This window comes from Gemmata palustris, from assembly GCF_017939745.1.
In the GTDB taxonomy this organism is placed as follows: Bacteria; Planctomycetota; Planctomycetia; order Gemmatales; family Gemmataceae; genus Gemmata; species Gemmata palustris.
This window is the reverse complement of the sequence record NZ_JAGKQQ010000002.1, coordinates 57,672-115,342: the sequence shown is the minus strand read 5'-3', so window position 1 is coordinate 115,342 and position 57,671 is coordinate 57,672. Positions and strand designations below refer to the sequence as shown.

Here is a 57,671-nt window from a genome sequence, read left to right as displayed (position 1 = left end):
GGGCGTTCGGCATGGCGATCTCCGAGGGCCGTGCGGCGAGTCTCGTTATCGGGATCGTGGTCGCGTGCTGGACGCGCCGCGACTCTAAAGGGAGTGGGACGCGCAACAGATCCTTGGCTGTCGCGGTTCTGCACCGAGGGGGAGCCTGAATAACCGCTCCCGTGTGGTCGCAGCTCGTTACAAAGCTGGGCCGCTTCCCCGCGGTCGCGGCTCGCGAGAAGTCCGAAACCGGTTAGTCCGGGCGGTACAGGCGCCGGGTCCGAACGATCAGGATCACGAGCAGCGCGAGCGCGGCCCCGCCCATTACCCACCAGTTGAACGGGAGCAGGTCGTAGCGGGTGAACCCGGGGGTGTTCGCCGCACTCAGAGCCGCGGCCACCGGGTCGATCATCAACACGACCTGGACGGCCCGGTGACTGAACGGCGCTTCCCGGCCGAGCCAGACCAGGAGCGGGGCAATGCAGACCAGCGCGAGTACCAGGTACGATGCCGCGGTTGCGGCCGCGGTGGAGCGGAACAGGCTGCTCGCGACCGCCCCCACCAGAACCGAGAACACGGCCATTGACCCCAGACAAGCCAGCACGCGCCCGATTTGGGACGCGGTTTCCGGCTGCACGGTCGCCAGCACTACGTACCCCGGCATCGTGGCGCAGAGTAAGAGCAGGACCGGCCACACCGCGCTCATGAGTTTTCCGCGTAAAATTGCTCCCGCGGAAAGCGGCGTCGTGCGCAGGAGCTGCCAGGTGCCGCCCTCGCGCTCGGCGCTGATGAGCCCGGCCGAGAGGCTGGGAACGAACAGTACGAGGAGCGCGGACTGCATCAGAACGAGCGCCCCGCCGATCACGTCCACGCCCCACCCGAGCGCGCCGGAGGCCGCAATGTAACTCAGCGCGAGCGAAAGAACCGCGGTCCCCGCGAGGAGCCGCAGGGTCCAGTGGGCGCGCCCGAACCGTCGGGTGCGGAGCTCCTTGACCAGTACCGGGTTCACGAGCCGGCTCGTCCCCCCCGAGCGCCGGTTCGGGTCCACGAGGAACATCACCCGGCGCACCGCTCGTTCGCCCGAGGACCGGTCGTTCGTCATCACCCCGGCGGCGCGGGAGCGGTCGAGCGGCACCCGGCCCAGCGCGCGAATCGCCGCGGCCGCCAGGAGCCCGCTCGTCGCCAGTGCCAGACACACGTACCGCGCAACGGCCCCGCCGCCGTACTGTTCGCCGGGCAGCCCGACCCGGCCGTGGCCGACCGCTTCCAGCACGGCCGGGACCGGCGACAGGCACCCGAGCCAGGCCGCGAGTGCCGCCAGCGCCGGGTTGTCGCGCGGCAACAGCCAGTGGGCCGCGAGCGGCAGAACGGACAGTGTCAGCACGATCCCGTAAGTGGTGCGCAGGGCACTGTCGGTCCCCTGGGCCCGGCCGCTCACGAACAGCCCGATCGTCGCGATCTGCACCGCGAGCGCGGCGAGCACCGCATACAACAAGCCGACCCCGCCGGTCACGGTGGACCCGCCCAGGGCGTAACTCGCGGCCGCGCCGGGGGCCGTGAGGAGCAGCAGGATCGCGGTGAAGCCCAGGATGCCGCCCAGCTTGCCGGCGTAGATCGACCACGGCGGCATCGGCGAATTCAGCAACAGTGCCAGCGTCCCGCGCATGCGCTCGCGCACGATCGCGGCCGCCGGGAACGCCGGGAGCACGAGTAACAGGCCGGTTAATAGACCGTACCCGAGGGCGCGCAGCACGCCCAGTGCCGCCCCCCCGCCGAGGTCGCCCACGCCGCCCGCGGGCCAGTGGGTCAGGACGAGGAGCCCGGTGACGAGCGCGCAGCCGACCAGGATCGCGACCGCGGCGCGGGTGCGGAGCAGGTCGAGTAATTCGCGGCGAACGATCGGGTTCACGACGGTTCCTCCGGGGCGCCCGCGGCGCCCTCGGCGTCCCCCGCGCGGGCCGCGGTCATGAACGCTTCTTCCAGGTCGGTCTGTACTTCGCGGAACTGCGCGACCTCGGCCCCGGCGCCGACCAGGGCGGTCAACAACCCGGCGAGTTCCGCCTCGCTCTTGGCCGTGCGGAACCGGACGGCCAGTTCCGCCGCCGACGTTTCGATTTCGGCGCCGGGGGCCGCGTGCCCGCGGACGAGCCCTTCGGTCTTGGCCAGATCCCCGGCGCGCGTGAGGAGCACTTCAATGGTGCGCAGCGGGCTGAGCTGCCGGGCGACCTCTTCGAGCGTGCCGGACGCCCGGAGCCGCCCGCGCGCGATGATGGCCACGCGGTCGCAGATGCGCGCGAGTTCGGGGAGAATGTGACTGGTGACGATCAGTGTTTTCCCGCGCTGCGCCAGGTCGAGCAGCAGGTGCCGCATCTCGATCCGGGCGGGCGGGTCGAGCCCGTTGGCCGGTTCGTCGAGGATCAGGGCGACCGGGTCGTGGAGCAGCGTCCGCGCGAGGGCGACGCGCTGCCGCATCCCGTGGCTGAGGCTCTCGACGAACAGGTCCTTGAACGCGGGGCACCGGGCCAGTTCGAGCACCTCGTCGATCCGCTTCGCCCGCGCCCGCCGGGGGATCCCGAAGGCCGCGCCGAAGAAGTCGAGGTACTCGCTCACCCGCATGTTGTCGTAGGAGCCGAACGTGTCGGGCATGTAGCCGATCAGCCGCTTCAACTGGCGCGGGCGCGCGACGCAGTCGACGCCGGCCACCGTCGCGCTGCCGGCCGTGGGCCGCGACAGCCCGACGAGGATCTTGATGGCGGTCGTCTTACCGGCCCCGTTGGGTCCGATGAACCCGAGGATCTGGCCGCGCCCGACGGAGAGCGTCAGCCCGTCCAGGGCCACGAACCGGCCGTACTTCTTCGTCAGGCCCCGCACTTCGACTATCGGTCCGTCCGTTCCCATGCGCGTTCTCCCGTCGAGCGATACCGGTTCCGGTTACGGGTTCCCCGCCCGCCCCACGACTTCGAGGCCGAGTGCCTCGATGTGCCACTTCCCCTCGGCTTCATCGATCCGGACCGGGTTCGGGCGCCCGTCGGGGCCGAGCCGCTCGCTGACCGTCAGGGTCAGCGACACCCCGCCCGTGGCGTCCGGGCGCAGAACGCGCGTGTCGGTGATCTCGACCCGGATCGCCCCCCCCGGGTCGGTCGCTGCGAACAGCGGGACCGCCGTCTCGTCCGCCGACCCGGACACCGAGAACTTGCGCGCCGGGGCGCGGACCCGGGCCGTTAGCACCGCCCGTTCGACGGTGAGTGGAAGGGCCGACGGCGGCAACTGGAACCGCAGTGGGATCTGAACCGGCTGGGATTGTTCGAGCATCGGGCGCCGGCTCCGGCCGTCAATGACCGCCGCGTGGGGAATGAGCCCGTTGGGGATCGTGACCGAATCCCCGCTCCGTTGGGGGGCGAATTCGATCGGGAGGGAGAGCAGGGCCATTCCGACGGTGCGCTTCGCCCCTTCGACCGCGAACGGGAGGTCGTCCGTATCCGCCCACACGAAAAGTCGGTCCCGGTCCGGAAGGGCACTCGTGCTGGAACGCGCCAGGAGCCGGCGGTAAACGTCCTGGCGCCGCTGTTGGCGGTCGGTGAGGACGGTACCCGGGAGGTACTGGTCGGCGGGCAAAACGTCGTCAGAGGTGGCCCGGAACGATCCGTCCGCTTCGACGCGCGCGGTGAGTACCGTTCCCGCTTTGGAGAAAATGAGCGCGTCGGCCGGGTTCTTGAAGGTTCCGATCGTCAACTTGCCTTCCAGCCCGTTCGGGCCGAACCGCGCCGTGGTCGCGGCACCGGTGCGGCTCGCGGACCGGAACGGCCCCACGCGCACCCCCGCCGGGAACGCGAGGTTCTCCCAGTGCCAGGCGTCGAGATCGGTCTGGACCCGTTGCCGGGTCTGCCCCCCCAGGCCGGTCGAGTCGAGGTCCACCGCGCCGCCGCGCTCGGCTCCTAACTGGAGATCCCCGGACGCCGGGTTGTAGACCCCGAACAGCCCGCGCCACGACGCCTCCCCGTTCTCGGGCGTGACTTCGACCACGGCCACGGCCGCGGCGGTCGGCGGAACGGAACTCCGGGACGCTATCCCGATGGCGACGAAGACCCCGGCGGTCGCGGCCGCGAGTGCCGGCCCGAACAGCCCGATGCGCTCCGGGGCGCGCGACCGGCGGAGCCCGATTCCGAGAGCCAGCACCCCGAACACGAACGCCGCGAGGATCGCGCTCGCGGTCCCGCGCCCGACGACCTCGTAGCCGATTTCCGCTCTCAGGAGCGGCGCCAGATCCTCCGCCCGGAGCGGTTCCGGCTGGGGCTCCGGGTACAGGTGTATGGCCAAACCGTCGAACGCACCGAGGGCAACGGGAACGTCGCGGGTGCCCTCGAACCGCGACGCGCCGTCGCGCGGACCCCGCGCCCGGTACCACCCGCGCGCGCCCAGTGTGGTGAACACGACCCGCCCGCGCCCGACCGTTTGGCTGAACGCCGCGGGCCAGCCGTTCGCCTCGAAGAGAACCGTTTCCGACCCGGAGAGCTGGACCCGGACCAGATCGACGGGCTGCTCGAATTCTTGCACTTCGGGCGCGAGGGGGTCGGCCGGCGCCCGGAGCCGGAGCGCCGTCAGGCCCGTGCGCCCCGCGACCTGGAACCGCATGGCCTCGCCGAGAACGGGGGCGAGTACGTCCGGGTCCACGCGGTCGAGCATCACCCACAGGGTGCCGCCCCGGAGCACCCAGTGGCGCAAGGTCTGACCCGCGGCCGGGTCCGCGGCGAGCCGGTTCCCGGCGAGAACGAACTGGTCGATCCCGTCGAACGCCTCGACCGTCGGCGGCAGGTGCCGGTCGATAATGATCGAGAGGTGTTCCGAGAGCCCGCGCGTGTGCCGGAACGTTCGAGCGAACAGGACCGTTTGGCCCGCGGTCGACCCTTTTGCGGTAACGGCCTCCGGGCCGTCCGGGTCGTCGGGGGCGTCCAGGTAAACGGCGGTGCTCGGGTCGCGCGGGCGGTAGGGCACGGCCCGCGAGACGAGGCGCTCCGGGTCGCGCGACGCGACCGGCCGGAACTCACCGTTGACGCGCTCGTACAAACGGTAGCCGATGTCCCGCCGGAGTTGGCTCGCCTGTACCGGGGGCGGGCCGACGGTGAGCCAGGAGGTGAGCCGGGAGTTGCCGGGCACCCACACGTCCCGGCAGTACTGAACATCGGGGCGGTCGAGGTGGTAGGCGACGACCCGGGCTTCTCTCGCGGTCGGCCCCAAGTTGTCGATTCCGAACCGGAGCGTTCCCCAGGTGTCGGTGAGCGAGGTCCGGGCGCCGACCGGGAACAGCCCGTCCATGCGCAGGGACGGGGACTCGTTTTGCGCGAGTGCCGATCCGGGGGCGGACATCAACAGACCGAGGGCGATGCCGATTCCGTTGACCCGCTGGTGCATGTCCGCGCATCCTGGAGAAGGTGACGCAGCCGGCTCGACGATCTACCGCGCGGATCGGAGACACAAGCCGTGGCAAATGGCGCCGGGGTCCGGGCGGTGCGAGTCCACTAGCCTATTCAAACGTCAAAATGAAGTCTCGCGCGAATTATGATTCTGCGGCGTGAGGGCACATCAAGTTGGCACCCGCGCGGCAAAATCGGTCAGAGCTGCGGCCCGGGCACCCGGAACGCAGTCGCGGGGACGGGCAGGAATACGCGGACCCGGGGCCAAATGGTCTCATTTCTTGCGGCTGCGGCGACCAACATCACGCGCTCCCGTATCCGCAGTAACTCTCGCGCCCGTGTTCGACTCGCCCGCGCCCCGATTCGCGCCGCACCGCGCGTTCTCATCTTTTGGTCGCAACTTCGGCGGTTGAGTGCCCGCGATTCGTGGACCGGTGCCCGAAATGGAGCGGGGGAAGACCGGGCATGAACTAGCGTTTCAGGAATCCGAACAGTTCTGCAGTAACGCGCCCGGGTTCCGAGCGCCGGGCGGGACTGTGGGTGAGCGTGCCGGTCGGAGGTGGGCGTGGCGCGGGAAATCGCCGTCTGGCTGATCGGGCTCGTGTGGCTCTCCGCGATCGCGGGCGGGTTCTGGCTCTGGGAGCGGTACGACGCCACCCCCGGAACGGTCGGCGCGCAAACGGCCGCGCCCGACGAGTCGGCCCCGGGGGGCTGGTGCCTGACCGTGTTCGCGCACCCGCGCTGCCCGTGTACACGGGCCACACTGGGAGAAACGGCCGAGCTCGTGCGCGCTGCGCCGGAGCTGTCGGTTCGCGTCTTGTTCGTTCGGCCGCCGGACGCGCCGGACGGGTGGGAACACGGGGAATCGTGGGACCTCGCGGCCCGCATCCCCCGCACAGAAGTCGCGCTCGATGAAGCCGGCGCGGGCGCGCACCGGTTCGGGGCCGAAACCTCGGGACAGGCGGTTCTGACCGATCCGGCGGGCCGGATCGTGTTCCGCGGCGGACTCACTGCGGCCCGCGGGCGCGCCGGCGAAAGTGCCGGTCGGCGCGCGGTTCTGGACTGGATGAGCGGGCACCTCGCGCCCGCCCGCGCGCCCGTTTTCGGGTGCCCCTTGTTGACGCCTTGATTGATCGCGGGGCAATACATTTGTGCCCCTCAGCCGACTGCCGATTCGGAGAGGTCAAGTATGCCCGAGGTAGAAACGAATCCGGGGACCGGGGCGCGCGTGCGCGAGCTCGCGGCGTTCTACCGCGCCGCGATTCACCGGCGGACCGACCAACTGTTCGCCGGGCTGCTCGTGTTCCAGTGGGTCGCGATGATCGTGCTGGCCGTGTGGGTGTCGCCGCTCACCTGGGCCGGGACCGACAGCCGGACCCACCCGCACGTTTGGGCCGCGGTCGCGCTCGGCGGGGTGGTGGTCGCGCTGCCGGTCTTCCTCGTCCTCTTCCGGCCCGGTCGGACGAACACGCGGTTCGTGATCGCGGCGGCACAGATGTTCTCCACCGGGCTGCTCATCCACCTCACCGGCGGGCGCCCGGAGACGCACTTCCACGTGTTCGGGTCGCTCGCGTTCCTGGCCCTGTACCGCGACTGGCGGGTGCTCTTTATCGCGTCCGCGGTGACCGCGCTCGACCACATCGTGCGGGGCGCCGCGTGGCCCGAGTCGGTGTACGGGACGACCACCGGGGCCAACTGGCGCTGGGTGGAGCACGCCGGGTGGGTCGTGTTCATGGACGTGTTCCTCGGGCTCTCCTGTTGGTGGGGCGAGCGCGACCTGGTGCGCACGGCCGAGCGCGAGGTCGAACTCGAGGTCGCGCGCGCTAACGTCGAGGAGCGCGTGCGCGCGCGGACCGCGGAGCTGTGGCAAAAAGAGGAGCAGTTCCGCCGGGCGTTCGACGACGCCGCCACCGGAATGGCCCTTGTTGCTCCCACGGGGCAGCTCCTGCGCGTGAACCGCGCCTTTTGCGCCATCGTCGGGTACTCCGAACCCGAGCTCCTCGCGTGCGACTTCCAGGGGATCACGCACCCCGCCGACCTGGAGTCCGATCTGGCGTTCGTCGGGCGCACCCTGAGCGGGCAGACGAGCACGTACCAGCTCGAGAAGCGCTACGTCCACAAGGACGGGCACGTGGTGTGGGTGCTGATCGGGGTCTCGCTGGTGCGCGACGCGGCCGGCGCGCCGGTCCACTTCGTGTCCCAGATCCAGGACATCACCGCCCGCAAAGAGGGCGAGGCCGCGCTGCGCCGGGCGACGACCGAGGCCGAGGCCGCGAGCAAGGCGAAAAGCGAGTTCCTGGCGAACATGAGCCACGAGATCCGGACCCCGATGAACGGCATCATCGGGATGACGGACTTGATCCTCGAGTCCCCCCTGGCGCCGGACCAGCGCGAGTCGGTGGGGCTCGTCAAGTCGTCCGCCGACGCGCTCCTCACGGTCATCAACGACATCCTCGACTTCTCGAAGATCGAGGCGGGCAAGTTGGACCTCGACCCGCTCCCGTTCTCGGTCCGCGACATGGTCGGCGACACGCTCAAAGCGCTGGCCGTCCGCGCCCACAGTAAGGGACTGGAACTGACCTACGAGGCCCACCCGGACGTGCCCGACGTGCTCCTCGGCGACGGGCACCGGTTGCGTCAGGTGCTCAACAACCTGGTGGGCAACGCGATCAAGTTCACCGAGCGCGGCGAGGTGCTCGTGCGGTGCGAGCGGGTGCCCGAACCGGGCGACGCGGTCCGGCTCCGGTTCCACGTCACGGACACCGGGATCGGGATCGCACCGCACAAACTCAAGTCCGTGTTCGAGCCGTTCACCCAGGCCGACGGGAGCACCACCCGGAAGTACGGCGGAACGGGCCTGGGTCTGACCATCTGCCAGCGGCTGGTCGAACTGATGGGCGGGCGCGTGGGGGCCGAGAGCGAACTGGGGGTGGGGAGCACGTTCTTCTTCGACGCGCGATTGGAGCGCGCGTGCGGGTCGATCGCGCGCGTGGTGGAGGTGCCCGCGGACCTGAAGGGGCTCCCGGTGCTGATCGTGGACGACAACGCGACCAACCGCCGGGTGCTCGCCGAAACGGTCCGCCACTGGGGCGCCAAACCGACGTGCGCGGCGAGCGGGCCGGAGGGGTTGGACGAACTGCGGTGGGCGGTGGCGAACGGCACCCCGTTCCCGCTCCTGCTGCTGGACGGGATGATGCCGGGCATGGACGGGTTCACGGTGGCCGAGCGGATCGGGCGCGACCCGGCGCTCGCCGGGACCGTGGTCCTCATGCTCACCTCGGCCGACCGCCAGGGCGACGCGGCCCGGTGCCGGAACCTCGGCGTGTCCTCGTACCTGGTCAAACCGGTGAAGCCGGCGGAACTCAACCGGGCGATCGCGACGGCGATGCGCGGCGCGTCTTCGGTCGGGACCGTGCCCCCGGACAAGAGGTCCGAGCCGCGGGCGGCCGCGGGCGCGCCGGGGGGCCGGTCGATCCGCGTACTGGTGGCCGAGGACAACCCGGTGAACCAGCGGGTCATTTCCCGGCTGCTGGAGAAGTTCGGTCACAGCGTGACGCTCGCGGCCGACGGCCGGCAGGCGCTCATCGCCCTTTACGGTCCCGACGCGGTGGCCCCGAGCGGGGGGGAGGGGGACCGGCCGATTTCCGGCCTCTTGCCGAATAATTCTGATTCCCGCCCCGCCCCGTTCGATGTTATTTTCATGGACGTACAGATGCCGGAGATGGACGGCTTCGAGGCGACCGGCACGATCCGGGCGCGCGAGGTCGGTACCGGGTACCGCATGCCGATCGTGGCGATGACCGCGCACGCGATGAAGGGCGATCGGGAGCGGTGCCTCGCGGCGGGGATGGACGATTACGTGAGCAAGCCGGTTCAGCGCACCGAACTCCTCCGGGTGCTGGATTGGGCGATCAGCCTCGCGCCGGTCGATACGGCCCCCGCTGCTCCCGCGGCTCTCGTTGCCGTCACCGAACCGACTCCCCCCCCGCGCGCCGCGGACCCGGCGTTCGATCGCGCCGCGGCTCTCGAGCGCCTGGGCGGGGACGAGGAACTGTTCGCCGAGGTCGCGGGGCTGTTCTGCAGCGATTCACAAAAGTTCCTGGACGAACTGCAGCGCGCGGTTAGCGGGGGCGACGCCCCCACCGTTCAGCGCGCCGCGCACGGACTGAAGGGCGCCTCGGGGTACGTCGGCGGGAGCGGCGCGGTGGAAGCGGCGGGCGCCCTGGAAAAGATCGGCGCGAGCGGGGATCTCGCGGCAGCGCCGGGCGCGCTGGCGACCCTGGCCCGTGAAGTCACCCAGCTCGCCGCGGCCCTTGCCGAGTTTCCCGAACCGCAGACCGTTGGCTGAGGAGCCCCGAACTGAAGAGCCGGTCGCGCGGGCGGGCGCCGCGCGGAGCCGATTCTCGTGACCGAGACACCGAACATGCCAGACACACCTGAATTTCCCGTTCCCCCGTCGTCACCGCCGGCCGCGGCGTACCCGGGGCCGGTCTGCGAACACGTCTCGCGCGGGAGGATCTCCGGGACCATTGCGCACCCGGCGCGCCGGGCGGTGGTGGCGCCGCGCGCGCTCATCGCCGAGGACGATCCGGTCTCGCGCACCCTTTTGGAGCGCACCCTGCAGGGGTGGGGGTATGAGGTCGTCGTGACGTGCGACGGGGCCGAGGCGTGGGCGGCGCTGCTCGCGGACGACGCCCCGCACCTCGCGATCCTGGACTGGATGATGCCCGGGCTCGAGGGGACGGAGGTGTGTCGGCGCGTGCGCGCGCTGGCACAGTCGATCCCCACGTATGTCATCCTGTTGACCGCGCGGGGGCAGTCGGACGACATCGTGGCCGGGCTCGACAGCGGCGCGGACGACTACGTGACCAAGCCGTTCGACCGGCAAGAGCTGCGCTCGCGCATCCGCGTGGGCGAGCGCGTGATCGCGCTTCAGCAGGGGCTCGCCGAGCGCGTCCAGGAACTGGAGGCCGTGCTCGGGCAGGTGAAAGAACTCAAGGGGCTGCTCCCGATTTGCAGCTACTGCAAGGCGGTGCGGGACGATCAGAACTACTGGCACCGGGTGGAGACGTACATCACCGCGCACTCGGCGGCCCGGTTCAGTCACGGCATCTGCCCCGGGTGTTGGAAGGGCGTGGTCGAGCCGGAACTCGCGTCCATCGAAGCTTCCACTTGAGCGCGGGCGCGTTGAACGCGCGCCGGCGCCGGTGAGCGCGAATTCGGGTGCAAAGTTTTTGACAGGATCCACGGGTTCAACACCACCTCTAAGGAACCGGACCCGAGCAGGTGTTTAGTCAATCGCGTTAAGCCCGCAAAACGTGTCAACAATTCCTAGGAGTTACGCAGTTGATGGCATGTCATGCCCTAAAGCATTGCTAGATAACAGCTTGCGCCTTAGAAGGCTCGCACAAGCGGCCGCATCGCAAGAGGTTGAAATCAAACAACTTAGGGCGCGAGATGCCCTCAACTGCGTAACTCCTAAATTCCATTTATTTTCCCGCACGTTTGAACCGCCCTTCGCCCGGCACAACAGGTCCATCGTGCCGGGCATCGTTCTCAAGGTGCGCGTGCCGTTCCCCAGTCCGTTTTCTGCTACGCGGGTCACACATTTTTCTTGGCTACGGACTTTGACAAAGTTCTGAGCTCGTGTTCGCATCCAGTCGATTTTGTGGTTTCACCAGAGTCTGTTAGATTGCCCGGTTGTTACCACTATTTATTAACACTTTGCGTATTTCACGTCGCACGGAGCGAGCAATGCGGTTTTCGCGTGCGTTTTCGATTGTGGTTTTGGGTGCGAGTGTCGCCGCCGCGGTCGGGTGCGGAAAGGGGCCGGGCGAGCCGCCCCCGCCCGAACCACCAACGGTCGCGATCGTTCGCCCGAAACTGACGCGGCTTAACCCGACGAAAGAGTTTACCGGGCGGCTAGTTACGAAAGACCCGGTGAAGGTGCTCCCGCAAGTGACCGGGCGCGTGCTCACGCGCGAGTTCAAGGACGGCGACTTCGTGGAAGAGGGCAAGACGGTCCTGTTCCGCATCGATCCGATCCTGTACAAGGCCGACGTCGAGAAGGCCAAAGCCGACATCTCGAAGGCGCAGGCCGATATCGCCAACTGGACGGCTCAAATCGAGCGCGACAAGGCCGAGTACGCGCGCATCAAGCAGCAAATCGATACCGGCGTCGGGTCCAAGACCGAGTCGGACAAGGCCGCGGCCAGCGTGAAGGTGTCCGAGGCGCAGTTAGAGGTTTCAAAGGCCACAAAGATCGCGAATGAATCGGCACTAACGAAGGCCGAAGAGAGCCTCAAATACTGCACCATCTACGCCCCGACGACCGGGCGCGTGAGCCAGACGTTCGTGATGCCCGTGGCGGCCGGGGCGCTGGTCGACGCCTACAAAACGGAACTGGTTTCCGTGTACCCGGTTACACCGATCTACTGTTTATGGGAAGTGGACGAACTCACGTCGCTCTGGTACACGGAACGCATCCGGGCGGGGGCCATCGTCACCCCCGAGAAGATCGGGGTGACGATCAAGCTCAAGAACGAGAAGGATTACGTCAGTGATCCGAACGACCGGGTCCACAACAGCACCGTCAATTACGCTGATGTCCGGATCGAGCGCGAAACGGGCACGCGGACCATTCGCGCCGAGTTCGCGAACCCGCTCCCCGCGGCCGTACCGGGTAAAGAGCGCGTGCCCCCGCTTCTCGATGGCTCATCGGTGCAGGTGCGAGTCTCGGCCGGTAACCCCCGCGAAGTCCTGGCCATACCGGAGTCCGTGGTCTTCAGCCAAAACCGGAAGCAGTACGTGTACGCGGTTACGGAGGGGAAGGCCCAGCTCCGCGAGATCGAGCCGGGCGAGGCGTTCAACGGGCTCGTGGAAGTGAACCGGCGGGCGTCCGCGTCCGCACCGAGCGGACTGGACGAGTCCGATACGGTCGTGGCCGACAACCTCCTGCGCGTGCGCCCCGGTGCGACCGTCACAGTGAAATAACCAACAGTGTCGAGTAACAAAGTGCGCGTGCCGACCCGGTCCCGCCCGGGGCCGGCACCGTTCGTTACTTGCTGTCCCGATTCACGAACCCTGACCCGGCCCATTGCTCATGCAGTTTTTCATCACGCGACCGGTTTTCGCCGCGGTCCTCTCGGTGCTGATTACGCTCGCGGGGATACTCGCGCTCACTCAGTTGCCGATCGCCCAGTACCCGGAAGTGGTCCCGCCCCAAGTCGTGGTCACCGCGAACTACCCCGGGGCCGACGCGCGCACGCTGTCCGAGACCGTGGCCGCCCCCCTGGAGCAGCAGGTCAACGGCGTCGAGGGGATGATGTACATGGAGTCGCAGGCGACCAACGACGGCGCGATGCGGCTCATCATCACGTTCAAGCACGGCACGAACCCGGACATGGCGCAGGTTCTGGTGCAGAACCGGGTGAACGTGGCCCTACCGCAACTGCCCGAGGAGGTGCGCCGGCTCGGGGTCGTGACCAAGAAACAGTCCACCGCGATTCTGCTCGTCGTGAACATGTTCGCGACGAAAGAGGCGAAGTCGGACGCCGAGATCTTCGAGCAGCAACTGGCCGTGAGCCGGCACTCGAACCTCGCGGTGAAGGACGAACTGGCGCGCATCGACGGGGTCGGCGACGTGTTCATGTTCGGGAACCGCGACTACTCCATGCGCGTGTGGCTGGACCCGGACAAGATGACCAACGTGAACCTCGTGCCGGCCGAAGTGGTGGACGCGATCCGCAAGCAGAACGTGCAGGTCGCGGCCGGGCAGATCGGGCTGCCACCGGTCCCGCGCGGGCAGACGCGGCAACTCGTGGTGAACACGCTCGGCCGGTTGAAGACCGAGCAACAGTTCAAGGACATCGTGGTGAAGACCGGGGCGAAGGGCGAGGCCCTGGTGCGGCTGAGCGACGTGGCCCGCGTCGAACTCGGGGCGAAGGCCTACGACTCGTCCAGCGCGCTGAACAACCGGCCGTCGGTCGGGCTCCCCGTGTTCCAGCTCCCGGGGGGGAACGCCTTCAGCACCGCGACCGCGATCAAGGAGAAGATGAAAGAGCTGCGCGCGTCCCCGGACTGGCCGGACGGCCTCGAGTACGACATTGTTTATGACCCGACGGACTTCGTGCGGGCGAGCGTGCAGGAGGTGGTGAAGACGCTGTTCGAGGCGATCGTCCTCGTGTTCATCGTGGTGCTGCTGTTCCTCCAGAACTGGCGCGCGGCCCTGATCCCGATGATCGCGGTGCCGGTGTCTCTGGTGGGCACGCTCGCGGTCATGTTCGTGCTGGGGTACTCGATCAACAACCTCACGCTCTTCGGCATGGTGCTCGCCATCGGGATCGTGGTGGACGACGCCATCGTGGTGGTCGAGGCGGTCGAGTTCCACATCGCGCGCGGCCTCAGCCCGTTGGACGCGACCAGAAAAGCAATGTCCGAGGTGGGGATGGCGATCATCGGCGTGTCGCTGGTGCTGTGTGCCGTGTTCGTCCCGGCCGCGGTCATCCCCGGGCTGACCGGGCAGTTCTTCAAACAGTTCGCGGTGACGATCGCGGTCAGTACGGTGATTTCCGCGTTCAACTCGCTCACGCTCAGCCCGGCCCTGTGCCCGCTGTTGCTCCGGGATCACCACGGGAGCAAGGACTGGATCGATAAGGCACTGTACTACCTGTTCGGGTGGTGGTTGTTCCGCGGGTTCAACTGGGCGTTCGATCGCGGCACGAAGTTGTACGGGAGCTCGATCAGTTGGCTGATCCGGCTCACGGTCGTGGTGCTGGTGGTGTACGCCGGGCTGCTGGGGCTGGCGTACCTCGGGTTCCGCACGGTGCCCGGCGGGTTCATTCCGCAACAGGACCAGGGCTATTTGGTGGTGAACCTGGAATTGCCCCCGGGCGAGGCCGTGGAGCGCACCGACGCCGTGATGAAGGAGGTGGCCGATGCGTGCCTCTCGACCGACGGCGTGGCCAACACGGTGCAGATCAGCGGGTACTCGATTTTCTCCAGCGCGAACGTCTCGAACAACGGCGGCATTTACGTGTGCTTGAAGCCCTTCGAGCAGCGCAAGGGGCGGCACGCGGACGACATCATGCGCGAGCTGAACGCGAAGTTCGAGAAGATCCGCGGCGGCACGGCCACTGCGTTCGGCGCGCCGCCCATTCTGGGCCTGGGTAACGCCGGCGGGTTCAAATTGCAGATCCAGGACCGCGGGAACCTGGGGCCGGAAGTTCTCGAAGGGATGACGTGGGCGCTGGCCGGCGAAGCGAGCAAGAACCCGGCGGAGGGCATCCCGGCCGCGTTCAGCTCGTACCGGTCGAACAACCCGCAGGTGTTCCTCACGGTGGACCGCGACCGCGTGCAGCAGATGGGCGTGTCGGTGAGTGCCGTCAACGACGCGCTGCAGTCGTACATGGGACAGGTTTACGTCAACGACATCACGCTCGACAACCGGAACTGGCAGGTGACCGTGCAGGCCGACGGACCGTTCCGCCGGTCCGTGGAGGATCTGAACAAGATCAAGGTGCGCGGGCCGAACGGCGACATGATCCCGATCGCGGGGCTCATCAAAACGGAACCGTTCCAGGGGCCGAGCAAGGTCAATCGCTACCAGATGTACCCGTCGGCCGACCTGAACGGGATCACGATCCCGTTCCTGATCTCGTCGGGGCAGGCGATCGACAAGATGGAGAAGCTCGCGAAGCGCGACCTGCCGCCGGGCCTGAGCTACGAGTGGACGGACATGGCGTACCAGCAGAAGCAGGCGGCCAACACGAAGGTCGGGCTGTCGGGCGTGTTCGAGTTCCGGGGCGACACCACGCTCCTGGTGTTCGGGCTCAGCGTGCTGGTCGCGTTCCTGGTGCTGGCGGCGCTGTACGAGAGCTGGTTGCTGCCGCTCGCCATTGTGCTGATCGTGCCGATGTGTCTCTTGTGCGCCGTGATCGGGCTTCTGGTTACGCTCCTGGACCTGAACGTGTTCAGCCAGATCGGACTGGTCGTGCTGGTCGGTCTGGCGACCAAGAACGCGATCCTCATCGTGGAGTTCGCGAAGCAGAAGCGCGAGGCCGGGATGCCGCGGTTCGAGGCGGCCATTGAAGCCGCGACCCAGCGCCTGCGGCCCATTCTGATGACCAGCTTCGCGTTCATCCTCGGCGTGGTTCCGCTGCTGGTCGGTGAGGGCGCGGGGGCCGAAATGCGGAAGGCCCTCGGCACCGCGGTCTTCAGCGGGATGTTGGGCGTGACCGTGTTCGGGATCTTCTTCACGCCGGTGTTCTACAACCTGATGGAGCGCGTCCGCGACCGCGGTGGCAAGGCTCACGCGCCCGCACCGGCGCATGAACCGGTCAAGCCGGAGGCGCCGCCTCCTCAACACCCGGCGTAAAGATCGGGGTGAGACTTCACCCGCTCCATGACTGCTTCCAGTTGAGCACATCATGGCCGTTTAATTTTCGGGCGTTGGTAATGCGTTGAGGAGTCGTAGGGCCAGACGCCACCGGTGGAAATGGTTTCCACCGCGACCGTCGAAAAGGCGTTTGGCTACAGGGTGTGTGAACGAGCGCGGGCAGGGAAATGAAAAACCCCACGATTTACTTGAAATCGTGGGGTTTTGTTGAGTTGGGGATCTAGGATTCGAACCTAGACTAAGTGAGTCAGAGTCACTCGTGCTACCGTTACACCAATCCCCAATTCATTTCAAAGCTACAGCACGATTAACACGAATATAGCGGCCAAATCGAGAATCGACAAGGGCGTTCGGCGCGGACGCGGGCTGTGTAGTTCGTTGGTTTTGGTACTTGGGCGAAGTCTTGGTATTCGCCCCGGCCCTCTTTAATACCGGGGACCGGTACGGAAGCGCATTGTCGCTGGCAGAGGTTCTGGCCACGATTCTCGACCCGCGTGATCCGTCGGGGCGCTGGTACCCGCTCCCGGTGGTTCTGAACCTCGTGGTCGTCGCCGCACTCGCGGGCATGCACTCCCTGGAAGCCGTCGCCCAATTCGCACGGATCACGGAACCCGCGGGCACACGCTCTGGAGTTCTGATCCGCCCGAACCCCGTGCTTGGCCACCCTCCGACCTCCTTCGCCGGCTCGACGTCGGGCCGGCGAAGCCACTCTGGGAGCGCGTGCCATCGACGGGTTACAGTCGGGTACGAGGTGCCGTGGGTCATTCGCACTGTGCTCAGCGGGCGGGTCGTTCTGGCCGAGGCCCTGTTGTCGGCGCCCGGCCGATCTCGCCACGTTCGTGACCCCAGGCGGCCGAGGCGTTCGGGAGCCGGTCGCCGGGGTTACCTCAATTACCCAGTTCCCGGCAACCGCGCCGGAGAACTTGGCGACGCCCCGTGACCTTCATTTTAGAGAGTCTGTGCGGCGGTTCAGAGGTGCCGGTTGTATGTGACTTGATGCGTTAAGTTCCGCCCGTGGCCGGCGCGCTTTTGGTTGGACACTGGCACCCGTTGGAATACCGCCTATGCAAGGAGCGAAGGGTGGCTGGGGGTTCGTTCTCTCGGTGGGCTCCAATAGGCTGATCTACGCGGTCCTCTTCACACGCACGTTACAGGAGCATTCATGTCGGACAAACCGCTGGCCGGGAAGGTCGCACTCGTTACCGGAGCGTCGCGCGGGATCGGGGCGGCCATCGCCACTCGGTTGGCCGCGGACGGGGCGAAAGTAGTCGTCAACTACGCCCGGAGCGAAGCCGAAGCCAATGCCGTCGTTGCCGCGATCACCGCGGCCGGCGGTGCGGCGATCGCCGTGAAAGCGGACGTCGGGAACCCGGCCGAGATCCCCGGTCTGTTCGCGGCCGCGACGAAAGCGTTCGGGCGACTCGACGTGTTGGTGAACAACGCCGCGATCATGCAGCGCACGTTCCTGGCAGACGTAACTGCCGAATCCATCGACGCACACTTTAATGTGAACGTGCGCGGGTACCTGCTCTGCGTCAAACACGCGGCCGAACTGATGACGGCCGGCGGGAGCATCATCAACGTCGGCAGCGCGATCAGCCGGATGGCGTACCCCGGCGCGGTGGTGTACACGGCCACGAAGGGCGCGATCGACGTGATGACGCGCGTGCTGGCGACCGAACTGGGGCCGAAGGGCATTCGCGTGAACGTGCTCGCTCCGGGTTCGACGCGGACCGACATGAACAGCGAAAAGAGCGGTAAAACCAAGGAAGAGGAGCGCCAGGAGGAGCAAGCGACCGCCCTCCGCAGGATCGGCGAACCGCAGGACATCGCGGACGCCGCATCGTTCCTGGCCTCCAACGACGCGCGCTGGGTCACGGGGACGTGGCTCGACGTGTCCGGCGGCATCCGGCTCTGATTTTTGGGTCGAGGGCGTGCGGATTCGCGGAGGGCCACCGATGCCGGGTCACGTGTTCATCGTTCGCGGTGACCTTCGGCGCCTCGCTTGCGATGCGTGGCTGATTCCGTGCAGTCGCAGCGCGCGGCCGGGGCACGAGTGGTTCCTGCCCGATTACACCGGCCCGCGCGAGGGGCGCCGGTTCGCCGAGGATCAGAGCCGCGCGCAACCGCTGATCGCCCCCGCGCCGAACCGCCCGCAACCGTGGTTGGGTTGGATCGGCCGCGGCGGGCAACCGGTGTCCTGGTACATCACCGGTGCGGCCGATTTCCTCAACGCCGCCGCGAACGAAATCACCACGAACGACCTACCCCCACTATTCGGCCGCGCCCGGTCGCTGCTCGCGCTGCCGGTCGTCGGTACGGGACTCGGTGGAGGGGCTGCGCGAGCGGGGGAGATCGTGCAAGCGCTTCTCCCGGAGTTGGAAGCGTTTGCCGCGCGGACCTTTCCCGGTGGGCGCGAATTCGATGTCGCGCTCGTCTGTTGGGACGCGGCCAGTCACGCGGCAGCGCAGGCCGAGCGCGTGCGCCGGGCCGACTGGCCGACCGATCTGACGGAGCCGCTGAGAACCGAGGCGCAGCGATTGGCCGCGCACGCTCTGCGGGGCGAACTCGCGCTGTTTCTCGGTGCGGGGGTGAGCATCGCGGCCGGCCTTCCCGGTTGGGGCGGGTTGCTCGATGAACTCGCGGTTCACGCCGAAATGTCGCGCGACGAGCGGGCGGCACTCGCCGAGTTGCGGAACGCGCTCGACCAGGCGACCGTGGTCGAACGGCGCCTCAAGGCCCGCGGGGGTACGATCGGCCGAACGGTTGCGGCCGCACTCGGCCCGCGCCGGCACTACGCCCTCGCGCACGCGCTGCTCGCCGCGCTCCCGGTTCGCGAAGCGATCACCACCAATTACGACCAACTGTTCGAGGACGCCTGGGCGCTGTCCGACCCCGACGGGTTGTCGGTGCTGCCCGGCGCGATCAAGCCGGACGGCCGGCGCTGGCTCCTGAAGATGCACGGGTGCCTCTCGGACCCGGATCGGGTCGTGCTCACGCGGTCCAGTTACACGCGCTACGACGAGCAGCTCCCGGCTCTCAGCGGGATGGTTCAAGCGTTCCTGGTCACGCGGCACGTGCTGTTCGTCGGCTTCTCGATGACCGATGACAACTTCCACCGGATCGTGGACGCGGTGCGGCGCTTGCGCGGCGAGCACCGACCGCCGGGGCACTTCGGAACGGCCCTCTCGCTCGGCGCGGGCGGTCTGGCCGAGGTGCTCTGGGAACAAGACATTCGGCGCGTGCGCATGGCCGATGCGCCGGAGGCCGCGGCGAACTTCGCGGTGCCCGAAGCCGCCCGGCGGTTGGAAGTGTTTCTCGATTATTTGGTGTCCCGGACGCGGGACGCGGCACACCTGTTGGTCGGGGAACGGTTCGATTCGCTGCTGACCCCGGGCGAGCGCCAGTTGCGGGACGCACTGGTACGGTTCGTGGGGGACGTGACCGGGGCCGGTGCGAGCGCGGTCCGCGGAACGGTCGCGTGGCCGCAGATCGAACGATTGCTCCGCGGGCTGGGGTTGGAGCCGCCCGACGGCGCTCTCGCCAGCGGTCTCGGTGGCGACTAAAATGCCCGTGCGAAGTCGGGCGCCGTCGCTCTCAGTATTGCGTGTCCCCGCCCCGGTACCACGCTGAGCGGAATGATGAACATGCCTTCCGGTGACCCGACGCGGTATTTCGATTCTGCTCCCACGCCAACACCTCGACCCGCGCTCTGGCGCAGACTCATTGCGGTCGGCGGGTGGGGCTGTCTCGTGTTGTCGGTCGGTTTGTGGGGGCTCCTGCGGGCCGCCGATTCGTGGCCCGCGGCTACCGTCGTGATGTTCGCCCCGCTGCACCTCTTGGCCCTTCTCCCCGGAACGCTCCTCCTTGTCGCCGCGATCTTTCACCGCCGGGCGCTGCGAACGCTGGCGCCCGCGTTTCTTGTCACGGCCGGCCCGGTGGCGGGCTTCTGCGTCCCCTGGACCAGCGCGAGTGCGGACGCGCTCGCGGGTCCGCGGGTCCGCGTGCTCACGTGCAACGCGCATTACTCACGGATTCCCGTCGGCCCTCTGGACCGCCTTGTTACTGAGGCGCGCCCCGATGTCGTGGTCCTTCAGGAGTGGAACTCGAAGAACCACTCCGAGGTTTTGATCGGTCCCGAGTGGCACGTCCACCGCGACAGCGGGCACTTTTTGGCGAGCCGTTACCCCATTCGCCGCGCCGAGTCGCTCGGGAACCAGTCCGCCGGTACCCAGGGGTCCGTCACGCGCTACGCGCTGGACACACGGGCGGGGGCCGTCACCCTTTTCAGCGTCCACTTAGCCAGTCCGCGGGACGGGCTGAGTGAGGTGGCCAAGGGCGACACGTTCGGTCTGAACAACATCCTCGCGAACAGCGAATTGCGGTGGATTCAATCGCGGAACCTTGCGGATTGGGCCGGACGAGTGGACGGCCCGGTCGTGCTCGCGGGGGACTTCAATACGCCCCCGCACAGCGACATCTTCCGTCAAGTTTGGGGCGGGTACGAGAGCGCCTTCACATCGGCCGGGTGGGGGTGGGGGCACACGTTTATTGTGCGCGTAAACGCGGTTCGCATCGATCACATTTTGGTCGGCAGCGGCGGGCACGCGCTCGAATGTTGGGTCGGCCCGCCCATCGGGTCGCCGCACCGACCGGTCATCGCCGACGTCGCGTGGCCGGCCGGCGAATCGAAATTACCGTAACAAGTCTCCCCTTTTCACAGCCCGAGCCGACCGCGTTTACGCGCGGCACGAATCGGTGATTATTTTTCGCGCGGAGATGAACGGCCCTCGTCCCCGACCACGTTCCAAGAACTCATTTCTCCACGCCAATCACTCGGATGTTCGTACTTGGACAGGTTCGCATTGACAGTGTGCGCGGACCCGTTAAATTCATGAGTGTTCCGGTACGTGTTGAATCCGCCGAGCGCCCAGCCCGTTTGTTGTCTCCCGGCTTGTTATTTGCTCAGCCGCTTTCAACCCAAAACTGGTTTGGTTCGGTTCCGCACCTTCACCCTGCGTGAGGATTCGCCCTGTCTGTGCTGATCGATCAACTGGCCCTGCTCGCCCCCGAGCGCTGCGCGGATCTCGATGGTTTACGCGCTCAGTTCGCGTGCGAAGAGCAGCTCACAGCCGAGTTCGTCCGCCGCAAGTGGCTGACGCAGCTCCAAGGGCGCTGGTTGCTCCGCGGGCACGGGCCGCGGTTGATCGTCGGCTCCTACGTTCTCGTCGACCGGATCGGTGAGGGCGGCATGGGGCAAGTGTTCTTGGCCCGCCACCGCACGTTCGGGCGCCCGGCCGCGATCAAGGTGCTGCGCCCCGACCGCCGGGACAACCGGCGCGGGCGGGCGCGGTTCCTGCGCGAGGTCCGGGCCCTCGGGCGCCTCGACCACCCGAACGTGGTCCACGCCTACGACGCGGGCGTCATCGGCCGCGCGTGCTACCTCGTGATGGAGTACGTGCCCGGCCCGGACCTCGCGCAGGTGATCGCGTCCGGCGAGCGGCTCCCGGTCGGGCACGTGTGCGAGTACGCGCGCCAGGCCGCGCTGGGGCTGCACCACATGCACGAGCGCGGGCTGATTCACCGCGACGTCAAGCCGGGCAACGTGAGCCTCGCCGAGGGCGGGCGGGTCGTGAAGCTGTTAGACGTGGGGCTGGTCAAGGACCGCGTGGCCCCGGACGCGGACGGCGACGCGCTGACACAGGCCGGGTGGCTGGTCGGCACCGCGGACTACGCCTCACCCGAGCAGGTGCTGAACGCGCGCAGTGTGGGCCGCCGGTCGGACCAGTACGCGCTGGGCTGTACCTTGTATCACTTGCTCGCCGGGGAAGTGCCGTTCACCGGCGGCACGCCCGTCTCACGGGCCTTGCGGCGCGTGACCGAGAACGCGCGCCCGATTAGCGAACTGTGCCCCGATTTGCCCACGGGGTTGTCGGAAGTCGTGGGGCGCCTGTTGGCGCGCGAGCCGAAGGGCCGGTTCCCGTCCGCGCTCGCCGCGGCCGAAGCGCTGGCCCCGTTCGCGGCCCTTCTCGTGAAGGCCGCGGACGAAACGATCGTTCACATCTCCACGTGCCCGACGCTTCCCACGCTCCCCACGATCGACGGACCCGCGGCGACCGAGTCCGAACTCCACGAAGAACCCGAAGTCGCTCAGCAAATCGGTCCGAGCGCGGGTTAGTAGCGCTCCCGTCTCGGCGGTCGCGCCGATCGTAGTCGGGGTACTCATAACACCCCGCACATCGAGCCCTCATACGCGCGCCCCGCGCCCGATGCCGTAGTAGGTGAACCCGAGTTGCCGGAGCAATTTGGGATCGTAGACGTTCCGGCCGTCGAAGATCACCCGCTGGGCCAGGAGCCGCTTCATCACCTCGAAGTCCGGGTTGCGGAACTCGGCCCACTCGGTCACGACCACGAGCCCGTCCGCACCTTCCAGCGCCCCGTAGGGGCGATCGGCGTAGTGCAACTTGTCGCCGTAGATCTCGCGCACGTTGGCCGTTGCTTCCGGGTCGTGGACCCGAACTTTCACTCCCGCTTCGAGCAGCGCGTCGATGAGTGTGAGTGCCGGGGCCTCGCGGATGTCGTCGGTCCGGGGTTTGAACGCCAGGCCCCACAGGGCCAGCGTCTTTCCCGCCAGTTCCTCGGCGTAGTGCGCGCGGACCTTTTCAAACAGCACGCGCTTCTGTGCGTCGTTCACGGCGTCCACGGCCCGCATCAGTTCGAGCGGCAAATCGGTTCGTCGGCCCATAGCGATGATCGCTTCCACGTCCTTGGGGAAACACGACCCGCCGTACCCGGGGCCGGGGAACAGGAACTGGAACCCGATCCGCTGGTCGTGCCCGATGCCCTTGCGCACGTCGTTGATGTCGGCCCCGAGCCGGTCGCACAGGTTCGCCATCTCGTTGATGAAGCTGATCTTGGTCGCGAGCATCGCGTTGGCCGCGTACTTGGTCATCTCGGCCGATTCCGGGGTCATCACCAGGAACGGGCGCTCGGTGCGCAGGAACGGGGCGTACAGTTCCCGGAGCACCTCGGCCGCCTCGGACCGGCGCACCCCCACGACCACCCGGTCGGGCTTCATGAAGTCTTCGATCGCGGCGCCTTCCTTGAGGAACTCCGGGTTGCTCGCCACGTCGACGTGGGCGCACCCCTTAGCCGCCAACCGCTCGGCGACTTTCGCGTTGGTCCCGACCGGCACCGTGCTCTTGGTGACCACGACCCGCGCCCCGGGTGCCCCGGGCGGCACGTCCTTGAGCGCCTCCCCGATCGCGTCGGCGACCGCGAACACGGCCGTGAGGTCGGCGTCGCCCTCGTCGGATTGGGGCGTCCCCACCGCGATGAACACGAGCCGGGCGGCGCGCACGGCCGCGGCCAGATCGGGGGTGAACGAAAGGCGCCCGTCGCGCGCGTTTCGCGCGACCAGTTCTTGAAGGCCGGGTTCGTAGATCGGGATCCCGCCCGTTTGCAGAACCGCGATCTTCTTGGGATTGTTGTCCACACAAACGACGTCGTTGCCGCTCTCCGCGAGGCACGTGCCCGTGACGAGCCCGACGTACCCGGTTCCGATGATCGCGACTTTCACAGTGGGTTCGCTCCAGGTGTACTCGGAGCGCCGATCTCTCCACAAACAAGAAGAGACCGTCCGAGTCGCGCGGTGAAGAGGGAATTTAAGACGGCTCCGTTCCGCCCGTCAACAGCGGTTCCCGGGGCGCTTCCTGTGCGGCGCGAATCGATTCACCCACGGGCGCCACCGCGCGGTCCAGAATCGCTGCGAATGCGGGCGATTTCGGTTCGCGCGGCTCCGTCAGAGGGGCTCGCGGGGATCCCACTCGTCGTAGCGCTCGTCCCAGTCGCGGGCGCACGCCCGGCAGTGCCAGCGCTCGTACCGCCGGTCGCCGCACACCGGCACGGAATAGAACTTCGACCCGCACCGCGGGCACCGGCTCGCGCCGGCGGCGAGGAGCAGGCGCCGGGCGACCCAGAGGCCGAACGGGAGGGCACCGAGGCCGATCCAGAGACAGGCAGTTGAGGGCATGCGGGCGTTGGTGGGCTAACCAGGGGCGGGGGTTTGCACCGTTATAACCGACTCGAAACGGCCGGGCACCAAGTTTGTGGGTGTTCGAGCGAATCCGTTTCGCTCGCGAAGTGGCGGACGAAAGAACGCACAACGGCGCGCGACCCGTGATCCGCGGCGAAGTAAAACGACTGCGGGGCGCGGGGCACCAATGCCCCGCGCCCCGCGATTCGTGCCGCGGCCCGCTGACCCGGGCCGCGGCTCGTACTACTACGGGCGACTACCCGATGCCGCCCACGTCGTTGAGCCCGGCGAACAGCGTGCGGGCCGCGGCGCGGGCCGTCGAGTTCCCGTTCCACGCGAGACCACTGGTCGCGGAGTTGTTGGCCGCTACGAGGATCTGCCAGACGGTCCGCACGCCCCCGTTCGCGACCCCGAAGAGCGAACCGTTGGTGCCGATGTTGTAGAACTCGTTGGCGATGCCGGTGGTGGTGACGGTGAACCCGTAGGACCGCGCGTAGGTTCCGCCGGCCAAGTCGGAGTCGGTCACGTACACCGCCAGCGCGGTCGCCAGGATCTGGGCCTCGAGCTTGTCCGACTTCCCGGCCAGGGTCTGGAAGTAGGACGCGACCTGCGCGTTCGTCTTGCCGCTCAGGTTGTAGCTGCTCGACGACCCGTACAGTTTCGAGAAGTTGCTCGCGAGCCAACTGCCCAGGGCGGTCTTCGTGGACCCGCCGTTGAGCGCCTTGATCAGGTTCTGGCCGCTCGAACAGTTCCAGAAGTCGATCGAGGCCGTGTCGCAACTCGACACCGTGCTCCCGGCCACGTTCCCGAAGTTCACGCCGGTCTTGTTCTGACCGGTGGTGAGGGCGACGAGATCGGCCGGGGCCGCACTCTGTACCCACCCGGACTGCTGGACCTCGCGGACCCGGTAGTTCCCGGCGGCGAGGTTGTTGAACTTGTAGTACCCGTTCGCGTCGGTGACGGTCGCGGTTTCCCACGAGTCCTTGCGCCCGTTGTTGTTACCATCGAGGTAGACGACCCAGCCCGAGAGCCCCTTCTCACCGTTGTCCCACACCCCGTCGGCGTCCGCGTCGTTGAACTTGTACCCGCTGATCGTGCCGGCGTTGTCGCAACAATCGTCCCCGCCATTGTCCGCGCTCAGCAGGCGCTTCTGCGGCGTGTAGAAGATGTTGCTGTTCGCCGGCCCGAGTTTGTCGATCGCGAACCCGCAGACGAAGTCGACCTGGTAGTAGCAGTTCGGGACGCGGACCGTCAGTGTGTGGGTGCCGGGGCCGAACTCGTCCGTGTCCAGGTCGTAGATCTTCTGCTGGCTCGCCGTGTTCGCGTCGAAGTCCGCGCCCGGGGCGGTGTAGCTGACGAACGTGACCTGTTGCGTCTTCCCGGTCGGTACGTTGATCTTGAAAGTGACGGTGATCAGGTCGCCCTCGCGGGTGCGCCCGCGCAGGTCGCTCACGGTCTCGCGCGTACCGTCCGTGTGGCAGATCGTGTACGTCACACACGTGATCGTGTTTTCCACGCACGTGTCGCACGCCTCGGCGTTGGCGAAGTCGTACCCGGTGTAGCTCTTGCCCGCGGAGACGGACACCGCGTAGTTGTCCGTGAGCACCGGGCCGGTGCGGATGTAGCCCTCGGGCACCACCTCGCGGACGTAGTAGGTCTTCGAGGCCAGGCCCGTGAACAGGTAGTTCCCGTTCGCGTCGGTCACCGTCTCCGGCTCGCCCGCGTCGAGCCGGCCGTCGTTGTCCAGGTCGAGGTAGATGGTCACGCCCGCGAGCGGCGTGTCGGCCGGGGAGTTGGTGCCGGCCGTCTTGTTCAGGCCGTTCCCGCTCACGTCGAGGTACTTGGTGCCGCTGATCGACCCGCCCACCACGGCGGGCGGGTTCTTGTAGTGGCTGAGGTCGCTGTCGCTGGCCCCGGGGACCGTAACGGTGGCCTTGTTCTCGTAAACGCCGGGCTTGACCTTCTGGAGGCACAGCGTCTCGATCTTGAAATTGTCGTCCGAGTCGCCGGTCTTGGCGGCGATGACGAGCACGTTGCCCGCGAGCAGGGCCGCGTTCAGGTTCGCGGTCCGGGTGCTCGACCCGCCCAGGTTGACCTCGGTGAATCCGAGGCTCGCCAGCAGGCCGTCGCTCAGCGCGAGGTGGCTGTTGAACGCGCCCGTCTTCGTGCCGATCCAGACCGTCAGGTCGCTGTCGCCCACGACGTAGCCGAGGAAGGCCGAGTCGATGACGACGTTTTCGGAGAACTCGAACAGCACGTAGTTGTCGCGCCCGCTGTTGTCGACCGTGTGGGAGTTGCTGCTCCCGCTCTCGCTGGTGTCGGTGACGCCCAAGCCGCCGCCGTAGCTGCCCAGGTACGCAGTGGACCAGGCGCCGGTGGTCTTGTCCCGGCTGAAGGCGCTGGCGTTGACCGACACCCCGGACGAGGTGAACGAGCGGACGTTACCGGCCGTCCCGCTGACCGAACTGTTGCCCGAGAAGTCGAACGAGACGGACGAGCCGGACACCGGGACCGAGAAGTCCTGAACGGTACCGGTCGCCTTGTACAGCCACACTTCGCCCGGGTCCAGAACGTTGTCGCCGTTGCCCGTCTTACTCAGGAGCGTGATCTTCCCGTTGGCGATCGAGAGGTCGTCGGACGCGACGCCCGGCGTCCCGTTGTCGTCCACGATGGCGATCTGGCTGGTCGTGAACGCCACGTCGCCGGTGTTCGTGACCTTGTAGGTCCAGGTGACGGAAGAACCCGGGGTGAGGATCGGCACGCCCGCGCCGTCCACGGCATCTTCGTTGTCGTAGTCGGGCGCGACCGGGTTGCTGTTGGTCGGCCCGTTCGTGGTCTTCTCGATGTCGATGCCGGGGTTCGGCTTCTTGTAGTTGTCGAAGTTCTTACCGCTCGCGGTGCCGCCGCTCTGGACCCCGGTGCCGCCGACGGTGACCACGTACCCGGCGTTACCTCCGGTTTGCGTCCACCCGGCGGGGACCACTTCCTGGACGAAGTAGGTGCCGGGGGCCAGGTCAGCGAACGAGAACGTGCCGTTGGAAGCGGTCACGGTGGTGGCAACGAGTGTACCCGCGGTCGAGGTGCCGGAGTACAGTTTGATCGTAACCCCGCCCAGCGCCACGTCGTCCGAACCGAACCCGCAGCCGTCCATGTCCTGGAACTTGGTCCCGGTGACCTTCACCTTCTGGAAGTTCGCGAAGTTGTTGTTGGCCGACGTCCCGCCGCTCTGCACGCCGGTCCCGCCGACGGTGACCGCGTAGCCGCTGGTCCCGGTGGTCTGGACGTAGCCGCTGGGCACGACTTCCTGGACGAAGTAGGTTCCCGGTGCGAGGTTGCTGAACGAGAAGGTACCGTTCGATGCGGTCGTCGTGCTACCAACGAGCGCACCTGCGGTCGAGGTGCCGGAGTACAGGTTAATTGTGATCCCGCCGAGCCCGGCGTCGTCACTGGTGAACCCGTTGCCCGTCTTGTCGGTGACTTTCGTTCCGGTGACGGACACCTTCTTGAAGTTGTCGAAGTTGTTCCCGGTGCTGTTCAGGCCGCTAGTGGCGGTGATGGTGTAACCCGCGTTGCCCCCGGTCTGCACCGAGTTCGCGGGGAGCACTTCTTGGACGAAGTACGTGCCGGGTGCGAGGTTCTCGAACTTGTAGGTGCCGTCTGCGCCGGTGACGGCGGTGGCAACGGGCGTTGCGCCCCCGTTCTTGTACAGGTTAATGGTGACGCCCGCGAGCGGGGTGTCGTCGGCGCTGAAGCTGTTCCCGGTGATGTCGTTGAACTTGGTCCCGGTGATCGTGATTTGCTTGAAGTTGGCGAAGTCGTTACCTGTAGCTGTTCCGCCGCTGGTCACGCCCCCTTGCCCGACGACCACCACGTAGCCGGCGCTTCCGGCGGTTTGGACGGACCCTGCGGGTACGACTTCTTGGACGAAGTAGGTACCGAGTGCGAGGTTCTCGAACTTGAACGTGCCGTTGGCGCCGGTGGCGGTGCTCGCGACCAGCGCGCCTGCGGTCGAGGTGCCGGAGTACAAGTTAATGGTGACGCCGCTCAGACCCGTGTCGTCGCTCGTGATCCCGTCACCCGTCTTGTCCGTGTACTTGGTCCCGGTGATCGATCCCTTCTGGAAGTTGGCAAAGTTGTTACCAGAAGACGTGCCCCCGCTGACCACGCCGCCAGGTCCGACGGTGATGGTGTAGCCGGCGCTGCCGCCCGTTTGGACGTACCCGGTGGGTACGACTTCCTGGACGAAGTACTTGCCGAGGTCCAGGTCCCCGAAGGAATAGGTGCCGTCCGCGGTGGTGGTGGTGGTGGCGACGAGCGCGCCGGCAGTCGAGGTGCCCTGGTACAGGTTGACGGTGACGCCGCCGAGCCCGGTGTCGTCCGCGCTCAAACCGTTGCCGGTGAGGTCAGTGACCTTCTTACCGGTGATCTGGCCGTGGTAGAAGTTCGCGAAGTTGTTGCCCGAGGAGTCGGTTCCGCTCGTGGCAGCGATCGTGTACCCGGCGCTTCCCCCGGTCTGCGTGGCGCCCGCGGGGACGACTTCTTGGACGAAGTAGGTGCCCGGCCCGAGGTTCTCGAACTTGTACGTGCCGTCGGCCCCGGTCACGGTGCTGGCGACGGGGGTGGTGCCGCCGTTCTGGAACAGGTTGACGGTGATCCCGGCGAGCGGGGTGTCGTCGCTGCTGAAGCTGTTGCCGGTGACGTCGGTGAACTTGGTCCCGGTGATCGTGACCTGTTTGAAGTTGGCGAAGTTGTTGCCAGCGGAGGTTCCGCCGCTCTGTAGCCCGTTGCCCCCGACGGTGACGGTGTACCCGGCGCTGCCCGCGGTCTGCTGGTACCCGGCGGGTACGAGTTCCTGGACGAAGTACGTGCCGGGTGCGAGGTTGTCGAACGAGTAGGAGCCGTCGGCCGCGGTGGTGGTGGAGGCGACGAGGGCGCCGCTCGCGTCGTTCTGGTACAGGTTGATGGTGACGCCCGCGAGTGGGGTGTCGTCGCTGGAGAGGCCGTTGCCGGTGGTGTCGGTGACCTTCCTGCCGGTGATCTTGGCGAGCTGGAAGTTGTCGAAGTTGTTGTTGGTGCTGACGAGGCCGCTGGTGGCGGTGATGGTGTACCCGGCGCTTGCCCCGGTCTGTGTGTACCCGGCGGGTACGAGTTCCTGAACGAAGTAGTTACCCGGGCCCTGGTTGGCGAACGAGTAGGACCCGTCGCTGGCGGTGGTGGTGGTGGCGACGAGGGCGCCGTTCTGGAACAGGTTGACGGTGATCCCGGCGAGCGGGGTGTCGTCGGAGCTGAAGCTGTTCCCGGTGATGTCCGTGTACTTCGTACCCGCGATCGTGATGTTCTTGAAGTTACCGAAGTCGATACCGGTGATGTTCGAGCCGCTGACCGTTCCGATGTCGCCCGGGTTCGCCGTGATTTGGGTCCACCCGGCTTGGTTCACTTCGCGAACCCGGTAAATGCCCGGGGTGAGGTTGGTGAACGAGTACGAGCCGTCGACCGCGGTGAGCGTGGTAGCCAGGATGTTGTTGGTGGTGTCCAGGAGCTGGATCGTCCAACCCTGGAGGCCGGCTTCGCCGTCCCGGACGCCGTTGGCGTTCACGTCCTCGAACTTCGTTCCGTGGATCTCGGCCTTCTGTTCCGGGCTCGCGGTGATCGTGTTGAGGTTGTTCAGGCTCAGGTTGATCGGGAACGTGTTCTTGAAAACGAGGTGGATTTGCGTCGTTGCCGAATACGGCACCGTATCGCTGACCACGAGCGAGCCGCTCGCCGGGATCGTTTTGGCCCCGGTCGTATCGCCGGTCATCCCGAAAAGCGAGTTGCTGTCGTCGACCCACGTTTGTGAGGTCACGGTTCCCCCGCTCGGGGTCGAACCGGTGAAACTGTAAACGAGCGTTTGAGGCGCGGGGGTCGTGGTGAGGTCGCTGAGGCTCGCTCGAACAATGATGTCGTGCGCGCTGGCCGCCGCGACGCCCGTGACGGCCAGATTCAGTGTCGTGGACGCGGCACCGGTCGAGCCCAGGGACGACGCCGCGATCGTCACGGCCCCGATGTTCACACCGATGGTACCGACCAGGGCGTCGGTGTCGCCGACGCCCTGGTCGGTAACGGGGGCACTGAAGGTCGCGCCGCCGTTGGTACTGAACTGTATCGCGAACGCGGGCACCAACCGGTCCTCGAGTTGCTCGATGGCGAGTGCCCTGGGGCGCCGCGTCCGGATCGGGCGGCGCCCGGTGCCGGAAATCGTCGAGTGGAGCCGCGAAAGGAACGTCTTCCACGTAGGCGTCATGACGGAGGTTCCTGGATCTGGGTGAGGACTCGGGGGAGCCAAATATTGGGTGCTACGGCCGATCACGTGACCGATCACGCGAAGGGAATTTCAAAACCAAAAAACCAAAAGCGGAGCGATAGAAACCAGCGGCGCGCCGCACGGGCAACGAAAACCCGATTCCGAGGAGCACGCGCTCCCCGGACCCAGGTTCCCGGCACGATTTTCTAAAGAAGGTTTAGCTTTCGATGCCGTCGGTACGGCCGACTCAAACAAGACGCAAAATGAGCCAGGAAAATACTTGGTTCGCGCTCACGCGAGTCGGTACCAAGGGGACTTCGAGGTCCGGTCTGGCTCGCGGGGATTACGCCACGGGTGCGGCGCGGTTCCGGCGGCGCAGGCGCGCGATGCCGAGGACCGGCAGCCCGCTGAGCATCAGGACGAGCCCGGCGGGGGCCGGAGTCGGGGTGATTACATTGTCGATGTCCGCGCCAATGTTCACGTCCTTGGTGCCGGTAATATCGATGCGGATCTCCGTCGTCAGTGAGTACTTCGGGACGCCCGTGAAACTGCCGACGAAGTTAGGGGTGATCCCGTCGCCCGGGGTCAAGGCTCCGGTGGTGATGGTGCCCGGGATGCCGAATTCGGCGTTGCCGTTATCGACCCACGACTGACCGGTGTAGGCGGCGTTCACTGTGGTGGTGCCGGCGGTGAACTTCGTGGTGAGTGTTTGGGGCGCGGGGGCCGTGGTGAGGTCCGTCACCGTTGCTTGGATAACGATGGAGTGCGTTTCCACGGTGCCCGGTTTGAAAACACCAGTCACGTGTAGGTCGAGGAGCGAAACCGTCGGGTCACCGTAGCTCGACGCGGTAATTTTCAGCCCGTCAACGGTGTCGCCGCTATTGACGGTGGTGAACGCCCCACCGTCCAGACTGTACTGGATCGCGAACCCGGCTTGCGCCCGAGTGGGCGCTCCAAATACGGCGGTGCCGACCAGAACGGCGGCGAGCACGCGCAGAACGTTTCGGAAGTGGGTCATTGGACGAGCCTCCTCGGGAAATCGGCAGGAACGGGGCCGCAACATCAAGTACGGGCGTGAGGGGCACGCTCCGCACTCTCTTTCCAGACGCACCGAACCCAAGCACGAGTGCCGTTCGGTGTGGCAGTCGCCAACACTCGTTGTATGCCTGTTGAGGGGCCGCAACGAATCGCGCCGAATACCACATCCCACACATTCGGGTGGGTGCAACAACTTAACCACGACGAGAAGTAACGTTCCGAAAGCAGCGGGGCTGCTCGAAAGAAGCGTTAGCATCGGCATGGGCGAGCCGGGTTGGGGCGCATCAACTCCGGTGGGCTACCGCGCCAAGCAGGCGGCGGGCTGAAATTCCGTGTTTGGGGCACTCTTGTGAGGGTGAGTATAGCAAGTGCGACTTGAGCAGGTTAAGGGGGAGGTGCGAATTTTTCGAGCACGTCGCAACTATGAGAGGCAGATGCAATTTGTGGCTCCCTTTCTGAATCGATTCGTGTAACTCGTTACAGGACAAGGGAATTCGACCGTTGGTGATGGTTTGAGCCAACGGGGTCGCACACGATCGGGTGTGGGCGCGCTACTTTTTGGCAACACATCAATTTACTGCCGGGTGCGCCTCAACAATCACGGTTCAGCTCGCAGAGAGGATTCGGAGCCCGTCCACACTGCACCGTGCGGAGAAATTCCGCGGACCGTCAACGTTCCCGGAAGGCGCTGAGGAGCGGGGCGGTGGGGCAAGCCGGCTTGTTCTGCACGGGGGGGAAGGTTATAAGACCACGCCCGGTGTTCGGGTTTTGGGCGAGCGGGAGAATCGAGACCGATGCGGAACTTCCGGCGGAGCGTGTGGTTCTCGTGGCCGTACCGACAGCGGTTGGCGGCGTCGGTCTTTTGTGCGCTGGTTGTGGCCGTTTTGTGGAGCGTGAACCTCGGCGCCATTTATCCGGTGCTCAAGCTCCTCAGTTCGGGGAAGAACCTCCAGCAGTGGATCGACGAGGAGATCGCGGAACAGCAAAAGCTGCGCGAAATTGACGCAAAAGAGGTGGCGAAACTCAACTTCGCGCTCGCCACTCTGGAGAGCAGACCGGACACCCCGGAGCGCGAGAAGCAGAAGCGGAGCTATTCGGCCGATCTCGCCCGCGCCACCGATGCCCAGGACTCCCACGCGAGCTGGGACTACCGCTACCAGTGGTTGCGCGCGAAATTGATCCGGCACATGCCGACGGACCGCTTCGAGACGTTCCTGTGGATCATGGCCGCGGTCCTGGTTTGTGTCGTCGTGAAGGGCGTGTTCGAGTTCTTTCACGAGTCGCTCGTCGGGTGGGTCACGAACCGGACGCTGTTCGATCTGCGCAACTCGTTCTTCCGCCGGGTGGTCAGGCAGGACGTGCGGCAACTGTCCGCGGCCGGGACCAACGACCTCATGGCCCGGTTCACCAACGACACGGAACAGGTCGGGTCCGGCGTCAAGGTGCTCTACGGCCGGGTGATCGCCGAACCGCTCAAGGCCGTTACGTGCTTCGCCGCCGCGTGCTTCATCTGCTGGCAGCTCACGCTCACGTTCGTCGTCGTCGTCCCGCTCGCGCTGTACGTGCTCATGCGCGTGAGCAAGGCCATGCGAAAGGCCGCGAAGAAGGCGCTGCAGCGGATGTCCGCGATGTACAAGATCCTGAACGAAACGTTCAGCGGCATCCGGGCGGTGAAGGGGTTCACGCGCGAGGCTCACGAGCGGCGCCGGTTCCGGCAAGCGAACTACGAGTTCTACCGCAAAGCGCTCCGGCTCGTGAACATTGATGCGTTCACCAATCCCGCGATCGAGGTGTTGGTCGTAATCGCGGTGGGGCTCGCACTGGGCGCGGGGGTGTACCTGGTGGTCAGCGGGAGCATGTACATCGGAATTTTCCGCATGTGCTCGCAGCCGTTGAGCTTTGAAACACTGTTGCAGTTCTACGTGTTCCTCGCGGCCATCGCGGACCCGGTGCGGAAACTGTCGAGCGTGTACACCAAACTCCAGGGCGCGGAAGCGGCGTCCGCGCGCATCTTCGAGCTGTACGACCGCGAGCCGACGATCCGCGGGAACGCGGACGGCCCGCGCCTCATCACGGTGAAGAAGCGGATCGAGTTCCGGCACGTGTGCTTCGCGTACAACCCGACCGCGGACACGCCGACGCTCGATAACGTGAGCCTGACCGTCAAGGCGGGCGAAACGGTCGCGGTGGTGGGCGGCAACGGGTGCGGGAAAACGACACTGCTCGCGCTGCTCCCGCGGTTCTTCGATCCCGATTCGGGCGCCGTACTCATCGACGGCGTGAATTTGCGCACGGCTCACTTGCGCTCGCTCCGCAAGCTGATTGGCGTGGTCACGCAGGACACGCAACTGTTCGATGACACGGTTCTGGCCAACATCGCCTACGGCAAGCGCGGCGCGACGCGCGAAGAGGTAATTGCGGCCGCAAAAGAGGCCCGGGCGCACGACTTCATTGAGAAGAAAGAGGGCGGGTACGAGGCGCTGATGGGCACGGCCGGGAGCAACTTCTCGGGCGGGGAGCGGCAGAAGGTCGCGCTCGCGCGGGCGATCCTCCGCAACCCACAGGTTCTGATCCTCGACGAGTTCACCAGCGCCATTGATATGCAGAGCGAAGTCGACATTCACGACGCGCTCAAACAGTTCGTGAAGGGGCGCACCACGTTCCTCATTACGCACAAGCTCCACACGGTTCCAGAAATTGCCGACCGCGTGGCGATGATGGAATCCGGTCGGGTGCTCGATTTCGGCACGCACGCTGAACTCCTTGCGCGGTGCGAACCGTACCGCCGACTGTTCGAGTCGGTGCAGATGTGGAAGACGGACGCGGCCGCGCCGGGGAGCGGCACGAAGGAATCGGCGCCTCTCGCGGACGCACGAGTTCCCTTCGCGCCCGGTTCGCCCGAAGGGACCAAGCCCCCAACCCAACGCGACGCGGCATGAGTACCGTGCTGCCAATTTCCGGTCGCAGCACGAGTCGGTTCGGCGCGCTGCGACCGCTTCCATTTCTCCCCCCGGCAATTTCGGTCCTCGCGCTGTTTCTGTTGTTTTTCTTCCAACTCGGTGCGCGGGATCTGGTGAGCAGTCACGAGGCCCGCGCTGCGCAGAATTCCCAGCGCATGATCGATACGGGCGAGTGGGGCTTACCCACACTCTTTGACGGGCAGCGCGACCTGCAGAAACCCCCGGGATTCTACTGGCTCGGCGCGGTCGCAGGTTGTTTGACCGGCGGGCACGTTTCTCCCTGGGCCGCGCGCTTTCCTGCGGCCGCGAGTGGCACTCTCGTTGTGCTGCTCGTGTACGGTTTCCTCCGGCGCGAAGGCTGGAGATCGGGCGCGTTTGTGGCTGCGGTCGCGCTTGCCACCGCGAACCACTTCGTCGCGATCGGGCGCACCGCTCGCATCGATGTGCCGCTGACGTGTGCCGTTACCGTGGCGCTGCTCGCGTTCTCTCGTGGGTCCACTGCGGGGCTGGCGTCCCGCGGTTCCAGGAGGGAAGGGTGGTTCCTCCTCTCCGCACTCGCGGCCGGCGTCGCGGTGCTGCTCAAGGGCCCCGTGGGATTGGCTCTCATCGGAAGCACTGCAGTCGCGTTCCTGATCGCCGAGCGGTTCGCGACCACTCCCGCGGAGCGCGCCCGCCTGTCGGTACTCTCGGCGATTCTCGGCGTGGCGGTGGTCGCGTGCGTCGCGCTGCCGTGGTTCGTGTGGGCGCAGCACGCCACGGAAGGCGAGTTCGTGCGCGTGTTCTTCTGGCACCACAACGTCGAGCGCTTTGCGGGCACCTCCGAGGCGCTCGCGTCGCACCCCTGGTGGTACTACGGCCCGCGGTTCGCGATGGCGTTTCTGCCGTGGACGCTGCTTTTGGTGCCGCTCGTGTGGTGGGGAACGCGGTCCGGCGTGTGGAAAGAAGAGCGCCTGTTCCGTTTGGGCGTGGTGTGGCTCGTTGTGATGGTGGCGGTGCTGTCGGCGTCGCGCTTCAAGCGCGCGGATTACCTGCTGCCCGCGTTCCCCGGCGCCGCGATCGCGCTCGGGTGCGCGGCCGAACGCTGGCTCACGTCGCGTGGTGACGCGCGGTCCGCGGTGCGCGCGAAGTGGGGATTCGGGGCACTCGTGGCAGGCGCGCTGGCGGTGTGTCCGGTCATGTGGTTCGTGGTCGAACCCGTGGAAAATGCCCGGCAAGAGAAGCGCCCGTTCGCTGCCGCGATCCGCGAATACGCGCCCAAACCGCAAACAATTCTGCTGTTTCGGGCGGAGTCGCACTTGCTCGCCTTCCATCTCGGTGCGCCGCTGCATACTTTGGTGGAGTGGGGCGAACTGAAGGAAGTGCTCGCTGCGCCCGGCCCGCACGCGGTCGTCATGCCGCCCGAGTACGTGGACGAGGCCGAGCGCATCACCGGCCGAAAACTCGTGCCGGTCGCGTCGCTCGCGGACTTCACTTCCATCCGCCCGCCCCGCCCGCTGGTGTGCCTGCGCACCGCGGAGTGACCGGGTGAACCCCTCCCCGCTCGCTCCGTTCGCTGCTCCCGTCTCGAGAGGAGCACAAGACAGCGTTCCGTTTGCCCCCGTTCTCTGAGCGGGGCAGGGCGGGGGGGTAGGTTCTGTGCTTTCCCACCTATGGCCAAACCTACTGCTCCGCACGACGGCGTGACCGTCGTCATCCCGGCCCACAACGCGGCCGCGCAGCTCGAAAAGATGCTGCCCGCGTGGGGACTACTGCTCGGCAAGCAGAACCGGCCGGTTCAGATCATCGTCGTGAACGACGGGAGCACCGACGGTACCGCGGCGGTCCTCGAGAAGCTCGCGCCGCGGGTTCCTCACCTGCACGTGCTCACTCACGACACGCACCGCGGATTCGGCACGTGTCTCCGCACCGCGCTCGCGGAAACAACGCACCCCCTTTTCATGTACGCGGGGCTCGACAACCAGTACACGCCGGGCGACATCCGGCCGATGCTGGAGCGGATCGAACTGCGGGACGAGATTTTCGGCAAACAACCGGACCTCATCAGCGGGTTCCGCGCCGGCCGGCCGCGCCCGACTCTGGTGAAGTGGGTGAGCGGCGCGTGGAAGCTGTTTTGGCGCGTCTTCGCGGGGTTGCCGATCGTCGATTCGCCGCCGTGGTACGGTTGGGGCGAGTGGTGGTACAAGACCCGTGCGGGGTGGGTGTTCGGGGTGCCGCTCGCGGACGTGAACAGTGCGTTCAAGCTCTACCGGACCGCGTTCCTGAAGCGCGTGCCGATTCAGTCGGACGGGGACTTCGTTCACGTCGAACTCGTGGCAAAGGCGACGTTCCTCACGAGCATCATGGACGAAATCCCGCTCACGCCGAAGAACCCGCCCGAACCGCTACCGCCACTCGGTCCGGTTTCCGCAGACCGAAGCCGCGTGTTCAGCGATCCGAAGTTCGCCTTCGATATGCCCGCCACAGTAAAGCCGCCGGAAGCGGGTGACGCAGTCGCACCGCCGGATGCGCCCGCAGCAGAGGCGAACGCCGAGGGACTCGCTTCCCCCGGTTCTCCAGTCCCCGCGTCATGAGTGCGCCCGCCCCCTCTCTGCCGCGCATTCTGTTCATCACCGGGAAGCTCGCGGAGCCGGCCCTCCGGCGCGTCGTGGACGAACTTGCGCCGAATGCCGCGTTCGAGCCATATGTCGCAGCGCTCCCGATCACCGTTGCGGCGCTGATGACGACCAACTGGGTCTCGCGCCACCTTCCCCCACTGCCGCCCGATCTCAATCGCGTGATTCTTCCGGGGTTCTGCCGCGGGGAGGTCGAGGAGGTGTCGCGGGCGGTGGGCGCGCCCGCCGAGCGCGGGCCGACCGACCTCCGCGACCTGCCCGAGTTCTTTGGCAAGCGGTCCGCGCCGCGCGACTACGGGAAGTACGACATCGAGATTCTCGCGGAGATTAATCACGCCGCGAAGAAGTCGCTTGATGCGATCGTGCGCGAAGCCCGGCGCTACCGCGATAGCGGCGCGGACGTGATCGATCTGGGCTGCGACCCCGGCCCCGCGTGGAACGGGGTGGGGGATGCGGTCCGTGCCCTTCGAGCTGATGGGTTCCGCGTATCCATTGACAGCTTCAACCCGGACGAAGTGGACGCCGCACTCGCGGCCGGCGCGGAACTCGTGTTGAGCGTGAACGGCACGAACGTCGAGCACGCGCGCCGGTGGCACGTCGCGTACCCCGAAGTCGAAGTGGTCGCGATCCCGGACACGCCGAGCGATTCGGACAGCCTCGCGCGCACGGTCGACGTGCTTCGCGGTATCGGGATCAAGCACCGGCTCGACCCGATCCTCGAACCGATCGGCTTCGGGTTCGCGGCCTCGCTCGGGCGCTACATCGACACGCGGCGCCGGTTCCCGGACGCGGAACTGATGATGGGCGTGGGCAACCTCACCGAACTCACGGACGTGGACTCAGCCGGGTTGAACGTGCTGCTCGCGGGGTTCTGCCAGGAACTCGGCGTGCGCAGCGTGTTGACGACGGAAGTCATCAACTGGGCGCGTTCGTCGGTAAATGAGTTCGACCTCGCGCGCCGGCTCGTGTTCCACGCGGTCCGCGAAAAAGTGCTCCCGAAGCGCCTCGAACCCGGCCTGGTCATGCTCCGCGACCCGAAGGTGCCCGAGCAGGGCGAGGAACTGCTCCAAGAGTTGGCGCGCCGGGTGACCGATCGGAACTACCGCATTTTCGCGGAACGCGGTGAGCTGCACGTCTTCAACGGGAGCGTTTATTTACGCGGCGCGGACCCGTTCGCGCTGTTCACGCAGCTCGCGTCTACGGACCCGAAGCTCGATCCCGCGCACGCCTTTTACCTCGGTTACGAGTTCGCCAAAGCCGTAACTGCGCTCACTCTCGGCAAGGGGTACACTCAGGACCAGGCGCTGCGCTGGGGGTTCCTCACCGTCCCGGAGACGAGTCACCGCAACCCGGGCGAACGGCCGGTGTGAATCGGTTTCTCTTTGCTCGTCTAATTCGTTGGCGTAAACTGAGTTGGTTCCTGAGCGGCCCACGGGGGCCGTTATTCTCATCCTCCTTCACCAAAGGACGCCACAATGCGCATGCTTTGTGCCGCCGCGCTGTCCTTGTCCGTGGGCCTGTGGATCGCCTACGCGCAAGACAAGAAACCGGCCGAGGGGTCGAAGTCCGACCGGGCCGAGAGGTTCGCCGCACTGAAAAAGAAGTTCGAGGACGAGAACAAGGAACTCACCGCGCAGCTCGCGAAGGCCGAGAACCCCGGCGACGCGCGGGCACTTCAGGGCGAGATGAAAGAACTCGTGCTGCTTACCGCGAGCAAGGCGTTCGAGATCGCGAAGGACGACCCGAAGGACGAGGTCGGGTTCGAGGCCGCCGCGTTCATCGTGCAAACGGCGGGGCGCATCGGCGCGACCGGCGAGGACGTGGAGAAGGCCGTCCAGATGGTCGCCCTGCACCACGCGGCCAACGCGAAGGTCCGGGACCTGCTCGTCCCCGCGATGCGCCTGGGCGAACCGGGCGACAAACTCATCAAGGCCGTGTCCGAGAAGGCCACCGACAAGGACACGAAGGGCGTCGCAACGTTCATTCGCGGGTACAAGATCGCACAAGCGATCGAGGAACAAGAGGACGAGAAGGAAGTCGCGCTCATGGTGAAGGACGCGACCGCCATGCTGGAGCAGGCCGCGAAAGAGGCCCCGAACGCGAAGATCAACCCGTCGTCCCCCAAGAGCCCCACGGTCGGCGACCTCGCGACCAAGGAAATCGAGAACCTGAAGGCCGTGACCCTGCTGGCCGTGGGCAAGGCCGCGCCGGAAGTCGAATCAATGACCCTTGATGGCAAGAAGGTCAAGATCTCCGACTACAAGGGCAAGGTCGTCCTGTTCGACATCTGGGCGACGTGGTGCGGGCCGTGCAAGGCGATGATCCCGCACGAGCGCGACCTGGTGAAGAAGCTCGAGGGCAAGCCGTTCGAGCTCATCAGCGTGAGCGCGGACAACAAGAAGGAAACGCTCGAGAAGTTCCTGGAAGGCGAGAAGATGCCGTGGACGCACTGGTGGGACAACGGCCCGGAGAGCGCGGTTCTGAAGAAGTACCGCGTGCGCGCGTTCCCCACGATGTTCGTGATCGACCACACCGGCGTGATCCGGCACAAGTGGGTCGGCAACCCGGGTAACGAAAAGATCGACGCCGCGATCGAGGAACTGGTGAAGGCCGCGATCAAGGCGAAGGGCTGATTCGGGCTCTTTCCACGAGAGTAGCGAAGCGCTCGGGGCGCGTGACGGGATGAACCCGTCACGCGCCCCGAGCGCTTTTGGCTTTGGCGTAGTCGAAGAACGCGCGAGCGATGCCCCGGAGTTTGTTTTTGCCCTCTCCCTTGCGGGAGAGGGTGGTGAGGTTTTTGCGAACCGGGTGAGGGGTAACCTCCTGAGTGGAAGCAACCCCTCACCCCGCCGCGAAGGTGGCGACCCTCTCCCGCAAGGGAGAGGGCAAAAACCAAAACCAGGGTTGTCCGGGAGTCCGCCAGGGGTTGCGCTGCGTTTCACCCCTGGCTACCATCTACCGCCCCTTCCGGGGCTCAAAAACAAGGCGGCTTCACTTCTTCTTGCAGTAGCTCGGCGCCATCAGCGCGTAACTCGTCATGAAGTTTCGGGTTGCTTCGCTACTGGTTTGCTTGGATGTGCAGGGCTGCATCCACCTGATTGGCCCGTGCACGCTCCACAGCCCTCAACCAATCAGACCAAGCGGCTTGATCCGCCGGCGATCCGTCCGCCAACAGACTCAAACCGCCCAGCAACGACCCAAACTGGTCGAACTCGTACTTGGAGTAGAGTTCGTCCAGAAAGGAGTACATCGCCAAGTACGCCTGCCGCACACTGATCTGTTCGTCCACACGTCCTCCGTTTACGCCCCGGCTTCACTTCTTCTTGCAGTAGCTCAGTGCCATCAGCGCGTAGCCGGTCACGAGGTTCTTGTCGCCTTCCATCCACCGGTCGGTTTCGTTCACGAAACTGCCGTCGGGCTTCTGGCGCTTCGCGATCGCCGCGAGCAGGTCGGCGCGCCAGTCGTGCTTCACGCCCTTCGCATCAGTGAACTCGTCGATGCCGAGCACGTCCATCGTCTTCGCGAACGTGTGGTAGTAGTAGTACAGCCCGCGCTGGCTGTTCACCTCCGGCATCCCCGGGTTGGCGTCGAGGGTGTAGTTCTTGCCAATCCACTCCAGCGCCTTCTGCACGCGCTTGTCGTCCTTCGCGATCCCGCAATAGATCATGCTCTTCACGCCGGCGTAGGTCATGCTCCCGTAGCCGCCCATGTCGTTCTTCGTGTCGTCGCTGCGCCGGTTCTCGCCGCCGTTGGCCCCGGTGTACGCGAAGCTCCCGTCGTTGTTCTTCTTGGCCCACGGCGCGGTGTTGTACTCGCTCTCGAAGTTCTGGCACCGGCTGATGAACACCTGCGCCTTCTTGAACGCCGGGTCGTCCTTCGCCACGCCCGCCGTCTTGAGCGCTTCGAGGAAGAACGCGGTGTTCGACAGGTCCGGGCGCGACTTGTCGCCCGCGTACCCGGCGCCGCCGTAGTAGTCGCTGTCGTCCTTCTTCCCGCGGGCCTCGTCCCACTGGTACTCTTTGAGGTACTTCGTCGCGTTGCCGATCACGCCCTTGTACTTGTCGCCCTTGTTCGCCGCGTCGAGCGCGAGGATGTTGATGCTGGTGGTGTAGTTAATCAGCCCGGCCTTCGAGTCGTCGCCCGCGATGTGCCCGGCCTTCGCGTTCACCAGCTTCTCGATGAACTTCACGCCTTTCGCCACCGGTTCGTCCTCGGGCTTGGTCCCTGTTCGGATCAGGCCCGCGACCACGATCCCGGTGACGCCGCGGTTCTGCGGCTCCGCGGACCAGCTCCCGTCTTCCTTCTGCGACTTCTTCAGGTACTCGGTGGCCTTGTCCACGGTCGCCTTCAGCGCGTCTCCGTTCGGCTGTGCGGCCGACGGCGCGGGCGCCAGTACGAGTGCGACGAGCGCGGGGAACGCGAACAGGGGCGCGAGCAATCGCTTCTTCATTGAGAACACTCCGTGGGAATGGACGCACTTCAATGGTACTGAGCAAATTCGGAGCCCGAAGTGAAAAGAGCACGATAGGGGCACATCTCACCTCTGCGCTGGCTGTGCCGTGTTCACGGGTGGTCATTCCGCGCCCGCGCAGCCCGGATTGACCGCGATTTCGGTTCTGTGCGATAACGCCCCATCATTGTTGGAGGTCGGGGCATGGACGAGCGAGAGCACCGGGGCGTAGTCGGGTGGTGTCGGCTGCTTTTCACAGACATTTTGTTCCCCGGCGCGGCGGACACCGATACGCGGGTGCGCCGACTTTCGCTGCTGTTGGTTCTGCTCCTGCCCGCGGTACTTCTGTACCCCACACGCGGGTTCCACCTGTTGGAGCCCGACGAGGGCCGGTACGCGCAGATCCCCAAGGAAATGCTGCAAAACGGTTCGTGGGTCGTGCCCACACTCCAGGGCGAGCCGTACCTCGATAAGCCGCCGCTGATGTACTGGCTGACGGCGCTGAGCTATCGCGCGTTCGGCGTGTCGCCGGAATCCGCACGGCTCGTGCCCGCGCTGTGTGTTCACTTCACGATTCTCGCGGTGTACCTGATCGGGCGCCGGAGCGTGGGCGAGCGAAGTGCGTTCTGGGCCGCGATGCTACTTTCTGTCGCGCCGGGATTCGTGAGCGTCGCGCGACTGCTCTTGCTCGACGGCCTTCTGGTACTGTGCGTAACGACGTCCGTGCTGTGCGGCTTCGAGGCCGTGCGCACCGGTACGCTGAAGCGCGGGTGGTGGGTCGCGGCCGCGGTCGCGTCGGGGTTGGGGTTCCTCACGAAAGGGCCGATCTCGGAAGTGCTGCTGTTCGTGCCGCTGTGGGTGTACGGGTTCCTGATGCGGGGGGGCGGAGCGTTTTTGGCGAACGGCCGGCGTGAGCCGGCTGGTGTGACTACGCTGTCACTCGATGCACAAGCCGCGCACACGCAATCGGAGCCGTCCGGTGTGCGAGTTTCTCACCAGCCGGCTCACGCCGGCCGTTCGCCGGCCGCGGTCGTTCGGTGGTACTGGTACCTCGCGTTCTTCGGCGTGGTGTTCGCGGTGAACCTGCCGTGGTACGTCGCGATTTACTTCCGCGAGCCGCAGTTCCTGAAGTACTTCTTCTGGGAACACAACGTGATGCGGTTCCTGCAGCCGTTCGACCACCTGCAACCCATCTGGTACTACGTCCCCATTTTGCTCGGCGGGCTCTTGCCCGGTACGTTCCTGCTCGCGGCCTACTTCTGGCGCCTGATCCGCTCCGCGCCCGGGGACAGCGCGAACCGCTCGTCCGCGGGCGGGTTCTGGCTGCTCACCGGGGCGTGGTGCGTGTTCTTCTTCAGTTGCTCGGGCAGCAAGTTACCGACTTACGTGCTCCCGGCGTACCCGTTCTTGTGTCTCGCGGTCGGAGAGTTCGTGGCGCGCACGAAGTGGAACACCGCGTTCCGCACGCGGGCGCTGATCGGGGGAATGGCCGCGCTCGTGATGATGGCGCACTACGTCGCGGTGCCGTGGTACGCGCGCGAGCGGTCACCGTTCGGCCGGCCGGAACTGGTCGAGCGGTTCGTGAGCGACCCCGACGTGGCGGTGGTGTGTTTTCCGCGGAACTGTGACTCGCTCGCGTTCTACCACGACCGGTCCGACATGCGCAACGTGCGCACCAAGAGCGTGAACCAACTCATGGTGGACTGCCACCACCGCCCGCGCACGGTGATCCTGTTTACGCACCACGACTCGTTGCAGGGCTTCAAGAACACGCTCCCGCCGAGCCTGGAGATCGTGGAGACGAGCACACTCAAGCGGAAGGGGAAGTCGTCCATCCTCGACAAGTTCGCGGGCGCGACGCCGTGGGGCCTGTGCGACGTGGCTGTCGTGGTGCCGAAGTATCACGTGCCCCCACGCGACGGTGCAGAGTAATGCCGGGACACTGAAACGCTGAAAATGCGCCACAGATAACGCAGATCACGCGGATCAGGACAAAAAAGAACAGAGGACAGAGGGCAGAAGGTTGGGAGCGGGCGTAGGTAGTTTTGTAGCCCCGGATGGGGCGACCGATCGTAGCCAGGGGTGGAGCAGAGCCGAAGGCGCAGCGCAACCCCTGGCGGACTCCCGCGCAACCCTGGCGCTCGAACAATTCCCTGGATTCGTCTACGAAATGCGGTCAAGCCCCGGATGGGGCGACAGAGCCTCTCTGGTTGGCTCTGTCGCCCCATCCGGGGCTTCGTTCTTCTTCGCGTGCAACCAGGGGTTGCGTTCGCGTTGCTCGCTTCACCCCTGGCTACGATCGGTCGCCCCCATCCGGGGCTACAAAACAATGTCCTCTGATCTCTGCCCTCTGACTTCTGACTTCTGTCCTCTGCCTTCTTGTCTTGATCCGCGTTCTCGGCGTTATCCGCGGCGCATTTGTGATTCCCTGCTTTCCTACCCCGCGGCGCCGTTGAGCGCGCCCAGGTACACACTGGCGATGCGGAAGATGAAGAAGATAATCATCAGCGCGACCAGCGCGTAAATAGCGTACCCGGTGACCTGCGCTGCGGCCTTCATCTTGCGCTCCGCGTCCTCGCGGTAGCGGTCCGCGAGGCGCTCCATCACCTCGGTCATGTTGCCCGTTTCCTCGCCGGTCACGAGCGTTTCGCGGAACTCTCTCGGGAACGGCGCTCGGGACTCGTCGATGGATTCGACCAGTTCGCCGCCGCGCTTGGCCACCTCCACGGCCCGCGCCTCGCCCGCCTGGAAGCGCGAGTTGCACGTGGCGCGGAAGCAGTAGTGCAGGGTCGTTTCGGCCCGCAGCCCGGCCTCGGCACACATCCGCAGCGCCACCGCGAACCGGAGCACCGCGAACGCGAGCAGCGCCGGCCCCCAGCCGGGCACCATCAGGAACGTGCCCTCGAGCTTCGCGCGGAACCGCACGTTGTCGGCGGCCATCTTCAGCACGAACAGAATCCCGCCCACGAGGGCCGCGCCGCAGAGCAGGAACGTGAGCGCTCCCTGGGTGCCCGTGAGTCCCAGCCCGGTCGGGTCCATCTTGATGCCGAGCATCCCCAGAATGAAGATGAGCCCGCTGATGATGAGCACGGCCGCGACGTACTGGATCGCGGGGTACGCCATCTGTGAGCGGAAGTTGCGCTGGGTCGTCAGCGCCGCCGCGTAATACTGTTCGAGTTCCCGGAACGTGTCTTCGAGGCGCCCGGTCTGTTCGCCCACGGCGACGAGTTCCACGAACAGCGGCGGGAACGTGTCGCGGTGCGGTTCGAGGGCGTCTTCCAGTGATTCGCCGGCCGCGAGTTTTTTCGCGAACTCGCCGGCGAGTGCCCGCAGCGGGCGCGGCCCGGACTTCGCTTGTTGTTTGAAGATCTTTACCGGGTCGAGGCCCGCACTCAGGCTGAACCGGAGCGCCCGGCACCACTCCACGAGCGCGGGCAGCGGGCATTTCGAGGAAGAAAAGAGCATCGGTGAGAACCGGGTGTCGGGGATCGGGTTTCGGGTATTGTGATGAAGACGGTGCCGGCGGGCGGTGATCTCGCGGCGCCGATGATCCTTTCGGTATACCCGATGTCCGGCGCGCCCGACATACCCGATCCGCGGTTCCTCGCGGGAGTGGAACTATTCAACCGGCGCGAGTTCTTCGACGCGCACGAAGTTTGGGAAGACTTGTGGCACGAGTGCGCGGGACCGGACCGGCGCTTCTACCAGGCGCTGATTCAGGCGGCGGTCGCGGCGTACCACTGGGCGCGCGGCAACGCGACCGGGTCAGCGCGCCTGTATCACTCCGGGCGCCGGTACATGGAACCGTTCCGCCCGGTACACTTGGGGTTGGCGGTGGATGCGTTCTGGGACCAGATGGCCGCGCACCTCGCGGTTGCCCTCGGCGACGCGACTGCCGCACCGGTGCCGCCACCCACGATCCGGCTCGACTCGGCCAGGTAACGGTATGTTAGCGAATGTTAGCCGCTAACCACGAGGCTGAGTTCGTGTTAGGGAAGGGGCGGCGTGATTCGCCGAGTCAGGGTGAAGAGATACAACATCCGCTCCCGAACTTCCCGAGATGAAATTACCGATGCGCGTTGTTGAACTCGAGGTCCGACACGTTCGCGTCGCGCTGCGGCGGAAGGTCACGCACGCGAGCCACGTGCGCACGGAGACGGACAACGTCGTTGTGCGGTGCAAACTCAGCGACGGTAGTGTCGGTTACGGCGAAGGTGTCCCGCGCGACTACGTGACCGGCGAGACGATCGACTTCTCGTTCGACCTGCTCAAGCGCTCGGACGTCGCGAAGCAGCTCGACACCGACGCCGAGAACTTCGTTCAAGCGGTTCACCTCGCGGAGCGACTCAAACTCGCGGTGGAACCCAGTGACGACCGCGGGATTCTCGGCAACTCGGCCCGCTGCGCCCTGGAACTCGCGGTACTCGACGCATTCGGCCGAGCCTTCGGCGAACCACTCACACGGGTCACCGAACTGGTGGCCCCCGAACTCTACCAGTTCCGCGATCGGGTGCAGTACAGCGGCGTCATCGGGAACCCGCGCGGCTGGAAGAAGCGACTCTACCCCCTCGTGTACCGGCTCGCGGGGTTCAAACAGGTCAAACTCAAGGTCGGCATTGAGGGGCAGGACGATGTGAAGCGGACGAAGACGATGCGCCGCTGGCTCGGGCGCAAGATCGATTTGCGCGTTGACGCGAACGAAGCCTGGGCGCCGGCCGACGCCGCGGCCCGCATTCGCGAACTGGAGCCGTTCGGCATCACGAGCGTCGAACAACCGGTACGGCACGAAGACGTCGCGTGTCTCGCGGACGTGCGCAAACAGGTGAAGGCGCCGATCATGCTCGACGAATCGCTTTGCGGCGCGGTGGACGCCGAGCGCGCGGTTCGCGGCGGGTGGTGCGATTTGTTCAACCTGCGCCTCTCGAAGTGCGGCGGGTTCATTCCCAGTTTGCGCCTCGCGCAGTTCGCGAAACGGCACAACCTCGGTTATCAGCTCGGTTGCCAGGTCGGTGAGACCGCGATCCTGAGCGCAGCGGGTCGGCACTTCGCCGCGAGCGTGGCCGATATTCGCTACTTAGAGGGCAGCTACGACCGGCACCTGGTGTGGGAGTCGCTTGCGGTCGATGACCTCACGTTCCAGCGCACCGGCTGGGCGCCGGCACTCGTCGGGAGCGGACTCGGGTTCGCGCTCGACCCGGCCCGGCTCGATTGGGTCACCAAGCGCAAGGAGACGCTGCTTGGATGAGCAAAGGCAACCTAACCCCCTAACCCCCTTCCCTAAGAAGGAAGGGGGAACAGAGCCAAATGCAGAAACTGGTGCATCGCAAGCGCCGGTATTAAGCCCCTCTCCGTTTAGGGGAGGGGTTGGGGAGGGGTTATCGGCCGTAGGTCTTTTCCCCGCCTCCGACGGCTATTCCTTCTACTTCCGCCATTACGCTCCCGCCGGTATCCCGCGCGCGCGGATCGTGATTGTTCACGGCATTCGTAGTCACGGCGGGTGGTACGCGCGTTCGTGTCGCGTACTCGCGGAGGCCGGGTTCGATGTGTACTTTCTGGATCGCCGCGGTTCCGGGCTGAACACGGCTCACCGCGGGGACACGCCGAACTTCCGGCGGCTGATCGACGACGTGGCAGAGTTCGTCCAACGCCTCCGCGCGTCTCACGGGTGGCTGCCGGTGTTTGTGTGCGGCATCTCGTGGGGTGGAAAGCTCGCAGTCGGTTTGCCGTACCGCAAGCCGGGCCTCGTTGACGGCCTAGTTCTGCTGTGCCCCGGGCTCGTGCCCAAAGTCGCGCCGCCGGTGCCGCAACGCGCACGGATCGCAGTTGCGCGAGTATTCCGTCCGTGGAAATTCTTCCCCATTCCGTTGAACGAGCCGGACCTGTTCACTGCGTCCCCGGAGTGGCGGCGCTACATCGACGCAGAACCACACGGCCTTCGGCTCGCGACGGCGCGGTTCCTGTTCAGCAGTTTCTCGCTCGACATCTACTTAAATCGCGCGGCGAAGCGCGTCACCGTGCCAGCGCTCCTTGCGCTCGCGGAACACGATCGCATCATTGATAACTCGAGGACCGCGGATTTCGTGGCGCGCTTCCCGGGGCCGACAGAAACCGTGACGTACCCTGGCGCGCACCACACGCTGGAGTTCGAGCGCGAGGATCACCCCTGGCTCGCCGATGTGGTGCGCTGGGTGGAGAAACAGTTGTAGTGCCGGTTACGGCTTCGCGCCGCAACGTCTTTACATCAGCGAGATAACCGCCACGAGCACCAGCACCGCGATCAGCCCACCGGCGAGGAGCACGATCGGCAGTTTCGATCGGCCGCGCCGGGCCGCATCGCGGGCGTGCTCTTGGATCTCGTGCTTGTGTTTCTTGCGGGCCTGCTCGTGGTGCTGCTTCTTCGTGCTGTGGTTCATCGGCGAACCTCACCGTTTGTGGGAGAGGCCGCGGGACCGCCGGAATTGGAATGAGTGCGGTGTCGCGGCGCGAAAGGTGAGTGAAGTGTACCGCACGGTGTTGCGGTTTGTCGAGGGGGTACCGAGATTTGTGCCCGCCGTAAATAAAAGCGCCCGGCCGAATTCGGCCGGGCGCTCAAGGGCTGGCGAGAGTGTCGCGTTATTTCCGCTTTTGGCTCGGTTGCTTCGGCTTTTCGAGTCCGGCTTTTTCCATCAGCGATTGACCGAACACGTTGTCCTCTTCCTCGAAGATTTCTTCGAGTTTTACGCCGGGGCGGGGCTGGTACTGGATGATGTACTTGTGTTTGGCAATGTCGATCTCGTCGCCGGGGCGGAGCGGGCGCCGAAGGGTGCGGTCCCCGTTCACCTTCACGCCGTTGGTGCTGTTAAGATCCCGCAGGTGCCAGATGCCGTCGCGCAGGGACAACTCGCAGTGCGAACCGGAGATGTTCTGAAACCGCAAGCAGATGTCACACGATTCGCGCCGGCCGATGGTCATCACTTCGTTAACCAGCGGAATCGCGTCCCCGCCACCCACCGGGACGAGTTCCCCGAATTGGCCCTCTGCCATGACCGTACCTCGCCGAGATTGGAATAGATTCTGAAGGAAAATAGAAGGCGAACGCCATTGTGACGTCAATTTATCGTAACTGGTTCCGGTCAAGATACCAGCGCGAACGCACTCCTTGCACCCGGCGAAACGAGAACCGCCGCCCGAACCGGACATCCGGTGCGAGCGGCGAAAATGTATGATTCGGCCCGAATTTAGCGGCCGTGCGGGGACGGCATCTGCTGCGGGACCGGACCGCCGTAGCCCGGTGCGCCACCGGGGAAGTACGGGTTCACCGGGAAGTTGCCGGAGACCGGCGGGCCGTAGAACGCGCCGGTGACCGGGGCGGGCGTCATGAAGTGGCCGTCGTATGGCCAGTACAGGTACCACGGCGCGGCCTGGAACGCCGGCAACTGCTTATGGCCGATGCCGCCGAACAGCGTCCGCGGCGGGCCACCAGCGCCGATGCCGCCGCTGCCGCAGTTGGAGCACCCCTTGGGGCCGCCGGCGAGAGCGCGGTCCGCGGTGGCGCTGAGCGCCAGACCGACGACCGCGGCGATAATGAACGAGCGGAACAGTTTCATCTCGGGATCCTTTCCTTGAGTTCTCGTCGCACTTCGTGAGTAAGAGTGCGGCGAGCGAGGGTCGAACCAGTCCAGTGGCGACCTCGGGGTCACCTCGTCGGACAACCGGGCGCACGTCCGGTGCGCCCGGGGCAGTCACTTCGTTTGGCCGGCGGTCGGCACGAGGTCCAGAACCGGGTTCAGCGTCGGGGTCGCGGAGTAGAAGACCGCAGACTGTTCCGGTGAACCGGTGCCCGAATACCGGGTGAGTACGTCACCGGTCGGCTGAGCGGGCGCGGCCAGCGCGACCCCGCCGCACGAGGAGCACGACGGCTTGTGGCTGTGGGACAGCGATTTGCTGTGGGTCCAGGTGTGCCCGCGGAACCAACCGCCCTGCAGCCACGAGGCGTGCCAGAAGCCGCACGACGAACACGAGGGCTTGTGGAACAGGCCGCGCAGGTGCCCGCCGTGCGCCCACCCCCCGTGAGACCCGCCCGTACCGGGGGTGCCGTAGAAGTTCGGGTCGTAGCGCAGGTACTCGTCCCAGGGACCATACGGCTTAAACGGGTAGTAGCCGTAGTACGGGCCGTAGTTGTACAGGGGGCCGTTCTGGTGGATGCCCTTGAATAAGCCGAGGCAAAAGTCCCCGCACCCGAACCCGTAGTGCGTCGGGTTCGACGAGGCTTTGTCCGGGGTCGCTAACAGCAGGAGGGGCACCGCCAGAAAGGCGGCAATCGAAAGGCGTCTCATCGGCGCGAATCCTTGCGGTGCTGCCCGCGGCGGGCCGAGGCCCGTCCCCGTCCGTGCTGCGGGCACCGGTAACCTGCCCCGGAAACGCCCCCCACGCCAGCGAAAGGGCCGCGAAATGGCGCGCCGAAATCGGCCCGACGAGCGCGCGACGCAAACAATTGGAACCGCACGCAGAACGGGGCGCTCTTCAGCGAACGGCGCATCCCGCGCGGTCGCGGAGCGCGGTGAATTCATCAAACGTGACGGCACACGAACCGATGCGCCGATGCGCCGGGTCCGGGCCGTGGCAGTCGCTCCCGCCGCTGACCGCGAACCCGAACCGCGCCGCGACCGCGCGCAAGCGACTCACCGGGGAATTGCGGCCCCACGGGTACACGACTTCGATCGCGTCCAGGCCGAACGCGCGCAGCGCGCCGAAGTCGTCTTCCGTGAGGTGAGGGGGCGGGTGGGCGAGTGACGAGACCCCGCCGGCCGCGTGGACGAGGGCAATCGCGCTTTCAAGTGGAATAAGCGTTTTGGGCCGAGTTTTCCTGATGAGCGGGTTCACGAACCGGTGAAAGGCCTCGGTCCGCGTGGTCGCTGCCCCGCACGCGACGATCAGGCTCGCGACGTGGCGCCGGCCGAGGCTCGCGGTGGATTCTTCCAACAGCCGTGCGCGATCCGCTTGGACTTTGACGCCCCGTTCGGGCAGAAGGGCGACAAGTTCGCGGAACCGCTCGCGGCGCGAATCACACACGGTCGCGAGTGCCGCGTTGAGGTCCGCGCAATCGGTGCGCACGAAATAACCGAGCAGGTGGAACTCGCGCCCCGCGAACGCGGTGCTGATCTCGACCCCGGGCACGAAGTCGATCGCGGTGCCGGCGGCCGCTTGTGCGTCGGCGACCGACGCGAGGGTGTCGTGATCGGTGACCGCGACGGCTCGTAACCCCGCTTGCCGAGCAAAGGCGACCGCGAGCGACGCGGTGTACTCCCCGTCGCTCGCGGTCGTGTGGACGTGCAGGTCCGCCCGGACCGGGGCGCCGAGTTGTGCGAGCCGACTACAGACGAGCGTGAAAGGAGAGCGCTTGGGCACGGCAACCAGTGCGACACGAACGAGGGAAATGCGAAACCGGGCCGCGCCCCGCGGTCAGGGGGCGCCGCTGGGCGCGTCGGCTTTCCCTTTCCCCTTTTCCTTTTTGATCGCTCCCACGCGGTCCAGCACGCCGTTCACGAACGCGGGGGAGTCCTCGGAGCCGAACCGCTTGGAGAGCTCGATGGCCTCGTTGATGACGACCTCGAGCGGCGGCCGGGCCGCGTCGAAGAGCAGTTCGTAAGTGCCCAGCCGGAGCACGTTTCGGTCCACCGGGGTCATGCGCGACAGGCGCCAGTTGGTCGCGGCGGCTTTCAGCGTTTCGTCGATCTCGTCCTTGCGCGCCACGACGCCGTCGAGGAGCGCGAGGCTGTACGCCTCCATCTCGGCGTCGGCGAGCAGGCGGTCGCGGACGAACACCTTGATCGCCTTGCGCGGAACCGGGGTCGGGTTCTGGTCCCACTGAAACAGCAGTTGCAGAACCACTTCGCGGGCACGGGAGCGTCGGGCCATATTGGGAACATCTCGGTAAGGGGGACACTCATCATGCTAGTAGCTTTCTGCCCCGCGCGGATATAGAACGCACTCATCCGCCGGTTCCACTGCGAAAACCCTCCCCATTTCGAGTACCCCACATGCCCCGGTTCCGTGTCGTCGTTGCGGACTTCTTGGCCGATGCGCTCAGCCCCGAGCGCGAGTTGCTCGGCGACATCGCCGACATCGTCGCGCTGAACGCGAACTCCGAGGCCGACATGATCGGCCGCATCGAGGACGCGGACGCGGTGATGCTGTACCACAACATCGCGATCACGAAGGAGACGATCGGGCGGTTGCAGAACTGCAAGCTGATCGTGCGGTGCGGGGTCGGGTTCGACAACGTGGACCACCGACTGGCCCGTGCGAAGGGCATCCCGGTCGCGAACGTGCCCGATTACGGCACGGAAGAGGTCGCGGACTCGGCCATTGGCATGATGCTCACCCTCACGCGCGGGATCAACTTCTTCAACAACCGCCTCCAGCGCAAGGCCGGCGATTGGAGCTACATGCAGGGCACGCCGCTGGTGCGCCTGCGCGGGCGCGTGTTCGGGGTGATCGGGCTCGGGCGCATCGGGACCGCTGCTGCGCTCCGCGCGAAGGCACTCGGAATGGACGTCGCGTTCTACGACCCGCACAAACAGGACGGGTACGACAAGGCGAACGGGATTCGCCGGGTGGAGAAGGTCGATGACCTGTTCCGCCAGTCGTTCGTGGTCAGCGTTCACTGCCCGCTGACCGAAGAGTCGCGCCACATTGTGGACGCGCGCACCATCGGGCTCATGCCGGACGGTTCCTACCTGGTGAACACCGCCCGCGGTGCGACCGTGGACGCAACCGCGATTCCAGCGGCGATTCGGTCGGGTAAACTCCAGGGGGCAGCCATCGACGTGCTCCCGTTCGAGCCGCCGCCCGAAGATCACCCGCTGCTGGTCGCGTGGCGCGACCCGGCGGACCCGTGCTACGATCGCGTGATCCTCAACCCGCACTCCGCGTTCTACTCGGAGGAAGGGTTACTCGACATGCGCGTGAAGGGCGCCCAGGCGTGCCGCCGGGCGCTACTCGGCGAAGCACTGCGGAACGTGGTGAACTGAGCCGGCGTTCGGCTCCGCTCGAACTCACGCCCGAAGACGCGCCGTTGTCACTTACCGCTCTTCGGGCGTGACCCATTTCGTCGTGGGTTCCGCCGGCACCCACGCGGTGAGCTTCGCGAGTAACTCCGGTACGCTATCCGCGACCACGAGCAGGGCGCGGTGCTTCGACTTGAGCAAGCCTTCCGTCACGATGTGATCGAGCCACGCGAGCAGCGGCGTGAAGAACCCGTTCGTGTTGAGGATCGCGACCGGTTTGCGGTGGATGCCGAGTTGCGCCCAGGTGAGAATCTCGAACAGCTCGTCGCAGGTGCCGTAACCGCCGGGCAGCGCAACAAACGCATCCGAGCGGTCGGCCATGAGCGCCTTCCGCTCGTGCATCGTGTTCACCACGACCAGTTCTGTGCAGTCTTCCTGTGCGATCTCTTTCAGCGCGAGCGAGTGGGGGATCACACCCACCACCGCACCCCCGGCCGCGAGCGCCGAACTCGCGACCTCACCCATCAGCCCGACGCGCCCGCCGCCGTACACCAGCGCCAGACCGTGCGCCGCGAGCGCGCGCCCGAGTTCGCGGGCCGTGTCCGCGTAGCTGGAGCTGTTGCCGGGGGACGAACCGCAAAACACACAAACACTTTTCACGGGAGAATACCTGATTTTCGTGTTAACGAAATTGCTCCTTCTGTGTTCTTCTTATCGCTACCGGGGAGGAGCGTGCCGAAAGGAGGACACATGACCGCCGTACTCGTGTTCGCCCTCATCGCCCCGACCGCTCAGCCGAAGAGCCAACCGCCCAAAGCCCCCGATCCCGTCGGGTTCGGTCTCGTTGCCGATTCCGAGTTCCACTGGCCGTTCTACATCACCAAATCGCCGGACGTACAGAAAGAACTGAAGCTCAGCAAAGAGCAACTGGCCGCGTTCGATGGGGCCGAAGCCGATCTCAAGAAGTCCGTCGCGGACCTCGGCGGGCTGAAGCCGGCACAAGCGAAGACCTACGCCGCGAAGGTCACGAAGTGGGCCGACGAGACGGTGGCCGCGGTTCTGAAGACCGAACAGCAAAAGCGGCACCGCCAAATCGTGTGGCAGGTTCTCGAATTCACCGGCGGAACGCGCACACTCGCTGCGAATCCCGTGTTCGCGAAAGAAATCGGGCTGACCGCCGATCAACTGAAGCAGGCCAAGAAGATTGACGCGGATTACTACGTCGGGTGGCAGAAGTTGGTGCGGGCGAACCCGCTGGTGGGCAACGGTCCCGTGCCCGGCGAGGACGCGCTTGCGAAAGAGAGCGAAGAAGCCGCGCTCAAACTGCTTACCGCCGAGCAAAAGAAGAAGTGGAACGAGGCGCTCGGCGAACCGTTCGTCGGCGAGGTGAAGCAATTCACCATCCCCGGGTTGCGGCCGGTTACGTTCAAGGCGCCGGAGAAGAAGTAGGTAGTTCTACTCCGGCGGGTGCGGAGCGCGGGGAAGGGGACTAACCGACCGTGCTCCGGGTCTTCTCCGCGCCCTCTGCGCTCTCCGCGGTGAGGTTCACACCTAAAAAACCGCTGCGTGCGATTGGTTCTTCGATCTCCGTTCCCTTTCGCAGCCACAGTAGTAACGGCGTCGTGAGCACGGTCGTCGCTAGCGCCATGATGACGAGCACGCAGAACAGGCTGCGCGGCACCACGCCCAGCTCATATCCGAGGTTGATGGCGATGAGCGCCATCAGCCCGCGGGCGTTCATCATCGCGCCGATGATCCCGGACTCTTTCCAACTAAACCCGCTCAGCCGGGCGGCCAAACCGCACCCGGCCAGTTTCCCCACAACTGCCGCGACGGTTACGGCACCACAAATGACCCACATCGCGGTGCCATGCAGAGCCGTGATGTCGGTACGCAATCCGGTGTAGGTGAAGAACACCGGCACGAAGAACGATGTGACGATGTCGTACAGTTTCGCGTGCGCGGCGTGTCGGAGTTCGGGCTGGTCCGACAGCACGGCGCCGAGCAGGAACGCGCCGAACACCGCGAAAATGCCGATCAGGTTCGTCGCCACGGACGCGAGCAGCACACTGACGAGCAGCACGGCCAGCGCCGTTGCGCTCAGGCGCCCGCGGTTCTCGCGCAGCGAGTACGCGAAGTACCGCACCAGCACCGGGCGCACCACGAACCACATCACGAGGGCAAAACCGACCGTCAGGCCGACCATGCCGAGCGTTTCGAGCGGGTCGAAGTTCGTTTTCACCACCGCGGTGACGCTCGCGAGCAGAATCCAGCCGATCGCATCGTCCACGGCCGCCGCGGTGATCGTGATCGCACCGAGGCGTGTGCGCGTGATGTTCAGTTCCATCATGATGCGGCCGAGAACCGGGATCGCGGTGATGGAGAGCGCGATCCCGAGGAAGAGCGTGAGCCCGAGCAGCGACACCGGGCCGACTTTCGGGTGCGGTTCCAGGTGCGGGTGAACGAGTTGCGCGAGCCCGGCCCCCAGCGCGAACGGTAGGGCGATGCCCGCAATCGAGATCAGCACCGCCGCGCGCCCGTGCGAGCGGACGTGCTCGAACTCGAACTCCAGCCCCACGAGAAACAGGAGGAAGATCAGCCCGAACTGTGCGATGACGGTGAAGATTTTGGGGAGCACCGCGTTCGCAAGTGGTTGCGGCACGCCGCCGAGCGCCGGGCGAAAGAGGCCGGCAAAGAGTTCCGGGTGCAGCCACCCCAGCAGCGACGGGCCGAGCAAAAGGCCCGCGACGATCTCGCCGACCACGCTCGGTTGACCGAGACCCCGCGCCAGCGCACCGAACGCTCGCGCCGCCGCGATAATCACGACCAACTGAATCAGCACCGGTAGCAGTAATTGCTCGACGTCCAGTTTGACGAGCGCTTCAACGGCTTCGGTCGTTGCGAACAGTGTGCTCATTTCGGCGGGGAGTCCGTCTAAAAAATGCGCGCGAAGGCGGGTCGTTGAGGTAGAGGTAATGGAACGGGCGGCGGGCGCTTACACGCGGCGGGTCATTTTTTCACGGGCTTACTGGCTTTGCGCATGTCGTCGAGGTTCGCCTGGCAGTACGGGCAGCCGATCGTTTTGAGGTGGAAATCGACGTAATCGATCAGTTCCGGGTCGCCGGCCCCCAATAAGTAGCCGCCGAGCTGGTCGCGGGTCGGACAGCTCACGCGCTCGCGCCGCCAGATCGCACCGACCGTGTGCTCCCCGCGGTCCTCTTGCTCGACGACCTCGTGGTACACCGCGCGCAGGTCCGCGGACTCGCGCAGTGCTTTCTCGACCGAAGCGAGCTCCGCGTCGGGGAGCGCGTCGTTCAGGTAGTCGCGGAGCATCTGCCGGGTGATCGCGGACATGAAAGGTCTCGCGGAACGTGTTCGCCCATCAGTATATCGGCCGGACACGTACCGGTCGAACCGAACCCACGCTGCGCGCGTGAATAGATCCGGGGCGACACGTTAACTTTGTGCCGGCCCGCGTCAACTAATCGCTACAACTTGCCCATCCGCCCAGAAATCGCCTGCGATTCGAGTCTGTTTGTACCCATTCTGCGGTTTACTCGGATGGGGCGAGTGGGTAGAAATACGAAAGGCGCGTCGGATAACGACCAACGCCCAACGATCCGGAGTTACCATTTAAAGCGGCCCCTTTGCCGCGAACCGGTCACTCCTGCATTCCCTCCTCAGAGACGCCCATGAAGCTCCGCCTGCCCGTGGCGGTCATTGCGGTCGCCGGGTTTTTGTTTCAGTCACCGCGTGCATCCGCCGAACTGCTCACGCTCCACCTCGACCAGACCACTTCAGGTACGGTGAGTGTGAACCTGGGCGGGAAGACCATTTCCAATGTTTACCCCGGTCCGTACCACTGGTCGGACGTGAACGATCCACCGAACTCGAACTTCCCGCCGCCGATCGCTACCTTCTGCATCGAACTGACCGACACCCTCACCGTGGGCAATTCCTACGTGTTCGGTGTGTACGCCCCAGAAGACGCTCCGACCATCGGGAGCACCGCCAAAGCGGACGCGATCCGTGCCCTTTACGGCAACTTCTACAACCCCGCGTGGACGGACCCCTCGTTCAAGGGTAACAACGAGTCGAAAGCCTTTCAGCTCGCGCTGTGGGAGTTGGTGTACGAGACGGACCCGACCAAGACGGTCAGTTCCGGCAACTTCCAAACCGGGAGCACGGCATCGACTCGTGCCAATGAGATGCTCAACGGATTGGCCGGTGGGTTGGATAAGTACAACTCCGCGGACTACGAGCTAGTCGCGCTGATCGCCCCGGCTCCGGGTGCAAAGGACCAGACGCCCGGCCAGGATCAACTGGCCGTCCGTCCGAAGTCGGCACCTGCTCCTCCCGCGGCACTGCTGGCGGGCATCGGGGGCCTGATCCTGATGGGCCGCGCTCGACTCAATCGGCGCCAAACCGCGACTGCCTAAGATCGCGAACGAAGACGAAACACGAGGCCCGCACGGTACTTACTGTGCGGGCCTCGTGCTTTTTGTCGCAGTCACGCAGTCACGCAGTCACGCAGTCGGCGGTGGCGGTCGTGCTCGCGAGCCTCGCACCGTACACGGCACTCTGGTACGCCTCCACGACTGATTACAACGAAGCGACGCTCTTCAACGCGCTCATGTTCGCAGTCGCGAGTGCCGCGGCGCAGTGGGTGTTGCGCCGGCGCTACGCCCCGCTCGTCGCGCGCAACTCGATGCACCGTGTGATGCTGTGGGGGTGGCTCGCGGTGTATGCGTTCGTCGGGATTCAGATGGGGTGGGTGCTGCGCCCGTTCATCGGGCACCCGGAAATGCCGGCCACGTTCTTCCGCAACGAAGCGTGGGGCAACGCCTACGTGGTCGTGCTCGAATCGGTGTGGCGGGCGCTGAGGTAGTTTTGCCCGGTTCCGCTATTCGGTGCGGAACCGGGCTCCGTGGAGCGTGAACTACTTCGTCCCGATGGCCCACAAGTGGCCGTAGCCGCGGAAGTAGATGCGGCCGTCGGCAATCGCGGGGCCGGCGAAGATCGTATCGGGCAGGGTGTTCGTGGCGAGCTTCTTGAACTCCTTGCCGGTCTGCACCACGTCCGTGATCCCGTTCGCCGCGGGGACATAAATCTTGCCGTCGCCCGCGGCCATGTGCCCGCGGTGGACGAACTTGGTCAGCGCCTCGCGGTAAATCAATTTGCCGGTCTTCGCTTCGACCGCGGTGAACGGGCCGTCGCCGGTCAGGTACACCACGTCGCCGACGCGGATCGGGGCGACCACGTCCGGGGTGCGGAAGTTCGCGCTCGCCGGCACGCGCCACAATTCGGCCTTGTTGTCGGCGGTGATTTCCCCCTTCGCGCCGACCGGGTTGAACGCGACCGTCGGCCCGTCCTTGCACGACGGGACCACGATCAGGTCCGGGAGCACGAGCGGGTTAGAAACGAACCGCCACGCTCCGCTGCCGTTCGGGTTCAATCCGGTCACGCGCCAAACTTCGGTACCATCGGTCAGGTTGTGACCGGTGCAGAAGTCGTTGCCG

At 66.1% G+C, this 57,671-nt stretch carries 44 protein-coding genes and 1 tRNA gene (2 of these 45 cut by a window edge); 23 read left to right on the top strand and 22 right to left on the bottom strand.

The features are described 5' to 3' along the window. The 4 genes from J8F10_RS34995 to J8F10_RS34980 all read right to left on the bottom strand — a co-directional run. A protein-coding gene (locus tag J8F10_RS34995; RefSeq protein WP_210662550.1) for a HEAT repeat domain-containing protein crosses the window boundary here: on the bottom strand, positions 1-13 show its 5' portion. 1,790 nt of this gene lie to the left of the window's left edge; the window shows 13 of its 1,803 coding nt (coding positions 1-13); its start codon is at positions 11-13; the stop codon falls past the left edge of the window. A 219-nt stretch (positions 14-232) separates the two neighbouring features. Further along, on the bottom strand, positions 233-1,888 hold the full coding sequence (locus J8F10_RS34990; RefSeq protein WP_210662548.1) for an ABC transporter permease: 1,656 nt from the start codon (positions 1,886-1,888) through the stop codon (positions 233-235). Further along, the gene (locus J8F10_RS34985) at positions 1,885-2,877 is read right to left on the bottom strand and encodes an ABC transporter ATP-binding protein (protein WP_210662545.1); all 993 of its coding nucleotides are present in this window, start codon (positions 2,875-2,877) and stop codon (positions 1,885-1,887) included. The genes J8F10_RS34990 and J8F10_RS34985 overlap by 4 nt, the downstream gene beginning before the upstream one ends. A 33-nt stretch (positions 2,878-2,910) precedes the next feature. Beyond that, complete coding sequence (locus tag J8F10_RS34980) at positions 2,911-5,388, bottom strand: hypothetical protein (protein WP_210662543.1); 2,478 nt, start codon at positions 5,386-5,388, stop codon at positions 2,911-2,913. 567 nt (positions 5,389-5,955) lie between these two features. Between J8F10_RS34980 and J8F10_RS34975 the strand changes: the two genes are divergently transcribed. The 5 genes from J8F10_RS34975 (at position 5,956) to J8F10_RS34955 (ending at position 15,765) form a co-directional block, all read left to right on the top strand. Continuing rightward, positions 5,956-6,519 carry a hypothetical protein gene (locus tag J8F10_RS34975; protein ID WP_210662541.1) on the top strand — a complete coding sequence of 188 codons (564 nt, stop codon included), beginning with the start codon at positions 5,956-5,958 and terminating at the stop codon, positions 6,517-6,519. Between the two features lie 60 nt (positions 6,520-6,579). After that, positions 6,580-9,738, top strand: coding sequence for a hybrid sensor histidine kinase/response regulator (locus J8F10_RS34970; RefSeq protein WP_210662539.1), 3,159 nt, complete (start codon positions 6,580-6,582; stop codon positions 9,736-9,738). A 75-nt stretch (positions 9,739-9,813) separates the two neighbouring features. Next, entirely contained in the window at positions 9,814-10,566 is a 753-nt protein-coding gene (locus J8F10_RS34965; protein WP_210662537.1) for a response regulator transcription factor, read from the top strand. Positions 10,567-11,144: 578 nt separating this feature from the next. Continuing rightward, positions 11,145-12,383, top strand: coding sequence for an efflux RND transporter periplasmic adaptor subunit (locus J8F10_RS34960; protein WP_210662535.1), 1,239 nt, complete (start codon positions 11,145-11,147; stop codon positions 12,381-12,383). Positions 12,384-12,492: 109 nt separating this feature from the next. Further along, positions 12,493-15,765, top strand: a complete 3,273-nt coding sequence (locus J8F10_RS34955; RefSeq protein ID WP_210662533.1) for an efflux RND transporter permease subunit — start codon at positions 12,493-12,495, stop codon at positions 15,763-15,765. A gap of 233 nt (positions 15,766-15,998) precedes the next feature. Here J8F10_RS34955 and J8F10_RS34950 read toward each other — a convergent pair. Next, positions 15,999-16,069, bottom strand: a tRNA-Gln gene (locus tag J8F10_RS34950). Between the two features lie 108 nt (positions 16,070-16,177). Between J8F10_RS34950 and J8F10_RS41025 the strand changes: the two genes are divergently transcribed. From J8F10_RS41025 to J8F10_RS34925, 5 genes are all read left to right on the top strand, one after another. Beyond that, on the top strand, positions 16,178-16,726 hold the full coding sequence (locus J8F10_RS41025) for a transposase family protein (RefSeq protein WP_390891158.1): 549 nt from the start codon (positions 16,178-16,180) through the stop codon (positions 16,724-16,726). Positions 16,727-16,948: 222 nt separating this feature from the next. Next, on the top strand, positions 16,949-17,704 hold the full coding sequence (locus tag J8F10_RS34940; protein WP_210662529.1) for an SDR family NAD(P)-dependent oxidoreductase: 756 nt from the start codon (positions 16,949-16,951) through the stop codon (positions 17,702-17,704). 40 nt (positions 17,705-17,744) lie between these two features. Beyond that, the gene (locus J8F10_RS34935) at positions 17,745-19,352 is read left to right on the top strand and encodes an SIR2 family NAD-dependent protein deacylase (RefSeq protein WP_210662528.1); all 1,608 of its coding nucleotides are present in this window, start codon (positions 17,745-17,747) and stop codon (positions 19,350-19,352) included. An 81-nt stretch (positions 19,353-19,433) separates the two neighbouring features. After that, positions 19,434-20,489, top strand: coding sequence for an endonuclease/exonuclease/phosphatase family protein (locus J8F10_RS34930; protein WP_210662526.1), 1,056 nt, complete (start codon positions 19,434-19,436; stop codon positions 20,487-20,489). Positions 20,490-20,824: 335 nt separating this feature from the next. Continuing rightward, complete coding sequence (locus J8F10_RS34925; RefSeq protein WP_210662524.1) at positions 20,825-21,964, top strand: serine/threonine-protein kinase; 1,140 nt, start codon at positions 20,825-20,827, stop codon at positions 21,962-21,964. A 69-nt stretch (positions 21,965-22,033) separates the two neighbouring features. Here the strand turns inward: J8F10_RS34925 and J8F10_RS34920 are convergent, their stop codons facing one another. The 4 genes from J8F10_RS34920 to J8F10_RS34905 all read right to left on the bottom strand — a co-directional run bounded on the left by J8F10_RS34920 (position 22,034) and on the right by J8F10_RS34905 (position 31,122). Continuing rightward, on the bottom strand, positions 22,034-23,365 hold the full coding sequence (locus J8F10_RS34920; RefSeq protein WP_210662522.1) for a UDP-glucose dehydrogenase family protein: 1,332 nt from the start codon (positions 23,363-23,365) through the stop codon (positions 22,034-22,036). 222 nt (positions 23,366-23,587) lie between these two features. Next, positions 23,588-23,818: a hypothetical protein gene (locus J8F10_RS34915; RefSeq protein ID WP_210662519.1), complete on the bottom strand. Its 231-nt coding sequence runs from the start codon at positions 23,816-23,818 to the stop codon at positions 23,588-23,590. Between the two features lie 259 nt (positions 23,819-24,077). Continuing rightward, complete coding sequence (locus J8F10_RS34910) at positions 24,078-30,104, bottom strand: SdrD B-like domain-containing protein (RefSeq protein ID WP_210662518.1); 6,027 nt, start codon at positions 30,102-30,104, stop codon at positions 24,078-24,080. Between the two features lie 343 nt (positions 30,105-30,447). After that, positions 30,448-31,122 (bottom strand): hypothetical protein, encoded by a 675-nt coding sequence (locus tag J8F10_RS34905; RefSeq protein ID WP_210662516.1) that lies wholly within the window; start codon positions 31,120-31,122, stop codon positions 30,448-30,450. An 814-nt stretch (positions 31,123-31,936) separates the two neighbouring features. Between J8F10_RS34905 and J8F10_RS34900 the strand changes: the two genes are divergently transcribed. The 5 genes from J8F10_RS34900 to J8F10_RS34880 all read left to right on the top strand — a co-directional run bounded on the left by J8F10_RS34900 (position 31,937) and on the right by J8F10_RS34880 (position 39,347). Next, positions 31,937-34,081 (top strand): ABC transporter ATP-binding protein, encoded by a 2,145-nt coding sequence (locus tag J8F10_RS34900; protein WP_210662515.1) that lies wholly within the window; start codon positions 31,937-31,939, stop codon positions 34,079-34,081. After that, on the top strand, positions 34,078-35,622 hold the full coding sequence (locus J8F10_RS34895) for an ArnT family glycosyltransferase (RefSeq protein WP_210662513.1): 1,545 nt from the start codon (positions 34,078-34,080) through the stop codon (positions 35,620-35,622). The genes J8F10_RS34900 and J8F10_RS34895 overlap by 4 nt, the downstream gene beginning before the upstream one ends. 129 nt (positions 35,623-35,751) lie before the next feature. Then, positions 35,752-36,672 carry a glycosyltransferase family 2 protein gene (locus J8F10_RS34890; protein ID WP_210662511.1) on the top strand — a complete coding sequence of 307 codons (921 nt, stop codon included), beginning with the start codon at positions 35,752-35,754 and terminating at the stop codon, positions 36,670-36,672. Further along, a complete protein-coding gene (locus tag J8F10_RS34885) occupies positions 36,669-38,084 on the top strand; it encodes a DUF6513 domain-containing protein (protein ID WP_210662509.1) in 1,416 nt (471 codons plus the stop codon). The genes J8F10_RS34890 and J8F10_RS34885 overlap by 4 nt, the downstream gene beginning before the upstream one ends. A gap of 105 nt (positions 38,085-38,189) precedes the next feature. Next, complete coding sequence (locus J8F10_RS34880; protein WP_210662507.1) at positions 38,190-39,347, top strand: TlpA family protein disulfide reductase; 1,158 nt, start codon at positions 38,190-38,192, stop codon at positions 39,345-39,347. Positions 39,348-39,772: 425 nt separating this feature from the next. Here the strand turns inward: J8F10_RS34880 and J8F10_RS34875 are convergent, their stop codons facing one another. Both J8F10_RS34875 and J8F10_RS34870 read right to left on the bottom strand, forming a co-directional pair. Beyond that, positions 39,773-40,003, bottom strand: a complete 231-nt coding sequence (locus J8F10_RS34875; protein ID WP_210662505.1) for a hypothetical protein — start codon at positions 40,001-40,003, stop codon at positions 39,773-39,775. A gap of 24 nt (positions 40,004-40,027) precedes the next feature. Next, a complete protein-coding gene (locus tag J8F10_RS34870) occupies positions 40,028-41,164 on the bottom strand; it encodes a prenyltransferase/squalene oxidase repeat-containing protein (protein ID WP_210662503.1) in 1,137 nt (378 codons plus the stop codon). 204 nt (positions 41,165-41,368) lie between these two features. Between J8F10_RS34870 and J8F10_RS34865 the strand changes: the two genes are divergently transcribed. Beyond that, the gene (locus tag J8F10_RS34865; protein ID WP_210662501.1) at positions 41,369-43,096 is read left to right on the top strand and encodes an ArnT family glycosyltransferase; all 1,728 of its coding nucleotides are present in this window, start codon (positions 41,369-41,371) and stop codon (positions 43,094-43,096) included. A 504-nt stretch (positions 43,097-43,600) separates the two neighbouring features. On the opposite strand, the gene J8F10_RS34860 is transcribed toward J8F10_RS34865, so the two are convergent. After that, entirely contained in the window at positions 43,601-44,629 is a 1,029-nt protein-coding gene (locus tag J8F10_RS34860) for a type II secretion system F family protein (RefSeq protein WP_210662500.1), read from the bottom strand. 42 nt (positions 44,630-44,671) lie between these two features. On the opposite strand from J8F10_RS34860, the gene J8F10_RS34855 reads away from it, so the two are divergent. The 3 genes from J8F10_RS34855 (at position 44,672) to J8F10_RS34845 (ending at position 47,370) form a co-directional block, all read left to right on the top strand. After that, entirely contained in the window at positions 44,672-45,106 is a 435-nt protein-coding gene (locus J8F10_RS34855) for a DUF309 domain-containing protein (protein WP_246524743.1), read from the top strand. Between the two features lie 130 nt (positions 45,107-45,236). Then, the gene (locus J8F10_RS34850) at positions 45,237-46,409 is read left to right on the top strand and encodes an enolase C-terminal domain-like protein (RefSeq protein WP_210662498.1); all 1,173 of its coding nucleotides are present in this window, start codon (positions 45,237-45,239) and stop codon (positions 46,407-46,409) included. After that, positions 46,402-47,370 (top strand): alpha/beta fold hydrolase, encoded by a 969-nt coding sequence (locus J8F10_RS34845; RefSeq protein ID WP_246524741.1) that lies wholly within the window; start codon positions 46,402-46,404, stop codon positions 47,368-47,370. The genes J8F10_RS34850 and J8F10_RS34845 overlap by 8 nt, the downstream gene beginning before the upstream one ends. 30 nt (positions 47,371-47,400) lie before the next feature. On the opposite strand, the gene J8F10_RS34840 is transcribed toward J8F10_RS34845, so the two are convergent. From J8F10_RS34840 to nusB, 6 genes are all read right to left on the bottom strand, one after another. Further along, positions 47,401-47,577 carry a hypothetical protein gene (locus J8F10_RS34840; protein ID WP_210662496.1) on the bottom strand — a complete coding sequence of 59 codons (177 nt, stop codon included), beginning with the start codon at positions 47,575-47,577 and terminating at the stop codon, positions 47,401-47,403. A gap of 199 nt (positions 47,578-47,776) precedes the next feature. Then, the gene (locus tag J8F10_RS34835) at positions 47,777-48,187 is read right to left on the bottom strand and encodes an FHA domain-containing protein (RefSeq protein ID WP_210662494.1); all 411 of its coding nucleotides are present in this window, start codon (positions 48,185-48,187) and stop codon (positions 47,777-47,779) included. Positions 48,188-48,381: 194 nt separating this feature from the next. Next, positions 48,382-48,750, bottom strand: a complete 369-nt coding sequence (locus J8F10_RS34830) for a hypothetical protein (RefSeq protein ID WP_210662492.1) — start codon at positions 48,748-48,750, stop codon at positions 48,382-48,384. Between the two features lie 135 nt (positions 48,751-48,885). Continuing rightward, positions 48,886-49,479 (bottom strand): hypothetical protein, encoded by a 594-nt coding sequence (locus J8F10_RS34825; RefSeq protein ID WP_210662490.1) that lies wholly within the window; start codon positions 49,477-49,479, stop codon positions 48,886-48,888. Between the two features lie 187 nt (positions 49,480-49,666). Next, complete coding sequence (locus J8F10_RS34820; protein WP_210662488.1) at positions 49,667-50,551, bottom strand: PHP domain-containing protein; 885 nt, start codon at positions 50,549-50,551, stop codon at positions 49,667-49,669. A gap of 54 nt (positions 50,552-50,605) precedes the next feature. Beyond that, positions 50,606-51,061: a transcription antitermination factor NusB gene (gene nusB, locus J8F10_RS34815; RefSeq protein WP_210662486.1), complete on the bottom strand. Its 456-nt coding sequence runs from the start codon at positions 51,059-51,061 to the stop codon at positions 50,606-50,608. A gap of 122 nt (positions 51,062-51,183) precedes the next feature. Here nusB and J8F10_RS34810 point away from each other — a divergent pair, with 122 nt between their 5' ends. Then, positions 51,184-52,176 (top strand): C-terminal binding protein, encoded by a 993-nt coding sequence (locus tag J8F10_RS34810; protein ID WP_210662484.1) that lies wholly within the window; start codon positions 51,184-51,186, stop codon positions 52,174-52,176. Positions 52,177-52,227: 51 nt separating this feature from the next. On the opposite strand, the gene J8F10_RS34805 is transcribed toward J8F10_RS34810, so the two are convergent. Beyond that, entirely contained in the window at positions 52,228-52,812 is a 585-nt protein-coding gene (locus J8F10_RS34805) for an LOG family protein (RefSeq protein ID WP_210662481.1), read from the bottom strand. Between the two features lie 90 nt (positions 52,813-52,902). On the opposite strand from J8F10_RS34805, the gene J8F10_RS34800 reads away from it, so the two are divergent. Then, complete coding sequence (locus J8F10_RS34800; protein ID WP_210662479.1) at positions 52,903-53,601, top strand: hypothetical protein; 699 nt, start codon at positions 52,903-52,905, stop codon at positions 53,599-53,601. Between the two features lie 40 nt (positions 53,602-53,641). On the opposite strand, the gene J8F10_RS34795 is transcribed toward J8F10_RS34800, so the two are convergent. Together J8F10_RS34795 and J8F10_RS34790 are read right to left on the bottom strand one after the other, a co-directional pair. Beyond that, the gene (locus J8F10_RS34795) at positions 53,642-55,069 is read right to left on the bottom strand and encodes a cation:proton antiporter (RefSeq protein WP_210662477.1); all 1,428 of its coding nucleotides are present in this window, start codon (positions 55,067-55,069) and stop codon (positions 53,642-53,644) included. A 92-nt stretch (positions 55,070-55,161) separates the two neighbouring features. Then, the gene (locus J8F10_RS34790; protein WP_210662475.1) at positions 55,162-55,506 is read right to left on the bottom strand and encodes a hypothetical protein; all 345 of its coding nucleotides are present in this window, start codon (positions 55,504-55,506) and stop codon (positions 55,162-55,164) included. Positions 55,507-55,844: 338 nt separating this feature from the next. Here J8F10_RS34790 and J8F10_RS34785 point away from each other — a divergent pair, with 338 nt between their 5' ends. Beyond that, positions 55,845-56,591, top strand: a complete 747-nt coding sequence (locus tag J8F10_RS34785; RefSeq protein ID WP_210662474.1) for a hypothetical protein — start codon at positions 55,845-55,847, stop codon at positions 56,589-56,591. 110 nt (positions 56,592-56,701) lie between these two features. Continuing rightward, positions 56,702-57,040: a hypothetical protein gene (locus J8F10_RS34780; RefSeq protein ID WP_210662472.1), complete on the top strand. Its 339-nt coding sequence runs from the start codon at positions 56,702-56,704 to the stop codon at positions 57,038-57,040. 51 nt (positions 57,041-57,091) lie between these two features. Here J8F10_RS34780 and J8F10_RS34775 read toward each other — a convergent pair whose 3' ends face one another. Continuing rightward, positions 57,092-57,671 carry the end of an outer membrane protein assembly factor BamB family protein gene (locus J8F10_RS34775; protein ID WP_210662470.1) on the bottom strand. 698 nt of this gene lie beyond the right edge of the window, so only the last 580 of its 1,278 coding nucleotides appear in the window; its start codon lies beyond the right edge, outside the window; it ends in the stop codon at positions 57,092-57,094.

Bases quoted from the DNA above. Each gene is read 5' to 3' on its own strand.
- J8F10_RS34870 (WP_210662503.1), bottom strand. From the start codon at position 41,164: ATGAAGAAGCGATTGCTCGCGCCCCTGTTCGCGTTCCCCGCGCTCGTC.
- J8F10_RS34900 (WP_210662515.1), top strand. From the start codon at position 31,937: ATGCGGAACTTCCGGCGGAGCGTGTGGTTCTCGTGGCCGTACCGACAG.
- J8F10_RS34985 (WP_210662545.1), bottom strand. From the start codon at position 2,877: ATGGGAACGGACGGACCGATAGTCGAAGTGCGGGGCCTGACGAAGAAG.
- J8F10_RS34930 (WP_210662526.1), top strand. From the start codon at position 19,434: ATGCCTTCCGGTGACCCGACGCGGTATTTCGATTCTGCTCCCACGCCA.
- J8F10_RS34790 (WP_210662475.1), bottom strand. From the start codon at position 55,506: ATGTCCGCGATCACCCGGCAGATGCTCCGCGACTACCTGAACGACGCG.
- J8F10_RS34905 (WP_210662516.1), bottom strand. From the start codon at position 31,122: ATGACCCACTTCCGAAACGTTCTGCGCGTGCTCGCCGCCGTTCTGGTC.
- J8F10_RS34825 (WP_210662490.1), bottom strand. From the start codon at position 49,479: ATGAGACGCCTTTCGATTGCCGCCTTTCTGGCGGTGCCCCTCCTGCTG.
- J8F10_RS34840 (WP_210662496.1), bottom strand. From the start codon at position 47,577: ATGAACCACAGCACGAAGAAGCAGCACCACGAGCAGGCCCGCAAGAAA.
- J8F10_RS34970 (WP_210662539.1), top strand. From the start codon at position 6,580: ATGCCCGAGGTAGAAACGAATCCGGGGACCGGGGCGCGCGTGCGCGAG.
- J8F10_RS34980 (WP_210662543.1), bottom strand. From the start codon at position 5,388: ATGCACCAGCGGGTCAACGGAATCGGCATCGCCCTCGGTCTGTTGATG.
- J8F10_RS34935 (WP_210662528.1), top strand. From the start codon at position 17,745: ATGCCGGGTCACGTGTTCATCGTTCGCGGTGACCTTCGGCGCCTCGCT.
- J8F10_RS34965 (WP_210662537.1), top strand. From the start codon at position 9,814: ATGCCAGACACACCTGAATTTCCCGTTCCCCCGTCGTCACCGCCGGCC.
- J8F10_RS34915 (WP_210662519.1), bottom strand. From the start codon at position 23,818: ATGCCCTCAACTGCCTGTCTCTGGATCGGCCTCGGTGCCCTCCCGTTC.
- J8F10_RS34880 (WP_210662507.1), top strand. From the start codon at position 38,190: ATGCGCATGCTTTGTGCCGCCGCGCTGTCCTTGTCCGTGGGCCTGTGG.
- J8F10_RS34850 (WP_210662498.1), top strand. From the start codon at position 45,237: ATGCGCGTTGTTGAACTCGAGGTCCGACACGTTCGCGTCGCGCTGCGG.
- J8F10_RS34810 (WP_210662484.1), top strand. From the start codon at position 51,184: ATGCCCCGGTTCCGTGTCGTCGTTGCGGACTTCTTGGCCGATGCGCTC.
- J8F10_RS34960 (WP_210662535.1), top strand. From the start codon at position 11,145: ATGCGGTTTTCGCGTGCGTTTTCGATTGTGGTTTTGGGTGCGAGTGTC.
- J8F10_RS34955 (WP_210662533.1), top strand. From the start codon at position 12,493: ATGCAGTTTTTCATCACGCGACCGGTTTTCGCCGCGGTCCTCTCGGTG.
- J8F10_RS34800 (WP_210662479.1), top strand. From the start codon at position 52,903: ATGACCGCCGTACTCGTGTTCGCCCTCATCGCCCCGACCGCTCAGCCG.
- nusB (WP_210662486.1), bottom strand. From the start codon at position 51,061: ATGGCCCGACGCTCCCGTGCCCGCGAAGTGGTTCTGCAACTGCTGTTT.
- J8F10_RS34910 (WP_210662518.1), bottom strand. From the start codon at position 30,104: ATGACGCCTACGTGGAAGACGTTCCTTTCGCGGCTCCACTCGACGATT.
- J8F10_RS34835 (WP_210662494.1), bottom strand. From the start codon at position 48,187: ATGGCAGAGGGCCAATTCGGGGAACTCGTCCCGGTGGGTGGCGGGGAC.
- J8F10_RS34895 (WP_210662513.1), top strand. From the start codon at position 34,078: ATGAGTACCGTGCTGCCAATTTCCGGTCGCAGCACGAGTCGGTTCGGC.
- J8F10_RS34940 (WP_210662529.1), top strand. From the start codon at position 16,949: ATGTCGGACAAACCGCTGGCCGGGAAGGTCGCACTCGTTACCGGAGCG.
- J8F10_RS34885 (WP_210662509.1), top strand. From the start codon at position 36,669: ATGAGTGCGCCCGCCCCCTCTCTGCCGCGCATTCTGTTCATCACCGGG.
- J8F10_RS34865 (WP_210662501.1), top strand. From the start codon at position 41,369: ATGGACGAGCGAGAGCACCGGGGCGTAGTCGGGTGGTGTCGGCTGCTT.
- J8F10_RS34855 (WP_246524743.1), top strand. From the start codon at position 44,672: ATGAAGACGGTGCCGGCGGGCGGTGATCTCGCGGCGCCGATGATCCTT.
- J8F10_RS34795 (WP_210662477.1), bottom strand. From the start codon at position 55,069: ATGAGCACACTGTTCGCAACGACCGAAGCCGTTGAAGCGCTCGTCAAA.
- J8F10_RS34890 (WP_210662511.1), top strand. From the start codon at position 35,752: ATGGCCAAACCTACTGCTCCGCACGACGGCGTGACCGTCGTCATCCCG.
- J8F10_RS34830 (WP_210662492.1), bottom strand. From the start codon at position 48,750: ATGAAACTGTTCCGCTCGTTCATTATCGCCGCGGTCGTCGGTCTGGCG.
- J8F10_RS34860 (WP_210662500.1), bottom strand. From the start codon at position 44,629: ATGCTCTTTTCTTCCTCGAAATGCCCGCTGCCCGCGCTCGTGGAGTGG.
- J8F10_RS34785 (WP_210662474.1), top strand. From the start codon at position 55,845: ATGAAGCTCCGCCTGCCCGTGGCGGTCATTGCGGTCGCCGGGTTTTTG.